Origin of the sequence: Pseudomonas sp. P108 (assembly GCF_032613195.1) — a bacterium.
Taxonomy (GTDB): domain Bacteria; phylum Pseudomonadota; class Gammaproteobacteria; order Pseudomonadales; family Pseudomonadaceae; genus Aquipseudomonas.
Window position 1 is genome coordinate 6429499 of record NZ_CP126691.1, and the last position, 57671, is coordinate 6487169.

At 58.1% G+C, this 57671-nt stretch carries 53 protein-coding genes and 1 pseudogene (1 of these 54 running past the window's edge); 20 read left to right on the forward strand and 34 right to left on the reverse strand.

Annotated features, from left to right (window positions below):
- Window positions 1-30: 30 nt before the first annotated feature.
- Complete coding sequence (locus tag QOM10_RS28595) at window positions 31-1524, reverse strand: aldehyde dehydrogenase (protein ID WP_127930228.1); 1494 nt, start codon at window positions 1522-1524, stop codon at window positions 31-33.
- A 240-nt stretch (window positions 1525-1764) separates the two neighbouring features.
- Here QOM10_RS28595 and QOM10_RS28600 point away from each other — a divergent pair, with 240 nt between their 5' ends.
- Window positions 1765-2127, forward strand: coding sequence for a cupin domain-containing protein (locus QOM10_RS28600; RefSeq protein ID WP_064589815.1), 363 nt, complete (start codon window positions 1765-1767; stop codon window positions 2125-2127).
- Between the two features lie 180 nt (window positions 2128-2307).
- On the opposite strand, the gene rpmG is transcribed toward QOM10_RS28600, so the two are convergent.
- Window positions 2308-2463 (reverse strand): 50S ribosomal protein L33, encoded by a 156-nt coding sequence (rpmG, locus tag QOM10_RS28605; RefSeq protein ID WP_003177274.1) that lies wholly within the window; start codon window positions 2461-2463, stop codon window positions 2308-2310.
- A gap of 11 nt (window positions 2464-2474) precedes the next feature.
- Entirely contained in the window at window positions 2475-2708 is a 234-nt protein-coding gene (gene rpmB, locus QOM10_RS28610; RefSeq protein ID WP_007920377.1) for a 50S ribosomal protein L28, read from the reverse strand.
- Window positions 2709-3156: 448 nt separating this feature from the next.
- Between rpmB and QOM10_RS28615 the strand changes: the two genes are divergently transcribed.
- Window positions 3157-4743, forward strand: a complete 1587-nt coding sequence (locus tag QOM10_RS28615; protein WP_316917313.1) for an ABC transporter substrate-binding protein — start codon at window positions 3157-3159, stop codon at window positions 4741-4743.
- 133 nt (window positions 4744-4876) lie between these two features.
- Here the strand turns inward: QOM10_RS28615 and radC are convergent, their stop codons facing one another.
- On the reverse strand, window positions 4877-5551 hold the full coding sequence (gene radC / locus QOM10_RS28620) for a RadC family protein (RefSeq protein WP_102901456.1): 675 nt from the start codon (window positions 5549-5551) through the stop codon (window positions 4877-4879).
- A 134-nt stretch (window positions 5552-5685) separates the two neighbouring features.
- Between radC and coaBC the strand changes: the two genes are divergently transcribed.
- From coaBC to argB, 4 genes and pseudogenes are all read left to right on the forward strand, one after another.
- A complete protein-coding gene (gene coaBC, locus QOM10_RS28625) occupies window positions 5686-6894 on the forward strand; it encodes a bifunctional phosphopantothenoylcysteine decarboxylase/phosphopantothenate--cysteine ligase CoaBC (RefSeq protein ID WP_316918404.1) in 1209 nt (402 codons plus the stop codon).
- Window positions 6895-6899: 5 nt separating this feature from the next.
- Window positions 6900-7355 carry a dUTP diphosphatase gene (dut, locus tag QOM10_RS28630; RefSeq protein ID WP_016985816.1) on the forward strand — a complete coding sequence of 152 codons (456 nt, stop codon included), beginning with the start codon at window positions 6900-6902 and terminating at the stop codon, window positions 7353-7355.
- Window positions 7356-7679: 324 nt separating this feature from the next.
- Window positions 7680-9056 (forward strand): annotated as a pseudogene (locus QOM10_RS28635) (phosphomannomutase/phosphoglucomutase); the annotation flags it as partial.
- A 17-nt stretch (window positions 9057-9073) separates the two neighbouring features.
- Complete coding sequence (gene argB / locus QOM10_RS28640) at window positions 9074-9979, forward strand: acetylglutamate kinase (RefSeq protein WP_007954443.1); 906 nt, start codon at window positions 9074-9076, stop codon at window positions 9977-9979.
- A 167-nt stretch (window positions 9980-10146) separates the two neighbouring features.
- On the opposite strand, the gene pyrE is transcribed toward argB, so the two are convergent.
- Window positions 10147-10791 (reverse strand): orotate phosphoribosyltransferase, encoded by a 645-nt coding sequence (pyrE, locus tag QOM10_RS28645; RefSeq protein ID WP_316917314.1) that lies wholly within the window; start codon window positions 10789-10791, stop codon window positions 10147-10149.
- 82 nt (window positions 10792-10873) lie between these two features.
- Between pyrE and QOM10_RS28650 the strand changes: the two genes are divergently transcribed.
- Complete coding sequence (locus QOM10_RS28650) at window positions 10874-11653, forward strand: exodeoxyribonuclease III (protein WP_007920349.1); 780 nt, start codon at window positions 10874-10876, stop codon at window positions 11651-11653.
- Between the two features lie 79 nt (window positions 11654-11732).
- Here the strand turns inward: QOM10_RS28650 and gltS are convergent, their stop codons facing one another.
- The 3 genes from gltS to rph form a co-directional block, all read right to left on the reverse strand.
- Entirely contained in the window at window positions 11733-12944 is a 1212-nt protein-coding gene (gltS, locus tag QOM10_RS28655; RefSeq protein WP_127930231.1) for a sodium/glutamate symporter, read from the reverse strand.
- A gap of 357 nt (window positions 12945-13301) precedes the next feature.
- Window positions 13302-13670 (reverse strand): DUF4870 domain-containing protein, encoded by a 369-nt coding sequence (locus QOM10_RS28660; RefSeq protein ID WP_007920344.1) that lies wholly within the window; start codon window positions 13668-13670, stop codon window positions 13302-13304.
- Between the two features lie 28 nt (window positions 13671-13698).
- Window positions 13699-14421, reverse strand: coding sequence for a ribonuclease PH (rph, locus tag QOM10_RS28665; protein WP_016985814.1), 723 nt, complete (start codon window positions 14419-14421; stop codon window positions 13699-13701).
- Between the two features lie 268 nt (window positions 14422-14689).
- On the opposite strand from rph, the gene QOM10_RS28670 reads away from it, so the two are divergent.
- The 6 genes from QOM10_RS28670 to QOM10_RS28695 all read left to right on the forward strand — a co-directional run bounded on the left by QOM10_RS28670 (window position 14690) and on the right by QOM10_RS28695 (window position 19993).
- Window positions 14690-15553: a YicC/YloC family endoribonuclease gene (locus QOM10_RS28670; RefSeq protein WP_150749845.1), complete on the forward strand. Its 864-nt coding sequence runs from the start codon at window positions 14690-14692 to the stop codon at window positions 15551-15553.
- Between the two features lie 12 nt (window positions 15554-15565).
- Window positions 15566-16186, forward strand: coding sequence for a guanylate kinase (gene gmk / locus QOM10_RS28675; RefSeq protein WP_007920339.1), 621 nt, complete (start codon window positions 15566-15568; stop codon window positions 16184-16186).
- A gap of 167 nt (window positions 16187-16353) precedes the next feature.
- Window positions 16354-16617 (forward strand): DNA-directed RNA polymerase subunit omega, encoded by a 264-nt coding sequence (rpoZ, locus tag QOM10_RS28680; RefSeq protein ID WP_127930233.1) that lies wholly within the window; start codon window positions 16354-16356, stop codon window positions 16615-16617.
- A 57-nt stretch (window positions 16618-16674) separates the two neighbouring features.
- Window positions 16675-18780, forward strand: coding sequence for a bifunctional GTP diphosphokinase/guanosine-3',5'-bis pyrophosphate 3'-pyrophosphohydrolase (spoT, locus tag QOM10_RS28685; protein WP_007920338.1), 2106 nt, complete (start codon window positions 16675-16677; stop codon window positions 18778-18780).
- 24 nt (window positions 18781-18804) lie between these two features.
- Window positions 18805-19185, forward strand: a complete 381-nt coding sequence (locus QOM10_RS28690) for a RidA family protein (protein ID WP_003229509.1) — start codon at window positions 18805-18807, stop codon at window positions 19183-19185.
- Between the two features lie 67 nt (window positions 19186-19252).
- Window positions 19253-19993, forward strand: coding sequence for a hypothetical protein (locus QOM10_RS28695; RefSeq protein ID WP_316917315.1), 741 nt, complete (start codon window positions 19253-19255; stop codon window positions 19991-19993).
- A 140-nt stretch (window positions 19994-20133) separates the two neighbouring features.
- Here QOM10_RS28695 and QOM10_RS28700 read toward each other — a convergent pair whose 3' ends face one another.
- Window positions 20134-20991 carry an SDR family oxidoreductase gene (locus tag QOM10_RS28700; protein ID WP_316917316.1) on the reverse strand — a complete coding sequence of 286 codons (858 nt, stop codon included), beginning with the start codon at window positions 20989-20991 and terminating at the stop codon, window positions 20134-20136.
- Window positions 20992-21179: 188 nt separating this feature from the next.
- On the opposite strand from QOM10_RS28700, the gene exbB reads away from it, so the two are divergent.
- The 6 genes from exbB (at window position 21180) to QOM10_RS28730 (ending at window position 28083) form a co-directional block, all read left to right on the forward strand.
- Window positions 21180-22133, forward strand: coding sequence for a tonB-system energizer ExbB (exbB, locus tag QOM10_RS28705; protein ID WP_077575049.1), 954 nt, complete (start codon window positions 21180-21182; stop codon window positions 22131-22133).
- A gap of 6 nt (window positions 22134-22139) precedes the next feature.
- Window positions 22140-22568 (forward strand): TonB system transport protein ExbD, encoded by a 429-nt coding sequence (gene exbD / locus QOM10_RS28710; RefSeq protein ID WP_053125060.1) that lies wholly within the window; start codon window positions 22140-22142, stop codon window positions 22566-22568.
- Window positions 22565-23311: a TonB family protein gene (locus QOM10_RS28715; protein WP_127930238.1), complete on the forward strand. Its 747-nt coding sequence runs from the start codon at window positions 22565-22567 to the stop codon at window positions 23309-23311. The genes exbD and QOM10_RS28715 overlap by 4 nt, the downstream gene beginning before the upstream one ends.
- 277 nt (window positions 23312-23588) lie before the next feature.
- Window positions 23589-24518 (forward strand): hydrogen peroxide-inducible genes activator, encoded by a 930-nt coding sequence (locus tag QOM10_RS28720; protein WP_007920331.1) that lies wholly within the window; start codon window positions 23589-23591, stop codon window positions 24516-24518.
- Between the two features lie 9 nt (window positions 24519-24527).
- Window positions 24528-26603: an ATP-dependent DNA helicase RecG gene (recG, locus tag QOM10_RS28725; RefSeq protein WP_316917317.1), complete on the forward strand. Its 2076-nt coding sequence runs from the start codon at window positions 24528-24530 to the stop codon at window positions 26601-26603.
- Window positions 26604-26682: 79 nt separating this feature from the next.
- A complete protein-coding gene (locus tag QOM10_RS28730; protein WP_016985804.1) occupies window positions 26683-28083 on the forward strand; it encodes an aminoacyl-tRNA deacylase and HDOD domain-containing protein in 1401 nt (466 codons plus the stop codon).
- Window positions 28084-28235: 152 nt separating this feature from the next.
- Here QOM10_RS28730 and QOM10_RS28735 read toward each other — a convergent pair whose 3' ends face one another.
- Complete coding sequence (locus QOM10_RS28735; protein WP_016985803.1) at window positions 28236-28619, reverse strand: helicase; 384 nt, start codon at window positions 28617-28619, stop codon at window positions 28236-28238.
- A gap of 518 nt (window positions 28620-29137) precedes the next feature.
- On the opposite strand from QOM10_RS28735, the gene QOM10_RS28740 reads away from it, so the two are divergent.
- Window positions 29138-29509: a DUF6124 family protein gene (locus QOM10_RS28740; protein WP_016985802.1), complete on the forward strand. Its 372-nt coding sequence runs from the start codon at window positions 29138-29140 to the stop codon at window positions 29507-29509.
- Between the two features lie 56 nt (window positions 29510-29565).
- Here QOM10_RS28740 and QOM10_RS28745 read toward each other — a convergent pair whose 3' ends face one another.
- The 24 genes from QOM10_RS28745 to QOM10_RS28860 form a co-directional block, all read right to left on the reverse strand.
- The gene (locus tag QOM10_RS28745; protein WP_316917318.1) at window positions 29566-30669 is read right to left on the reverse strand and encodes a hypothetical protein; all 1104 of its coding nucleotides are present in this window, start codon (window positions 30667-30669) and stop codon (window positions 29566-29568) included.
- Window positions 30670-30738: 69 nt separating this feature from the next.
- Window positions 30739-31746, reverse strand: coding sequence for a hypothetical protein (locus QOM10_RS28750; protein WP_316917319.1), 1008 nt, complete (start codon window positions 31744-31746; stop codon window positions 30739-30741).
- Between the two features lie 69 nt (window positions 31747-31815).
- The gene (locus QOM10_RS28755; RefSeq protein WP_316917320.1) at window positions 31816-32364 is read right to left on the reverse strand and encodes a hypothetical protein; all 549 of its coding nucleotides are present in this window, start codon (window positions 32362-32364) and stop codon (window positions 31816-31818) included.
- Between the two features lie 19 nt (window positions 32365-32383).
- Window positions 32384-32755 (reverse strand): hypothetical protein, encoded by a 372-nt coding sequence (locus QOM10_RS28760; RefSeq protein ID WP_316917321.1) that lies wholly within the window; start codon window positions 32753-32755, stop codon window positions 32384-32386.
- Between the two features lie 4 nt (window positions 32756-32759).
- A complete protein-coding gene (locus QOM10_RS28765; RefSeq protein WP_316918405.1) occupies window positions 32760-33215 on the reverse strand; it encodes a hypothetical protein in 456 nt (151 codons plus the stop codon).
- An 86-nt stretch (window positions 33216-33301) separates the two neighbouring features.
- Window positions 33302-33811 (reverse strand): hypothetical protein, encoded by a 510-nt coding sequence (locus QOM10_RS28770; protein ID WP_316917322.1) that lies wholly within the window; start codon window positions 33809-33811, stop codon window positions 33302-33304.
- Window positions 33808-36258 carry an alpha/beta fold hydrolase gene (locus tag QOM10_RS28775; RefSeq protein ID WP_316917323.1) on the reverse strand — a complete coding sequence of 817 codons (2451 nt, stop codon included), beginning with the start codon at window positions 36256-36258 and terminating at the stop codon, window positions 33808-33810. Before QOM10_RS28775 ends, QOM10_RS28770 begins: the two co-directional genes overlap by 4 nt.
- A gap of 9 nt (window positions 36259-36267) precedes the next feature.
- Window positions 36268-37662, reverse strand: a complete 1395-nt coding sequence (locus tag QOM10_RS28780; protein ID WP_316917324.1) for a TIGR01777 family oxidoreductase — start codon at window positions 37660-37662, stop codon at window positions 36268-36270.
- Between the two features lie 204 nt (window positions 37663-37866).
- The gene (locus QOM10_RS28785) at window positions 37867-39234 is read right to left on the reverse strand and encodes a lysozyme inhibitor LprI family protein (protein ID WP_316918406.1); all 1368 of its coding nucleotides are present in this window, start codon (window positions 39232-39234) and stop codon (window positions 37867-37869) included.
- Window positions 39235-39280: 46 nt separating this feature from the next.
- Window positions 39281-40420: a hypothetical protein gene (locus QOM10_RS28790; protein ID WP_316917325.1), complete on the reverse strand. Its 1140-nt coding sequence runs from the start codon at window positions 40418-40420 to the stop codon at window positions 39281-39283.
- A 186-nt stretch (window positions 40421-40606) separates the two neighbouring features.
- Window positions 40607-41356, reverse strand: coding sequence for a lysozyme inhibitor LprI family protein (locus tag QOM10_RS28795; protein ID WP_316917326.1), 750 nt, complete (start codon window positions 41354-41356; stop codon window positions 40607-40609).
- Between the two features lie 164 nt (window positions 41357-41520).
- Complete coding sequence (locus QOM10_RS28800; protein ID WP_316917327.1) at window positions 41521-42132, reverse strand: hypothetical protein; 612 nt, start codon at window positions 42130-42132, stop codon at window positions 41521-41523.
- Between the two features lie 345 nt (window positions 42133-42477).
- Window positions 42478-43224: a hypothetical protein gene (locus tag QOM10_RS28805; RefSeq protein ID WP_316917328.1), complete on the reverse strand. Its 747-nt coding sequence runs from the start codon at window positions 43222-43224 to the stop codon at window positions 42478-42480.
- Window positions 43224-45692 (reverse strand): M23 family metallopeptidase, encoded by a 2469-nt coding sequence (locus tag QOM10_RS28810; RefSeq protein WP_316917329.1) that lies wholly within the window; start codon window positions 45690-45692, stop codon window positions 43224-43226. Before QOM10_RS28810 ends, QOM10_RS28805 begins: the two co-directional genes overlap by 1 nt.
- 40 nt (window positions 45693-45732) lie before the next feature.
- Window positions 45733-47769, reverse strand: a complete 2037-nt coding sequence (locus QOM10_RS28815) for a type VI secretion system tip protein VgrG (RefSeq protein WP_316917330.1) — start codon at window positions 47767-47769, stop codon at window positions 45733-45735.
- A 28-nt stretch (window positions 47770-47797) separates the two neighbouring features.
- Window positions 47798-48799: a serine/threonine-protein kinase gene (locus QOM10_RS28820; RefSeq protein ID WP_316917331.1), complete on the reverse strand. Its 1002-nt coding sequence runs from the start codon at window positions 48797-48799 to the stop codon at window positions 47798-47800.
- A complete protein-coding gene (locus QOM10_RS28825) occupies window positions 48796-49524 on the reverse strand; it encodes a PP2C family serine/threonine-protein phosphatase (protein WP_316917332.1) in 729 nt (242 codons plus the stop codon). The genes QOM10_RS28820 and QOM10_RS28825 overlap by 4 nt, the downstream gene beginning before the upstream one ends.
- Window positions 49524-53063, reverse strand: a complete 3540-nt coding sequence (gene tssM, locus QOM10_RS28830) for a type VI secretion system membrane subunit TssM (RefSeq protein WP_316917333.1) — start codon at window positions 53061-53063, stop codon at window positions 49524-49526. The genes QOM10_RS28825 and tssM overlap by 1 nt, the downstream gene beginning before the upstream one ends.
- A gap of 13 nt (window positions 53064-53076) precedes the next feature.
- Window positions 53077-53952: a type IVB secretion system protein IcmH/DotU gene (icmH, locus tag QOM10_RS28835; RefSeq protein ID WP_016985783.1), complete on the reverse strand. Its 876-nt coding sequence runs from the start codon at window positions 53950-53952 to the stop codon at window positions 53077-53079.
- Between the two features lie 5 nt (window positions 53953-53957).
- Window positions 53958-55289, reverse strand: a complete 1332-nt coding sequence (tssK, locus tag QOM10_RS28840; RefSeq protein WP_007920300.1) for a type VI secretion system baseplate subunit TssK — start codon at window positions 55287-55289, stop codon at window positions 53958-53960.
- 2 nt (window positions 55290-55291) lie between these two features.
- A complete protein-coding gene (gene tssJ, locus QOM10_RS28845; RefSeq protein WP_095119786.1) occupies window positions 55292-55792 on the reverse strand; it encodes a type VI secretion system lipoprotein TssJ in 501 nt (166 codons plus the stop codon).
- 5 nt (window positions 55793-55797) lie between these two features.
- Window positions 55798-56994 carry a type VI secretion system-associated FHA domain protein TagH gene (gene tagH, locus QOM10_RS28850; protein ID WP_034152083.1) on the reverse strand — a complete coding sequence of 399 codons (1197 nt, stop codon included), beginning with the start codon at window positions 56992-56994 and terminating at the stop codon, window positions 55798-55800.
- Window positions 56995-57012: 18 nt separating this feature from the next.
- A complete protein-coding gene (locus QOM10_RS28855) occupies window positions 57013-57153 on the reverse strand; it encodes a hypothetical protein (protein WP_007920296.1) in 141 nt (46 codons plus the stop codon).
- A gap of 93 nt (window positions 57154-57246) precedes the next feature.
- Window positions 57247-57671, reverse strand: the final stretch of a protein-coding gene (locus QOM10_RS28860; RefSeq protein ID WP_127930259.1) for a sigma-54 interaction domain-containing protein. It continues 1096 nt past the right edge of the window; the window shows 425 of its 1521 coding nt (coding positions 1097-1521); its start codon lies beyond the right edge, outside the window — the gene reads right to left on this strand; it ends in the stop codon at window positions 57247-57249.

Sequence of the window (57671 nt, forward strand, 5' to 3'; positions counted from 1 at the left end):
CTGCTCTTGCGAACAGACCCTCCTAACGGCTTACAGCTTGATCCACGTCGCCTTCAGCTCGGTGTACTTGTCGAACGCGTGCAGCGACTTGTCGCGGCCGTTGCCCGACTGTTTGAAGCCGCCGAACGGCGCAGTCATGTCGCCGCCGTCGTACTGATTGACCCACACGCTGCCGGCACGCAGCGCCTTGGCGGTCAGATGAGCCTTGGAGATGTCCTGGGTCCAGACCGCGGCGGCCAGGCCGTACGGCGTGTCGTTGGCTATCTGGATCGCTTCTTCAGCGGTATCGAAAGCGATGACCGACAGCACTGGGCCGAAGATCTCTTCCTGAGCGATCTTCATCGCGTTGCTCACACCGTCGAAAATAGTCGGCTCAACGTAAGTGCCGCCGGTTTCCTGAAGAATGCGCTTACCGCCAGCCACCAGTTTGGCGCCATCGCTGTGGCCGGACTCGATGTACGACAGCACGGTGTTCATCTGTTGGGTGTCGACCAGCGCACCAACGTTGGTCGCCGGATCCAGCGGATTGCCCGGCTTCCAGGCTTTCAACGCCTCGATCACCATCGGCAAGAACTTGTCTTTGATGGAACGCTCGACCAGCAGACGCGAACCGGCGGTGCAGACTTCGCCCTGGTTGAAGGCGATTGCGCTGGCAGCGGATTCGGCAGCGGCTTGCAGATCCGGGGCATCGGCAAAGACGATGTTCGGACTCTTGCCGCCGGCTTCCAGCCAGACACGCTTCATGTTCGATTCGCCGGAGTAGATCATCAGTTGCTTGGCGATCTTGGTCGAACCGGTGAACACCAGTGTGTCGACGTCGTTGTGCAGGGCCAGCGCCTTGCCAACGGTATGACCATAACCCGGCAGTACGTTGAGCACGCCTTTCGGAATACCCGCTTCAACCGCCAGTGCGGCGATGCGGATGGCGGTCAGCGGGGATTTTTCCGACGGCTTGAGGATCACCGAGTTACCGGTCGACAGCGCCGGGCCGAGTTTCCAGCAGGCCATCATCAACGGGAAGTTCCACGGCACGATGGCACCGACAACGCCCACCGGCTCGCGGGTCACCAGACCCAGTTGATCGTGCGGCGTGGCCGCGACCTCGTCGTAAATCTTGTCGATCGCTTCACCGCTCCAGCTCAGCGCTTGCGCCGCGCCCGGAACGTCGATGTACAGCGAATCGCTGATCGGCTTGCCCATGTCGAGGGTTTCAAGCAGGGCCAGTTCTTCGGCGTGCTGCTTGAGCAGGCCGGCAAAACGGATCATGGTGGCTTTGCGTTTGGTCGGCGCCAGGCGCGACCAGACGCCGGAATTGAACGTGGCGCGGGCGTTCTCAACAGCGCGTTGGGCGTCGGCGGCGTCACAGCTGGCAATCTTGCCGAGCAGACGGCCATCGACCGGGCTGATGCACTCGAAGGTCTCGCCGGAGACGGCGTCGGTGTATTCGCCATTGAGGTAGGCGCGGCCTTCGATTTTCAGGTCGCGGGCGCGTTGTTCCCAGTCGGCACGAGTCAGGGTGGTCATTTCGAGTGTCCTCCGCTTGTTGAATACGAGCGCCGCGCGATCTTCGCCAGCGTCCTCAGGAATTCTGCCCGGCCAGCCGGTTTTTTCGGCCAGAGGCACCCGCCACCCTAAACCAGCGGCCGGGGTTGTTTCAATATATTTGACATAAGGTGGTCATACGGCCTTGCGGTGTTGATTTTAATCAACATAGACTTTGGGCCTTTCCAGCCAATCGCGCCGTATTCACGGGGGATAACAACAATGAACATCCAGAACGTCGTCGACATCAGCCTCACCAGCAGCGAAGCCGAACGCTATCGTCCGGACCCGGCGAAAGTGCTCAAGGGTGATCCTGAGCAAGCGGTGTTCCATCAGTACGAAAGCCCTTGCGGGCAGATGGGCGTCGGCGTGTGGGAAGGTGCGGTTGGGCAGTGGACGGTGAATTACACCGAGCATGAGTATTGCGAAATCCTGCAGGGGGTTTCGGTGCTGCGTGACAGCGATGGCAATGCCAAGACCTTGCGTGTGGGCGACCGGTTTGTGATTCCGGCGGGGTTTCGTGGCACTTGGGAAGTGCTGGAGGCTTGCCGCAAGATCTATGTGATCTTCGAACAGAAGGCTTGAGGATTTTCGCTGGCTGATCCGGCCCTATCGCGAGCAGGCTCACTCCTACAGGTGACCGCATTCAAATGTAGGAGTGAGCCTGCTCGCGAAGGGGCCAGAACAGGAAACACAAAATCCGAGGCAACAAAAAAGGCCCGTATCGTGAGATACGGGCCTTTTTCGTAAGTCGGGGAAAATCAATTACTTGATTTTGCCTTCCTTGTAGATCACGTGCTTGCGAACAACCGGATCATATTTCTTGATCTCGATTTTGTCCGGGGTAGTACGCTTGTTCTTGTCGGTAGTGTAGAAGTGACCAGTACCGGCGCTCGAGATCAAACGAATCAATTCACGCATGATTAGCTCCCTTAAATCTTGCCATCGCGGCGAAGTTCGGCGAGCACGACAGTGATGCCACGCTTGTCGATGATACGCATGCCTTTGGCAGATACGCGCAGACGCACAAAACGTTTCTCTTCTTCAACCCAGAAGCGGTGATGCTGCAGGTTCGGCAGGAAACGACGACGGGTTTTGTTGTTTGCGTGGGAAATGTTATTCCCAGTCACCGGACCCTTACCGGTAACTTGACATACTCTCGACATGCCTCAGCCCTCTAAAACCACATGCCCAACCCGGCATGGGTTGGCCGCTTAATCTCTCAGTCATTTGGCGCCAGGCGCCGCGTTTCTTTAGAGGTCTTACCGGCTACACCTACAGTGAAGGAACCGGGCCCCTAGAAAAGAGCGCTGCTTTATACCAGAAAGACTTCGGAGCAACAACATTCGGTGTGCAAACAATCCACAAAAAGGCGCTTTTTCAGCCTGCGAACGCCTTGGATAAAGGCTGGCATCGATTTTTACCACTCGTCGCAGAAAACCACCCTTGCGGGTGTTTCAGACTTTTGGCCGCCCCCCGCAGCCTGAAAAACGGCCATCACTGTGCCCCGAAAATGCAAAAAGGGGATAGTCATTTGTAATCCAGACCTCTAGGGTAGGCCTTTTCCAGACTGCACTTGCAGATGGGCCTTCGATCTGTAAAAGGAAACCGACCATGCGCCTCGCTGCCCTACCCCTGTTGCTTGCCCCGCTCCTGATGAGCCCCCTGGCCCAGGCCGCCGCGCTGAGCGTCTGCACCGAGGCCAGCCCGGAAGGGTTCGACGTGGTGCAATACAACTCGCTGACCACCACCAACGCCTCGGCGGACGTACTGATGAACCGTCTGGTGGACTTCGATACCGCCAGCGGCAAAGTCGTGCCGAGCCTGGCCGACAGCTGGGAAGTCAGCACCGATGGCCTGACTTACGTGTTCAAGCTGCACCCGCAGGTGAAGTTTCACACGACCGAATACTTCAAGCCGAGCCGCGAGCTGACCGCCGAAGACGTCAAATTCAGCTTCGACCGCATGCTCGACCCGGCCAACCCGTGGCACAAGGTCGCTCAAAGCGGCTTCCCGCACGCACAGTCGATGCAACTGCCTGCGCTGATCAAGAAAATCGACGCACTCGATCCGCTGACCGTACGCTTCACTCTTGATCATCCGGACTCGACATTCCTGGCGACCCTGAGCATGGGCTTCGCCTCGATCTACTCCGCCGAATACGCCGACAAACTGATGAAGGCCGGCGCCACGGACAAGCTCAACAGCCAGCCGATCGGCACTGGCCCGTTCGTGTTCAACCGCTTCCAGAAAGATGCGGCGATCCGCTACAAGGCCAACCCGGATTACTTCGGCGGCAAGCCTGCGGTTGACCCGTTGATCTTCGCCATCACCCCGGACGCCAACGTGCGCCTGCAAAAACTGCGGCGCAATGAATGCCAGATCGCCCTGTCACCGAAGCCACTCGACGTACAAGCCGCGCTGAAAGAACCGACGCTGAAAGTCGAAAAGACTGACGCGTTCATGACCGCTTTCGTCGGCATTAACAGCCAGCATCCGCCGCTGGACAAGCCGGAAGTGCGTCAGGCAATCAACCTCGCCTTCGACAAGGCCAACTACATCAAGGCTGTGTTTGAAGACACCGCCGAAGCCGCCAACGGCCCTTACCCGCCGAACACCTGGAGTTACGCGAAGAACCTGCCGGGTTACCCGCACGATGTCGCCAAAGCCAAGGCATTGCTGGCCAAGGCCGGGTTGAAGGACGGTTTCCAGACCACCATCTGGACGCGTCCTTCCGGCAGCCTGCTGAATCCGAACCCGAGCCTGGGCGCACAGATGTTGCAGTCAGATCTGGCGGAAATCGGCATTCAGGCGGAAATCCGCGTGATCGAGTGGGGAGAGTTGATTCGTCGCGCCAAGGCCGGCGAGCATGATCTGCTGTTCATGGGCTGGGCCGGCGATAACGGCGACCCGGACAACTTCCTCACGCCGCAGTTTTCCTGCGCGGCGGTCAAGTCGGGTACCAACTTCGCACGCTACTGCAATGCCGATCTGGACAAGCTGATCAGCGCCGGCAAGACCACCAGCGAGCAAGGCGTGCGCACCAAGCTGTATGAGCAGGCGCAGACGCAGATTCAGCAGCAGGCGCTGTGGTTGCCGCTGGCGCACCCGACAGCCTATGCGCTCACACGCAAAGACGTTCAGGGTTACTCCGTGAGCCCGTTTGGCCGTCAGGACTATTCCAAGGTCAACCTCAAATAACCTGCCCTGCACATAACCTGTAGGAGTGAGCCTGCTCGCGATGGCGTCATTTCAGTCAACCCATTCGGTGACTGGAAAATTGCTATCGCGAGCAGGCTCGCTCCTACAGGGGTATAGCGTTTGTCCCTGAGAACTACATCCAGCCACACTCCGCCATCGACAGCGGCTCACCATCGCCGACGATGAAGTGATCGAGCACCCGCACATCAATCAGCTCCAGCGCCTTTTGCAGGCGCTTGGTCAGCAGCCGATCGGCCTGACTGGGGTCCGTATTCCCCGATGGATGGTTGTGGCACAGGATCAACGCCGCCGCGTTATTGGCCAAACATCGCTTAACCACCTCGCGGGGATGCACACTGGTGTTGTCGATCGAACCGCGAAACAGGATCTCGAAATTCAGTACTTGATGTTTGGAGTCGAGAAACAGGCAACCAAACACCTCATGCGGTTCGTGACGCAGCATCGCTTTCAGATAATCGCGAACGACCTGAGGGTTTTCCAGGGCTGGTTTCTGCCGTGACTTCTCAGCCAGATGTCGCCTGTTCATTTCCTGAGCCGCCTGCAGTTGCGCAAACTTCGCCGGCCCGAGTCCCAATTGTTTGCTGAATGCGTGCTGATCGGCCTCAAGCAGCAAACGCAGGCTGCCGAATTGAGTCAACAGATTACGCGCCAGGTCTACAGCGCTTATCCCGGGCAATCCGGTGCGCAGAAAAATCGCCAACAACTCAGCGTCCGAGAGGCTCGCTGCCCCATGCTCCAATAACCTTTCCCGCGGCCGTTCCGCCGCAGGCCAATCGCGAATACTCATACACATTCCCTGTCTGTGGGCGCCGCTGTTCCGTAGCGGTCGCTGTGATATCGTAGCCCATCTTTTTTGTGGTCGATTCAACCCTGGGGAGGGGGCATCGCACCGCAGTCATCAACGAAATGAAAGGCAGACCTATGCAGCGGCTGTATCGGAAACGCATCGTTCTGGGCGTCGGCGGCGGCATCGCGGCCTACAAGAGCGCTGATCTGGTTCGTCGCCTGATCGACCAGGGCGCCGAAGTGCGTGTGGTCATGACCCACGGTGGCGCCGAGTTCATCACCCCGCTGACCATGCAGGCCTTGTCTGGCCACCCTGTGCACCTCGACTTGCTCGACCCGGCCGCAGAAGCTGCGATGGGCCACATCGAGCTGGCCAAGTGGGCCGATCTGGTGCTGATCGCCCCGGCTACCGCGGACCTGATCGCCCGTCTGGCCCAAGGCATCGCCAACGATTTGCTGACCACGCTGGTACTCGCCACCGACGCCGTCGTGGCCGTCGCCCCCGCGATGAATCAGGCGATGTGGCGCGATCCGGCGACCCAGGCCAACCTGCAACTCCTTGAAAGCCGTGGCCTGAAGACCTTCGGCCCGGCCTCGGGCAGCCAGGCCTGCGGCGACGTCGGCATGGGCCGGATGATGGAAGCCACCGATCTGGCGCAATGCGCAGCGGATTGCTTCCAGCGTCAGGCACTGACCGGCAAGCATGTGGTGATCACCGCCGGCCCGACCCAGGAAAACATCGACCCGGTGCGCTACATCACCAACCACAGCTCCGGGAAAATGGGCTTTGCCCTCGCCGAAGCGGCGGTTGAAGCCGGCGCTCGCGTCACCTTGATCAGCGGCCCGGTGCACCTGCCGACGCCGGATCGCGTCACCCGTATCGACGTGGTCAGTGCCCGCGACATGCTCGCGGCCTGCGAAGCCGCGATTCCTTGCGACGTGTTCATCGCCTCGGCAGCGGTGGCGGACTACCGTCCGGAAGTCGTTGCCCCGCAAAAACTCAAGAAAGATCCTACGAGCGGTGACGGCTTCGTCCTGCAAATGGTGCGTAACCCGGACATCCTGGCCACCATCGCGACCCGTCCCGACCGTCCGTTCAGTGTCGGCTTTGCCGCCGAGACCGAACACCTGCTCGACTACGCTGCACGCAAGTTGAAAGACAAGAATCTCGATTTGATCGTCGCCAATGACGTCGCCAACCCGAGCATCGGTTTCAACAGCGAAGAAAACGCCTGCAGCGTGATTGACCGTGCGCTGCACGCCACGGTTTTCGCCCAGACCAGCAAGAGCAAGATCGCTCGCCAACTGGTCACTTTTATCGCCGAACGTCTGAACCAGGTTTAATTTACATGCACGCTTTGCAAGCCAAGATCCTCGACCCACGCATCGGCACCGAATTCCCGCTGCCGCAATACGCCACCCCGGGTTCCGCCGGCCTCGACCTGCGCGCCATGCTGGAGCAGGACATTGTGATCAAACCGGGTGAAACCGTGCTGATCCCGACCGGTCTGTCGGTTTATATCGGCGACCCGAACCTCGCCGCGCTGATCCTGCCGCGCTCGGGCATGGGCCATAAGCACGGCATCGTGCTGGGCAACCTCGTGGGTTTGATCGACTCCGATTACCAAGGCCCGCTGATGGTGTCCTGCTGGAACCGTGGCCAGACCGATTTCACCATGACCGTCGGCGAACGTCTGGCGCAACTGGTGCTGGTACCGGTGGTACAGGCGCATTTCGAAATGGTTGAAGAGTTCGTTGAAACCGAACGCGGCACCGGCGGTTTCGGTCATACCGGCACCAAATAACCGGATGAATATCCTGTAGGAGCTGCCGCAGGCTGCGATCTTTTGATCTTGATCTTAAAAAACAAAGTCAAAGGATCGCAGCCTGCGGCAGCTCCTACGGGGGAAATTTGTGCATTTTCCGCGGCAGGTTTTAACACCGTAAATCAAGGTTTTGCCGGCCGAAAGCCACGCCAACCGAGGCGTCATGGCCCTTTCACAGCACGAACTCTCTGTGGAAAACGCCGTCATACCCTTCAGTTTGAGCCTGCCGTCGAACGATTCGTCGGTCTGTCCCGCCACTTTCGAGATGGAGCATTTCCGTAGATGAGCACCCCAGCCAAGATCGCCCCGAAGCTGCCTGACAGCATTTTCCGCGCCTATGATATTCGCGGCACCGTGCCGGAATTCCTTAATGCCGAGACCGCTTACTGGATCGGCCGCGCCATCGGTTCGCAGAGCCTGGCCCAAGGTGAGCCGAACGTATCCGTCGGCCGCGACGGCCGTTTGTCCGGTCCGGAGCTGGTTGCAGAACTGATTCGCGGTATCGCCGAAAGCGGCTGCCACGTCAGCGACGTTGGTCTGGTGCCGACCCCGGCGCTGTATTACGCCGCCAACGTCCTGGCCGGTAAGTCCGGGGTAATGCTCACCGGCAGCCACAACCCGTCGAACTACAACGGTTTCAAGATCGTCATCGCCGGCGACACCCTCGCCAACGAACAGATCCAGGCCCTGCACGAGCGCCTCAAGACCAACAACCTGAGCAGCGGCGCGGGCAGCGTCACCCAGGTCGAGATCCTCGACCGCTACAACACCGAAATCGTCCAGGACATCAAACTGGCGCGGCGCATGAAGGTCGTGGTCGACTGCGGCAACGGCGCGGCCGGTGTGATCGCCCCGCAATTGATCGAAGCGCTGAACTGCGAAGTCATCCCGCTGTTCTGCGATGTCGACGGCAACTTCCCGAATCATCACCCGGATCCGGGCAAGCCTGAGAACCTCGTCGACCTGATCGCCAAGGTCAAGGAAACCAACGCCGACATCGGCCTGGCCTTCGACGGCGACGGCGACCGTGTCGGCGTGGTGACCAACACCGGCAGCATCGTCTACCCGGATCGCCTGCTGATGCTGTTCGCTCGCGACGTCGTGGCGCGCAACCCGGACGCGGAAATCATCTTCGACGTCAAATGCACCCGTCGTCTGGTGCCGCTGATCAAGGAATACGGTGGTCGGCCGCTAATGTGGAAGACTGGTCATTCGTTGATCAAAAAGAAAATGAAACAATCCGGCGCGCTGTTGGCCGGTGAAATGAGCGGGCACATCTTCTTCAAGGAGCGCTGGTTCGGTTTCGACGACGGTATCTACAGCGCCGCACGGCTGCTGGAGATCCTCAGCAAGGAAAAATCCACCGCGGAAGAGCTGTTTGCGACCTTCCCGAATGATATTTCTACGCCGGAAATCAATATCCATGTGACCGAAGAGAGCAAATTCAGCATCATTGATGCACTGCACGACGCACAGTGGGGCGCAGGCGCTGACCTGACCACCATCGACGGCGTGCGAGTCGACTACGCCAAAGGCTGGGGCCTGGTGCGCGCATCCAACACCACACCGGTGCTGGTGCTGCGCTTCGAGGCCGATGACGAGGCTGAACTACAGCGCATCAAAGACGTGTTCCACGCCCAATTGAAACGTGTTGCACCTGATCTCCAACTACCGTTCTGATCCACCCGGAGCCCTGAATGACCCTCGAACGCGATGCCGCCGCCAACACTGCCAAGGTCCTGTCCGAAGCGCTGCCTTACATCCGACGCTATGTCGGCAAGACCCTGGTGATCAAATACGGCGGCAACGCGATGGAAAGCGAGGAGCTGAAAACCGGCTTCGCCCGCGACATCGTGCTGATGAAAGCTGTGGGCATCAACCCGGTGGTCGTGCACGGCGGCGGCCCGCAGATCGGTGATCTGCTCAAGCGCCTGTCGATCGAAAGCCACTTCGTCGATGGCATGCGCGTCACCGACGCGGCGACCATGGACGTCGTGGAAATGGTCTTGGGCGGCCAGGTCAACAAAAGCATCGTCAACCTGATCAACCGCCACGGCGGCAGCGCCATCGGCCTGACCGGTAAAGACGCCGGGCTGATTCGTGCGAAGAAGCTCACCGTGACCCGCCAGACCCCGGAGATGACCCAGCCGGAAATCATCGACATCGGTCACGTCGGCGAAGTCGTCGGGATCAACACCGAGCTGCTTAACCTGCTGGTCAAAGGCAACTTCATCCCGGTCATCGCGCCGATTGGTGTGGGTGAGAACGGCGAGTCGTACAACATCAACGCCGATCTGGTGGCCGGTAAAGTCGCCGAGGCGCTGAAAGCCGAGAAGCTGATGCTGCTGACCAACATCGCCGGCCTGATGGACAAGTCGGGCACGGTGTTGACCGGTCTCAGCACGCAGCAGGTCGATGATCTGATCGCCGACGGCACCATCTACGGCGGCATGCTGCCGAAGATCCGTTGCGCGCTGGAAGCGGTTCAGGGCGGCGTGGGCAGCTCGCTGATCATCGACGGTCGCGTGCCGAACGCGATCCTGCTGGAAATCTTCACCGACACCGGTGTGGGCACGCTGATCAGCAATCGCAAGCGTCCTTAAGCTTTAGCGCAAACAAAAAGACCCCGCTCAGCCTGGCTGAGCGGGGTCTTTTTTTGCCGGCAATCCCTGTGGGAGCGAGCCTGCTCGCGAAAGCGGTCTCTGCATCACATCAATGTTGAATGTGAAGGCCTCTTCGCGAGCAGGCTCGCTCCCACAGTGCTCTGCGGTTAAACGCCGAACTGCGCGCGATAAGCTTCTACGGCTGGCAGGTGTTGCTTGAGCTGCGGATCATCGGCAAGGAACTCCAGCACCTGATTCAACGAAACAATGCTGATCACCGGAATGCCGAAATCACGCTCGACTTCCTGGATCGCCGACAACTCACCGTTGCCACGCTCCTGACGGTTCAGCGCGATCAGCACGCCGGCAGCTTTGGCGCCGTCCTGGGAAGCGATGATCTGCATCACTTCGCGGATTGCCGTACCCGCAGTGATTACGTCATCAATGATCAGCACGTCCCCAGTCAGCGGGGCGCCAACGAGGCTGCCGCCTTCACCGTGGGCCTTGGCTTCCTTGCGGTTGAAGCACCATGGCAGGTCACGGTCGTGATGCTCGGCCAGCGCGACGGCAGTGGTTGCCGCCAGCGGAATGCCTTTGTAGGCCGGGCCAAACAGAACGTCGAAGGGAATACCGCTTTCAGCGATGGCTGCCGCGTAGAAACGCCCCAGCTGCGCCAGAGCCGAGCCCGAGTAGAACAGGCCGGCATTGAAGAAGTAAGGACTGGTGCGCCCGGACTTCAGGGTGAACTCACCGAAGCGCAAAACGCCGCGATCGATGGCAAAACGAATGAAATCGCGCTGATACGCTTGCATGAAAAAAACCCCAAATACCACGGATTTAGCTAATTAGCTTGACGCCGTGTATCATACACGCACGCGATTTTTGGGGCCATTTATGCGGATCATCAGTGTGAACGTCAATGGTATTCAGGCTGCAGTCGAGCGTGGTTTGCTCAGTTGGCTGCAAGCACAGAATGCCGACGTCATCTGCCTGCAGGACACCCGTGCCTCCGCCTTTGAACTGGATGACCCAGCCTTCCAACTGGATGGCTACTTCCTTTATGCCTGCGATGCTGAAGTCCCTGCCCAAGGCGGCGTGGCTTTGTATTCGCGGTTGCAACCGAAGGCTGTCATCAGCGGTCTCGGTTTCGAGACGGCCGACCGCTACGGGCGCTACCTGCAAGCAGATTTCGACAAAGTCAGTATTGCCACCTTGCTGCTTCCTTCGGGGATGAACGGCGATGAGGACTTGAACCAGAAGTTCAAGCTCATGGACGACTTCGGCAAGTACCTGGACAAACAGCGGCGTAAACGTCGCGAGTACATTTATTGTGGCTCGCTGTACGTGGCGCAGCAGAAGCTCGACATCAAGAACTGGCGCGACAGCCAGCAATCCCCGGGCTTCCTGGCGCCAGAACGCGCCTGGATGGACGAGATTGTCGGCAACATGGGTTATGTCGATGCCCTGCGCGAAGTCAGCCGTGAAGGCGACCAGTACAGCTGGTGGCCGGATAACGAACAGGCCGAGATGCTCAATCTGGGCTGGCGTTTCGATTACCAGATCCTGACCCCGGGCTTGCGACGCTTCGTGCGCAGTGCACGTCTGCCACGTCAGCCACGGTTCTCGCAGCACGCGCCACTGATCGTCGACTACGACTGGACGCTGACCATCTAAGCGTCGTTTCGCAGTTAAAAAATGCCCGTATCGCAAGATACGGGCATTTTTTATGCGTCACGTCCAGGCAGGCTCGAATTCAGACAGCTGCGAAGAACGGCAAAGCCAGATACAGCTTGATGACGATGACATTAATGATGTCGATGAAGAACGCCCCGACCATCGGCACCACCAGAAACGCGATCTGCGAGGGACCGTAGCGCTGTGTCACGGCCTGCATGTTGGCAATGGCAGTCGGCGTGGCGCCCAGGCCAAAACCGCAATGCCCCGCAGCCAGCACGGCCGCGTCGTAGTTGCGCCCCATCATCCGGAACGTCACGAAAATCGCGAACAACGCCATGACCAGCGCCTGTACAGCCAGAATGATGAAAATCGGCAACGCCAGTGCGGCCAGATCCCACAACTTGAGCGACATCAGGGCAATCGCCAGAAACAGCGACAAGCTGACATTACCCAGCACCGACACTTCACGCTCGAACACCTGATACAGGCCCAGCGCCGAGAGCCCGTTGCGCAACACCACGCCTACAAACAGGACACAAACAAACGTTGGCAACTCGAATGCGGTCCCCTGCAGCAGACCGTTCAACAGATTGCCCGCCAGCAAACTGACCGCGATCAGGGCGAGTGTTTCTATAAACGAAAACGGCGTAATCGAGCGTTCCTTGTTTGGTTGCTCGAAGCCTTTTGGCAACCGCGGCGGCGCATCCTGACTCTGACAACCGGGCAGTTGCACTCGCTTGATGAGCAAGCGCGCGACTGGTCCGCCGATCAGACCACCCAGCACCAGGCCAAACGTCGCGGATGCCATCGCCAGTTCCGACGCAGACGCCAGACCGTACTTCTCGCTGAATACCGTACCCCACGCAGCACCGGTGCCATGACCGCCCGCCAGAGTGATCGAACCGGTCAGCAGCCCCATCAATGGATCAAGCCCGAGCATTTTTGCCAAGCCGATACCCATGGCATTCTGCACCACCAACAGCCCGGTGACCGCCAGGAGAAATACCCCAACTATGCGGCCGCCTTTCTTCAGGCTGGCAAAGTCTGCGCTCAGACCAATGGTGGCAAAAAAGGCCAGCATCAAAGGTGTCTGCAGGGAAGTATCGAAACGAATTTCAATATCGAACATTCGCAGCAGCAATAAAAGCAAGGCAACTACCAAGCCACCCGCGACAGGCTCGGGGATATTGTAACTGCGCATGAAACCAACACGCATAACGAGCCCGCGCCCTAGCAGAAGCACTAACGAGGCGGCCACAAGTGTTCCGTAAAAATCGAGCTGAATCATTGGGATTATTCTTGGCTATATATTCAGAGGCGAGCTGTTTACCTGCACGCGCCTCATGAACCGGCTGATTGTCTCAACACTGATTACTCGGAAATTCAAAAGCCTTCGATGGCTTGAATATATCTTAATATTTCAGGAGAAATATTATTCGGCCAACTTTAACAATCGTCGCCTTTGATTCCAAGGCCATGAATCCAAACTAAGCCAATACAGTTGTGACCAAAAGTGTATATACGGAAAGAGTATCGACCAGTCATCGCAGTCAGATTATTCCTACATATAGTAGAGACTAATTTAGTTGCATAAATAAAAATGCCCTGACAGGTCAGGGCATTGATTTTAAACTTTTCGAGCTTGTTATTTGATCAGTCGCCAGGTAAACGGATATCGGTAAGGAAAACCTTCATTGGCTTTCACACCGGCGATGATCGTCAAAACCAGCGCGCCGATCGCCAGTATCCCCAGCAGGAAGAACCCGATGATCAGAACCATCAGCAGGAAGCAAATCAACGAGGCGATGGCGACGGTGATCTGAAAATTCAACGCCTCCTTGCCCTGCGCATCGATGAACGGATCTGTCTCGCGCTTCATCTGCCAAAGGATCAATGGTCCGATCAGATTGCCGAACGGAATCCAGATCCCCAGCAAGGCGGACAAGTGACAAAACATCGCCCACTGGCGAACCTCCTGGCTCGGTTTGGGCAGCAACTCTTGCTCGTCACTCATCGTGTCCTCCTTGCGGTTATGCACCTGCTCAGTCGGCCAGTGCAGCCTTTTGCAGTTCGAAGATTTCGTTCATGCCCTGCTTGGCCAGCTCCAGCATGGCGTTCAAGTCTTCCGGCTGGAACGGCGCGCCTTCGGCAGTGCCCTGTACTTCGATGAAACCACCGGTGCTGGTCATCACCACGTTGAGGTCAGTCTCGGCGGCGGAATCTTCAAGATAGTCCAGATCCAGCACGGCTTCGCCCTGATACATGCCAACCGACACGGCACCGATCATTTGCTTGAGCGGATCGCCGCCTTTGAGGCCGCCGCGCTTCTTGATCACTTTCAACGCGTCAACCAGTGCAACCATGGCACCGGTAATGGAAGCGGTACGAGTACCGCCGTCAGCCTGGATCACATCGCAGTCGACATACAGGGTGACATCACCCAGCTTGGACATGTCCAGCGCAGCGCGCAGGGAACGGCCGATCAGGCGCTGGATTTCCAGAGTGCGACCGCCCTGCTTGCCACGGCTCGCTTCACGCTGGTTACGCTCGCCAGTGGCGCGCGGCAGCATGCCGTACTCGGCGGTCAGCCAACCCTGGCCCTGGCCTTTGAGGAAGCGCGGCACGCCGTTTTCGACGCTGACGGTGCAGATGACTTTGGTATCACCGAATTCGACCAGCACCGAACCTTCGGCGTGCTTGGTGTAGTTGCGGGTAATGCGGATCGAGCGGAGCTGATCGGCAGCGCGACCACTTGGACGTTTCATAGGAGATACCTGTACTGAGGACGGAAAACTGCCGAGCATTATAGAGTGCTGCACCGCCCCTGGGCACTCGCTAAAAAATCGGGACGACGACTGAAGCCCTTGAAACACCCATTACCGACGGGCTGCAGCCCTTTGTCACACCGTGTGTTTGGGCGCATTCGCCGCACTGCGCTACAATCCTGCGCCTTTGCTGCCAGTCGGCTTAAATTCATTGATATCGAGCCTGCGGAACATCTGCTGCGCCGATCTGCATTGCGAGGTCACCGCCATGGTGCACAGCATGACCGCCTTCGCCCGCGTCGAAAAAGCCGGCGCCCAGGGCACCCTGAGCTGGGAACTGCGCTCGGTCAACAGCCGCTACCTTGAACCGCACCTGCGTTTGCCGGAGTCGTTTCGCGACCTCGAAGGCGCGGTGCGTGAAGCGCTGCGTCAAGGTCTGTCGCGAGGCAAACTGGAATGCACCCTGCGTTTCACCGAAGAAAGCACCGGCAAAGCGCTGCAAGTCGATCGCGAGCGCGCCGCGCAGTTGGTCGCTGCGGCCGAGACCGTTGCCGGCCTGATCAAGAATCCTGCCGCACTGAATCCGCTTGAGGTGCTGGCCTGGCCCGGCGTACTGGTCGGCGATGCGAGCGACCCGCAGACACTGAACGCCGACGCACTCGCCCTGTTCAATCAAGGCTTGAAAGAGTTGAAGGCCGGCCGCGAGCGCGAAGGCGCGGAGCTGGCACGCTTGATCAACGAGCGCCTGACCTCTATCGAAGAAGACGTCGTGACCCTGCGTGAACTGGTGCCGCAAATGCTCGCCACTCAGCGCCAGAAGGTCCTCGATCGCTTCACCGACATGAAGGCCGAACTGGATCCACAGCGCCTCGAACAGGAAATGGTCATGCTCGCGCAAAAGAGCGACGTGGCCGAAGAACTGGATCGCCTGAGCACCCACATCATCGAAGTGCGCCGGGTACTGAAGTCCGGTGGTGCGGCCGGACGCCGCCTCGACTTCCTGATGCAGGAACTCAACCGCGAAGCCAACACACTGGGCTCCAAGGCCTTCGATCCGCGCAGCACCCAGGCGGCCGTCAACCTCAAAGTGTTGATCGAGCAGATGCGCGAACAAGTGCAGAATATTGAGTAAGGCAACCCCGACATGACCCACAGCACCGGCACCCTGTACATCATTTCCGCGCCATCGGGCGCGGGCAAGAGCAGTCTGGTCAAGGCTTTGACCGATGCCATACCGGAAATTCGCGTTTCGGTTTCCCACACCACCCGCGCCATGCGCCCAGGTGAAGTGGACGGCGTGAACTATCACTTCGTGACCCGCGAAGAGTTCGTGAAAATGGGCGAGCACGGCGACTTCCTCGAACGCGCCGAAGTCTTTGGCAACTTCTACGGCACCTCGCAAAGCCGCCTGCAGCAGACGCTGGACGAAGGTCACGACCTGATTCTTGAAATCGACTGGCAAGGCGCCGAGCAAGTGCGCAAGCTGATGCCGCAGGCACGCTCGATCTTTATCCTGCCGCCGTCGCTTCAGGCCCTGCACCAACGCCTGACCAACCGCGGTCAGGACAGCGACGAGATCATCGACGGCCGGATGCGCGAAGCGGTCAACGAGATGAGTCACTATGTCGAGTACGACTACCTGATCATCAACGACGATTTTGCTCACGCACTGGACGATCTGAAGGCGATTTTCCGCGCCAATCAGCTGCAACAGAAACGCCAGCAAGTACGTTTCGGCAAATTGCTGGCCGAATTGCTCGGATAATCAGCACTTCCCAAAACCGCTGCAAGCGCTTTACATTGGTGCTTGCAGCGCGTTGAAGGGCTTGGTCAAAAAATCAGCGCTTCCCTAATCGCTGGTGATTTTTTAAACTGTTGAGTCCGCTCGCCCAACCGGGCAGCGCGCATATTGCATTCGCTCCGAGGAATACCATGGCCCGCGTAACCGTTGAAGACTGCCTAGAACACGTGGAAAACCGCTTTGAGCTGGTCATGCTCTCTACCAAGCGTGCCCGTCAACTGGCCACCGGCGGCAAAGAGCCACTGGTCCAGTGGGAAAACGACAAGCCGACTGTTGTCGCCCTGCGTGAAATCGCTGAAGGCCTGATGAGCTACGAGTTCATCGCCGAGCAGGAAATCGTCCAGGAAGAGCCGCTGTTCGCAGCGTTCGAGGACGAGTCCAACGAGGCCGTCTAAGCCTATGCTTGGTCGACGTAGCACGGCGCGGGATCACAGCTTACGGCAGGAATCATCATGCCGAGCATAGACGCCCTCGCCGATCGCTTATCGACCTACCTCGGCAACGACCAGGTCAACCTGGTCCGCCGAGCGTATTTCTACGCCGAACAAGCCCATGACGGTCAACGCCGTCGCAGTGGCGAGGCGTATGTCACGCATCCTCTTGCCGTGGCCAATATTCTTGCCGACATGCACATGGACCATCAGAGCCTGATGGCTGCGATGCTGCATGACGTGATCGAAGACACCGGTATCGCCAAGGAAGCGCTGCAAGCGCAGTTCGGTGAAACCGTGGCCGAACTGGTCGACGGGGTCAGCAAACTGACCCAGATGAATTTCGAGACCAAGGCCGAAGCCCAGGCCGAAAACTTCCAGAAAATGGCCATGGCCATGGCGCGCGACATTCGCGTGATCCTGGTCAAACTCGCAGACCGCCTGCACAACATGCGCACACTGGAAGTGCTGTCCGGCGAAAAACGCCGCCGGATCGCCAAGGAAACCCTCGAAATCTACGCGCCCATCGCCAACCGGCTGGGAATGCATGCGATCCGCATCGAATTCGAAGACCTCGGCTTCAAGGCGATGCACCCGATGCGCTCCGCGCGGATCTACCAGGCGGTCAAACGCGCCCGGGGCAACCGCAAGGAAATCGTCAACAAGATCGAAGAATCCCTCGGCCATTGCCTCGCTATCGACGGCATCCAGGGCGAAGTCAGCGGTCGCCAGAAACACCTCTACGGCATCTACAAGAAAATGCGCGGCAAACGTCGGGCCTTCAACGAGATCATGGACGTCTACGCGTTCCGGATCATCGTCGACAAGGTCGATACCTGCTACCGCGTGCTAGGTGCTGTACATAATTTGTACAAACCGCTGCCAGGACGCTTCAAGGATTACATCGCGATCCCCAAGGCCAACGGCTATCAGTCGCTGCACACCACGCTATTCGGCATGCACGGCGTACCGATCGAGATCCAGATCCGTACCCGCGAAATGGAAGAGATGGCCAACAACGGCATCGCTGCCCATTGGCTGTACAAGTCCAGTGGTGACGAGCAGCCGAAAGGCACTCACGCCCGCGCCCGTCAGTGGGTCAAAGGCGTGCTGGAAATGCAGCAACGCGCCGGCAACTCGCTGGAATTCATCGAGAGCGTGAAGATCGACCTGTTCCCGGACGAAGTCTACGTGTTCACGCCGAAAGGCCGGATCATGGAGCTGCCGAAAGGCTCCACGGCGGTCGACTTTGCCTACGCGGTCCACACCGATGTCGGCAACAGCTGCATTGCCTGCCGGATCAACCGTCGACTCGCACCGCTGTCCGAGCCGCTGCAAAGCGGTTCCACGGTCGAGATCGTCAGTGCTCCCGGCGCACGGCCAAACCCGGCGTGGCTCAATTTCGTGGTCACCGGCAAGGCGCGCACGCACATCCGTCATGCGCTGAAACTGCAACGCCGTTCTGAATCCATCAGCCTCGGCGAACGCCTGCTGAACAAGGTTCTCAATGGTTTCGACAGTTCGCTGGAGAAGATCCCGGCCGAACGCGTCAAAGCCATGCTCACCGAGTACCGCCTCGAACTGATCGAAGACTTGCTCGAAGACATTGGCCTGGGTAATCGCATGGCCTATGTGGTCGCCCGCCGCCTGCTTGGCGAAGGCGAACAACTGCCAAGCCCTGAAGGTCCGCTGGCGATTCGCGGCACCGAAGGTCTGGTGCTCAGCTACGCCAAGTGCTGCACGCCGATCCCGGGCGACCCGATCGTCGGGCACCTGTCGGCGGGCAAAGGCATGGTCGTGCACCTGGACAACTGCCGCAACATCAGCGAAATCAGGCACAACCCGGAAAAATGCATCCAGCTCTCGTGGGCCAAGGATGTCACCGGCGAATTCAACGTCGAACTGCGCGTCGAGCTGGAACACCAGCGCGGCCTGATCGCCCTGCTGGCCAGCAGCGTTAACGCAGCCGACGGCAATATCGAGAAAATCAGCATGGACGAACGCGATGGTCGCATCAGCGTTGTCCAGTTGGTGGTCAGCGTCCACGACCGTGTGCACCTGGCCCGCGTGATCAAGAAGCTGCGCGCTTTGACCGGGGTGATCCGCATCACCCGCATGCGTGCATAACTCAACCATTACAAGGAGTCATACATGACCAAGACCGTTATCACCAGCGACAAGGCCCCGGCCGCCATCGGCACTTACTCCCAGGCGATCAAGGCAGGCAACACTGTTTACATGTCGGGTCAGATTCCTCTGGACCCAAAAACCATGGAACTGGTTGAAGGCTTCGAAGCCCAGACCGTCCAGGTGTTCGAGAACCTCAAAGCCGTGGCCGAAGCCGCTGGCGGTTCGTTCAAGGACATCGTCAAGCTGAACATCTTCCTCACCGACCTGAGCCACTTCGCCAAGGTCAACGAGATCATGGGCAAGTACTTCGACCAGCCATACCCGGCCCGCGCCGCCATCGGCGTGGCTGCCCTGCCAAAGGGTTCGCAGGTTGAAATGGATGCCATTCTGGTCATCGAGTGATGCGCACGGCGCGGCCTTCAACCGCCGCGCCGGTTGCTGCAAGAAAAGGTTTTGAAAGGATTCCACCATGCGCAAAGCGCTAGCTCTCCCGCTGTTCGCCATTTTCCTCGGCGGCTGCGCCAGCAACCCTGCCGACCGTGACATCAGCGGCACCTGGATCAACCAGGTGGCGATCGATGCCGCAGCCAAGGGCGGCCCCCTGCGCGAAGCGCTTCAGGCCTATGGCCCGAACCTTGAGTGGGACGTCAACACCAAGGCCGGTCAGGCCCGCTACACCAACGGTTTTGAGAACGTCGAAGGACGGCTGCTGGGTGAAAAATCCGGCGCCTGGAAAGTCGACTTCTATGGCAGTTCTGCTAGCGAGCTGAAACGCGACGGCGGACAACTGCAGCAAGCCGCCAGCGAGAACGAACCCGAGCAGGTGTTCGACCGTGCACAGATTCCGGTGCCGGAAGGTGCGCCGATCGGCGCCAGTTTCGAACGTGCACTGTATTCGGCCTACATGGGCGGCAGCTGGAAAATCGCCAGTGGTCAGGGCGAAGGCGAAACGGTGCAGTTCCAGGCCGATGGCCAGGTATCTGGTTTACCCGGTGCCGACCGTTACGCCTTGTGCCTGGCAGGCGACTGCGCGTCGATGAGCAGCACCAACGACAACATGTGGCTGCAGCTCAACGGTCAGGGCAATGCCTACATCTTTGCGCGCAAGGGCAAGGAACTGGAGATTTTCCAGGCCGTGAACACGGCGCTGGCGGATGAAATGCCGCAGTACACGCCGGGCGAGCGCAAGTGGTTGCTGGAGAAGCAGTAACCCGCTGCTGAATTCGCAGATATCCCCTGTAGGAGTGAGCCTGCTCGCGATAGCGGTGTAACAGTCAGCATAAGTGTTGAATGTTAGACCGCTATCGCGAGCAGGCTCACTCCTACATTTGTTTTTGGGGTGTCAGGAAGTCAGCATTTACCTTCGAGGATCGCAGCGTAACCTTCGCGATAGCTTGGGTACTCAGGCGTCCAGCCCAGCGCCTTCACCCGCGCATTGCTGCAGCGTTTGCTGCCGGTACGGCGAACGCTGGCGTCGTCGGCCCATTCGGTAACGCCCAGATACTCGCGCAACCAGCCCACGACCTCAGCTAAAGGTGCCGGTGCATCGTCGACACCGATGTAGATCTTCTCCAATTGCACGCCCTGCCGTGACTTTTCCAGCAGAAACGCCAACAGTCCCGCCGCGTCATCGGCGTGAATGCGATTGCCATACAGCGGCGGCTCGACGGCTACGCGATAACCGCGACGCACCTGAGTCAGCAGCCATTCCCGACCCGGGCCATAGATCCCGGTCAGGCGCAGGATGCTCGCAGGAATGTCACTGTTCAGCGCAACCTGCTCCGCTTCGAGCATCAGCCGCCCGGAATAACCGGCAGCGATCGTCTCGGATGCTTCGTCAACCCACTCACCCTCCTGCTGGCCATAAACACTGCTACTGGACACGAAGATCAGTTGCTCAGGCACCTGACCATAGTCATCCAGCCAGCTCAGCACATTCTGCAAACCCTGCACATAAGCCGCACGATAACCGGCCTCATCGTGATCAGTAGCCGCGGCGCAATACACCAGATAGTCCACCGCCCCCACCGGCCAGGTCGCCGGGCAGTCTTCGTTGAACAGGTCGCCGGCAACGCCAATCACTCCAGCAGGCAGCTTCGAAACGTCACGGCGCAGGCCATGAACTTCCCAGCCAGCCGCCAGCAATTGTTTGGCCAGACGACTGCCGACATCACCACAACCGGCAATCAAAACAGAAGGCGCGGACATCAAAAAACTCCTATCGGAAAGGCACAGACTAGCTCTGGCACAGGACGAACGGCTAGCAATGCAGGAAAAAAAGATACTCTATTACTTTTGTTAACAAGAATTACTTGCAATAATGCACGCCACTTTTGTTCTCGGCCTCACGAGGCCTGGTAGAGCATCACCGTTTTTCTATCTCAGGTCCGGCCAGCATGACACGTAATCAAATCCCCGCTTCGCCAACCAATCGACCTCGCGCCTGGAGCGCAGTGGCGGCTCTGCTGCTCAGCCTGATGCTGGCACCGACTGCCGCTTTCGCCGACGCCCAGGCACCTGCAACGCCAGCCGCCACCGAGCAAAGCGCACCAGCCGCCGCTCCGGCTGCCCCGGCCGCTACCGATCCGGTGCAAGCGGTTGACGCTGCCGACGTTCCTGAAGTTCTCGAAGCCGACAACAGCCTGGGCATGGCCCACGACCTGTCGCCGTGGGGCATGTACCAGAACGCCGACATCATCGTGAAAATCGTGATGATCGGTCTGGCCATCGCTTCCATCATTACCTGGACCATCTGGATCGCCAAAGGCTTCGAGCTGATGGGCGCCAAGCGTCGTCTGCGTGGCGAAATCGCCGCCCTGAAGAAAGCCACCACCCTTAAAGAAGCCAGTACCACTGCCGGCAAGGAAGGCACCCTCGCCAACCTGCTGGTGCACGACGCCCTCGAAGAGATGCGCCTGTCGGTCAACAGCCGCGAGAAAGAAGGCATCAAGGAACGCGTCAGCTTCCGTCTTGAGCGTCTGGTTGCAGCCTGCGGTCGCAACATGAGCAGCGGCACTGGCGTCCTCGCCACCATCGGTTCCACCGCGCCGTTCGTCGGCCTGTTCGGTACCGTGTGGGGCATCATGAACTCCTTTATCGGCATCGCCAAAACCCAGACCACCAACCTTGCTGTCGTAGCGCCCGGTATTGCTGAAGCCCTGCTGGCCACCGCACTGGGTCTGGTTGCCGCGATCCCAGCCGTGGTGATCTACAACGTCTTCGCCCGCTCCATCGCCGGTTACAAGGCGCAGGTTTCCGACGCCTCGGCAGAAGTGCTGCTGCTGGTCAGCCGCGACCTCGATCACCAGCCTGAGCGCAGCTCGCAGCCGCACATGGTCAAAGTGGGGTAATCGGCCATGGGCCTGCATTTGAAAGAAGGCGCAGACGACGATCTGGCCGAGAACCACGAAATCAACGTCACGCCGTTCATCGACGTGATGCTGGTGCTGTTGATCATCTTCATGGTGGCCGCGCCATTGGCCACCGTGGACATCAAAGTCGACCTGCCTGCCTCGACCGCCAAACCGGCGCCGCGGCCAGAGAAACCGGTGTTCCTCAGCGTCAAGGCTGACCAGCGCCTGTTCCTCGGCGAAGACGAAGTGAAGCCCGAAGCACTGGGCGCCACCCTCGACGCCAGAACCAAGGGCAAGAAAGACACCACCATCTTCTTCCAGGCCGATAAAGGCGTGGATTACGGCGACCTGATGAGCGTGATGGATAACCTACGCTCTGCCGGTTACCTGAAGGTCGGCCTGGTCGGACTTGAGACGGCAGCCAAAAAATGATCACGACGCGCCATAAGCTGACGCGTTACAGCGGTAGCCTGGCCGTGGTGCTGGGCGTTCACGCGCTGGCCATCGCGCTGGCGCTGAACTGGACCGCCCGCCCGCCCATCGAATTGCCCCCACAGGCAATGATGGTCGAGCTGGCCCCGGTTCCGGCCCCGCCACCGCCTGCTCCGCCGAAAGTCGTCACACCGCCGCAGCCACCGGCTCCGGTTGAAGAGTTGCCGATTCCGAAGCTGGCCGAAGCACCGAAAGCTGAAATCGCGGTGCAGAAACCCAAGCCGAAGCCAAAGCCGAAACCGCCGAAGCCGGTCGAGAAGAAGCTGCCTGATCCACCGAAGGAAAAACCTTCCGAGGAGAAACCGGCCGACACGCAACCGACCCAGGCACCGACGGAGAAATCCGCCCAGCCTGCGCCGGGTCCGTCGCCGGCACAGTTGGCCGCCAAGGCCAGTTGGCAGGGCACCCTGCTCGCGCATTTGGCCAAGTACAAGAAGTACCCGCAAAGTGCTCAGGCGCGGGGTAAGGAAGGCTTGAACCGTCTGCGTTTCGTGGTGGATGCCGAAGGTAATGTGTTGTCGTTTGAACTGGTGGGCCGCTCGGGCAACGCTGATCTGGACCGGGCAACCCTGGAAATGATCCGCCGCGCACAACCGCTGCCCAAGCCACCGGCCGACATGCTGAACAATGGCTCGATTGAAATTGTTGCGCCGTTTGTTTACTCCCTCGAACGCCGCCGCTAAGCAAAACCGCAATACCCTGTGGGAGCGAGCCTGCTCGCGAAGAGGTCGTGTCAGTCAGCACATGCTTGTCTGACCCACCGCTTTCGCGAGCAGGCTCGCTCCCACAGTGGTTACGCGTTGAACGTTAGATCGAAATAAAGGCACCGAAAGGTGCCTTTTGCGTATCTGCCCGCGGCAAACTGACATTGCCCGGTGTCGCATTCCACACTCAGTCTGATAACGTGCGTCTATCGATTGCAGTCGGTATGCTTGGCCCGCATCTTCATGGACGCTTGCTATGACCCTCACAGAATTACGCTACATCGTTACCCTCGCCCAAGAGCAGCATTTCGGCCACGCCGCCGAACGTTGCCACGTCAGCCAGCCGACCCTGTCGGTGGGCGTGAAAAAGCTTGAAGACGAACTCGGTGTGCTGATTTTCGAGCGCAGCAAAAGTGCCGTGCGCCTGACCCCGGTCGGCGAAGGCATCGTCGCCCAGGCGCAGAAAGTCCTCGAACAAGCGCAAGGCATTCGCGAACTGGCCCAGGCCGGCAAGAACCAGCTGACTGCGCCGCTGAAAGTCGGCGCGATCTACACCGTCGGCCCGTACCTGTTCCCGCACCTGATTCCGCAACTGCACCGGGTCGCCCCGCAGATGCCGTTGTACATCGAAGAAAACTTCACCCACGTGCTGCGCGACAAACTGCGCAACGGCGAGCTCGACGCGATCATCATCGCCCTGCCGTTCAACGAAGCCGACGTGCTGACCCTGCCGCTCTACGACGAGCCGTTCTACGTCCTGATGCCGGCCCAGCACCCGTGGACACAGAAAGAAACCATCGACGCCGGCCTGCTCAACGACAAGAGCCTGCTGCTGCTCGGCGAAGGCCACTGCTTCCGCGATCAAGTGCTGGAAGCCTGCCCGACCCTGACCAAGGGCAACGACGGTGCCAAGCACACCACGGTTGAATCCAGCTCGCTGGAAACCATCCGCCATATGGTCGCGTCCGGTCTGGGCATCTCGATCCTGCCGTTGTCGGCCGTCGACAGCCATCACTACGCCCCCGGCGTGATCGAAGTGCGCCCACTGTCGCCACCGGTGCCGTTCCGCACCGTGGCCATTGCCTGGCGCGCCAGCTTCCCACGGCCGAAAGCCATCGAGATTCTCGCCGACTCCATTCGCCTGTGCTCGGTGGCCAAGCCAGCGGCACCGGTTACGGCCGGTTAAGCGAGCGTCATGACTGAGCTGTCGCAAGTGTCGGTGACGGCACTCAAGGGTGTCGGCGAAGCCATGGCCGAGAAATTGGCCAAGGTCGGTCTTGAGAACCTGCAGGACGTGCTGTTTCACCTGCCGCTGCGTTATCAGGATCGCACCCGTGTGGTGCCGATCGGCGCGCTGCGACCGGGACAGGATGCCGTGGTCGAAGGCACCGTCAGCGGCGCCGACGTGGTCATGGGCCGCCGTCGCAGCCTCGTTGTGCGCTTGCAGGATGGCACCGGCGGTCTCAGCCTGCGCTTCTACCATTTCAGCAACGCGCAGAAAGAAGGCCTCAAGCGCGGCACGCGGGTTCGCTGTTACGGCGAGGCCCGGCCCGGCGCCTCAGGCCTGGAAATCTACCACCCGGAATACCGCGCCATTACTGGTGACGAACCGCCGCCAGTCGATGAAACCCTGACCCCGGTCTATCCGCTCACCGAAGGTCTGACCCAAGCGCGCCTTCGTCAGTTGTGCATGCAGACGTTGACCCTGCTCAAGCCCGACACCCTGCCCGACTGGCTGCCGACCGAACTGGCGCGCGACTATCAATTGGCGCCGCTGGCCGACGCGATCCGCTACCTGCACAACCCGCCTGCCGATGCCGATGTCGACGAACTCGCCCTCGGTCATCACTGGGCGCAGCATCGTCTGGCTTTCGAAGAACTGCTGACCCATCAACTGTCGCAGCAACGTCTGCGCGAAAGCATGCGTTCGCTGCGCGCGCCAGCCATGCCGAAAGCGAAAAAGCTGCCGCCGAAATACCTGGCCAACCTCGGCTTCAACCCGACCGGCGCGCAACAGCGTGTCGGCAACGAAATCGCCTACGACCTCAGCCAGCACGAACCGATGCTGCGGTTGATTCAGGGCGACGTCGGCGCGGGCAAAACCGTGGTCGCGGCCCTTGCGGCACTGCAAGCACTGGAGGCCGGTTATCAGGTCGCGCTGATGGCGCCGACCGAGATCCTCGCCGAACAACACTTCATCACTTTCAAGCGATGGCTCGAACCGCTGGGCATTGAAGTCGCGTGGCTGGCCGGCAAGCTCAAGGGCAAGAACCGCGTCGCCGCGCTGGAGCAGATCGCCAGCGGCACGCCAATGGTGGTCGGCACCCACGCGCTATTCCAGGACGAAGTGCAGTTCAAGAACCTCGCACTGGTGATCATCGACGAACAGCACCGCTTCGGCGTACAGCAGCGTCTGGCGTTGCGACAGAAAGGCGTCGGCGGGCGCATGTGTCCGCATCAATTGATCATGACCGCCACGCCGATTCCGCGCACCTTGGCGATGAGTGCCTACGCCGACCTCGACACTTCGATCCTCGACGAACTGCCACCCGGACGAACGCCGGTTAACACCGTTCTGGTCACCGACACCCGCCGCGTCGAAGTCATCGAACGCGTGCGTGGTGCCTGCGCCGAGGGCCGTCAGGCCTATTGGGTGTGCACGCTGATTGAAGAATCCGAAGAGCTGACCTGTCAGGCCGCCGAAACCACGTTCGAAGATCTCACCCTCGCCCTCGGCGAGCTGAAAGTCGGGCTGATTCACGGGCGCATGAAACCCGTCGAGAAGGCCGCCGTCATGGCCGAATTCAAGGCCGGCAACCTGCAACTGCTGGTCGCCACCACGGTGATCGAAGTCGGCGTCGACGTGCCCAACGCCAGCCTGATGATCATCGAAAACCCCGAGCGCCTCGGTCTCGCGCAACTGCACCAACTGCGCGGCCGCGTTGGCCGGGGCAGCGCCGCCAGCCATTGCGTGCTGCTCTACCATCCGCCGCTGTCGCAGATCGGTCGTCAGCGCCTGGGCATCATGCGCGAGACCAACGACGGTTTCGTCATCGCCGAAAAAGACCTCGAACTGCGCGGCCCCGGGGAAATGCTCGGCACCCGCCAGACCGGTCTGCTGCAATTCAAAGTCGCCGACCTGATGCGCGACGCCGACCTGCTGCCCGCCGTCCGCGACGCCGCGCAAGCCCTGCTGGAGCGCTGGCCAACCCACGTCAGCCCATTACTCGATCGCTGGTTGCGCCACGGGCAGCAATACGGCCAAGTGTGAGCACCGTCGCAGTTTCTGACAGATCGTTCCGACCAAGCTGGTTATACTCCTGCCATTGTTTCAAAAACGGATACAGATCATGACCGAAGCCGCTCTCGCCCCCGAATCCCCGCACGCGCCGTCTGTCATTCGGCTGCTGCTAGGCAAGCTGGGCATCGCCTACGAAGAAGTGCTCGACCACCACGGCCTCAATGCATCGCGCAAGGTACAAGCCGTGTTGCTGGACGACGCCGTCGGCGCGCTGATGGTGCTGTTTCCGCAGAGCCAATTGCTCGACCTCAACCGCCTCGCCGAACTGACGGGCCGGCGCCTCACCGCCGTCTCGACCGAGCGCTTGGAAAAGATGCTCGGCAAACACAGCCTGAGCTTGCTGCCGGGCCTGCCGGCGCTGACCAGCTCGCCGTGCCTCTACGAAGAAAGCCTGCTGCGTGAGCCGAAGTTGCTGATCAACTCCGGCGAGCCGGGCCTGCTGCTGGAAATCGCCAGCGAAGATTTCAAGACCATGCTGACCAAGGCCAGCGCCGCCAACTTCGGCGAAGCCCTGAGCAGCATCCGCCCGAATCTCGACCGCCCGGACGATGACCGCGAGGAAATCACCCAGGCCGTGCAAGCGTTCACCGCGCGGCGCATTCAGCAGCGTCTGGAAGCGACCATCGAGATTCCGCCGCTGGCCGAAACCGCGCAAAAAATCATCAAGCTGCGCGTTGATCCCAACGCCACCATCGACGACATCACCGGCGTCGTCGAAACCGACCCGGCACTGGCCGCACAAGTGGTGAGCTGGGCGGCGTCGCCGTACTACGCCTCGCCGGGCAAGATTCGTTCGGTGGAAGACGCAATCGTCCGCGTGCTGGGTTTCGATCTGGTGATCAACCTCGCGCTGGGCCTGGCCCTCGGCAAGACCCTGAGCCTGCCGAAAGACCACCCGCAACACACCACGCCGTACTGGCAGCAATCGATCTACACCGCCGCCGTCATCGAAGGCCTGACCCGCGCCATGCCGCGCGCCCAGCGTCCGGAAGCCGGCCTGACCTACCTCGCCGGTCTGCTGCACAACTTCGGTTACCTGCTGCTGGCCCACGTGTTTCCGCCGCACTTCTCACTGATCTGCCGCCACTTGGAGGTCAACCCGCACCTGTGCCACAGCTACATCGAGCAACACCTGCTCGGTATCAGCCGCGAACAGATCGGCTCGTGGCTGATGCGCTACTGGGACATGCCCGACGAACTGGCCACCGCCCTGCGCTTCCAGCACGACCCAAGCTACGACGGCGCCTACGCCGAATACCCGAACCTCGTCTGCCTGGCCGTGCGCCTGCTGCGTAGTCGGGGCATCGGCTCCGGGCCGGATGAAGACATCCCCGACGCGCTGCTGGAGCGTGTGGGTTTGACTCGCGACAAAGCCAACGACGTTGTCAGCAAAGTGCTTGAGGCTGAAGTGTTGTTGCGCGAACTGGCTTCGCAGTTCAGCCAGGCCTAAAACGAAACAGGCCCGCTCCCCCAAGGATCACCAAAATCCCTGTGGGAGCGAGCCTGCTCGCGAAGAATCCAACTCGGTCTACCAGACCGCCCCTGATCGCTCCCACGCTCCGCGTGGGAATGCATCCCGCGACGCTCCGCGTCACCAAAGGCTCAAGCCTTAGGCTTAGCCTTCCTCGGCACCAAATACTTCATCAACCCCTGAAACCACATCACCAGCGCCGGATTACCCTTGAGCTGGATCGACTTGTCCTGAATCCCCTGCATAAACGCCAACTGCTTGTTCTTCGCCTGCATCGTCGCAAAGCCATAACCCGCATCTTTAAACGCAATCGCAAACGCCGGCTCCGCCACCACCCCAGACTTGCTGGTGATGCGCTGATCCTTGACCACGAAATGCCGCGCCACTTTCCCATCCAGCGTCTGCAGCTGAAACACCAGATCCTTGTCACCCAACTGCTGCTGGAACGCAGGATTTGTCCGGCTGGCCTTACCCATCAACAAACCCATCATCCACAGAAGAAAACGAAATTTCATGCGCACAGCCTCAAAAGGAAAATGAACGGCCGAGGCAGTGTAAGGGATTCGAACGATAACGCCAGTATCTGACGCTGTTGGAAGAGGATGCAGACCAATTCCCGCACGATGACTGCCAAGTCACGATTCCGCAAGCAACGTCCTACACCTGTTGAAACACATCCCTGTAGGAGCTGGCGAAGCCTGCGATCTTTTGATCTTCCGGCCCGCGAATCTATGGGAAATTTCCTGCAAAGTGCGGTGCTGTCCATGAACTAGGCGAGTTGGCTGGCTATCGATAGGCTCTGTGTGTCGCCGCAGATTGGCGATACGGACGTGCAAGTCCGGTTGGAGTACACATTGGTTATGGCAATTCGCCGAGCGTTTTCCTATGCTCGCGGATCGTTATGGCGGCTGTGTATGGGAGGCCTTCGGGTCTGCCGGGTTACTCCACCGGTCTTGCACACCTATGCACAGCTGCCACCACTTTCGAAGTGCGAGCGAAACGGTGTCGGCTCCTTAAACTGGAGTAAGACCGAATGATCAAACCAACACCCAATCCCCCAGAAAACCCGGATATTTCGCCCTACGAATCTCTGGAATCAAAGAAATTCCACGAAGCCGCCGAGCGCGCCCTCGACCACCATTTCAAACCAGCCGTCGAACCACATCCCAAACGTGAGAACGGCCTCTTCAAACTCTCCCCCGGCACCGACGCTGAAGCCCTCATGGCCAACGCCTCCGAAGACCTCCTGTCCATCAGCGTCATCGCCTGCGACCTCGCCGACGACCTCCACGGCTCCCGCCGCTCGGTGGCACTGGCCCTGAGCAGAATGGCGGACGGGGTGAGATTGATGGTGGAAGGGACGCTCGACCAGATCGAAGTGCGAAGCGTGGCGGCCAAGCCGTAGCGAGGTTTGTGGATGAAAAAAGGGGACGTTAAGTCCCCTTTCTGCAGTCGTCTTCGCTATCTAAAGTCTTCAGCGCTTTTAGGCAGTGCCTCTATACCCTGACGGGCAACCCGACTAACAAATGAATAACCACCCGCGCTGCAAGACTGCCGGAACACTACGTTGTCATCCTTGAGCACAGTCAGAAAACTCACAAACGCCTGATTAACGAGGTAGGTATACGGGCCCTTTTTGAATTTGATGTTGTTCAGGTTAACGCTGCCTTCCGACGCATCCACTACGAAGAACTTGCCCTTGGGAGGCACGTTTTTCTGCGGATAGAGCATTTCTATCTTTCCCGGAACACCGTAACGGTATTGAACATATCCCGCAGTGGGCTTGTTGTTCCCTTGCGCGCAAACAGAAACCGTTTTACCCCCCGTCAAAGGACAGCTGAAGTAGATGTCTTCTTCGGCGGAGCACAACGTTCCATCCTGCCCGCCCTGCAATGGCGCTGTTTCTTGCGAAACGCGTTCTGGTACTTGATTGGCGTCGGCGCAATTGGACAAACAAACCAGCTTTGAAAGATCCGGAACATCGCTTTCAGTAAACAGGTACGTCGCTGAACCGTCACGGTTGCGGGCGTGATAAACGGGAACACTAACGGCCAGCCCCTTGGCTGATACGGGCACTGCCTTGTCTTTTCCTGAGACCACCCAGCCCTCAGCACCACCGCACAGCGCCTCCAAGGCAACGTCGCTGAAGGGTTCTTTCGTTGGCACTGCGAACGGCTTGGCATCACCTCGGCAGTCGTAGCCGTGCCAGTAGGGCCCGGTGTTCGGGTCAATGTCTATCGAGAAAATATAGGCGCCGTCGAGTACTACTTTTCCACTGTCATAGGTAAAAACCAGCCAACGACGCGACTTCGCCTGGGAGTAGTTTTCATTCTTAAGGATGTACCGGTCTCCATCTCGATACAGCCAGAAACCACTCATCATCCCTGCCGGCTCCGCCTCCTCAGAGATACGCTGCCCGGATTTTGCGTCCACCAGAAAATTGTCTTTCAGCGCCAATGCGCAATCGCCGTCGGCATCCCTACAAGACTTGAGGGAGGGGAACATCGGCTCTGCAGCCACAGAGAAAGAACACAGCAATAACGCGATCAAGCCTAATTTTTTCAACTTGCTTCCCTGCTCATGATTTACAGATCTGATTGAACAGACTTCTTTCCTCAGCCCAGTTCTCTGCGTTTAAAGCGAGTAATCCATCACTTCTTCCAACTGCCAGCATTGCCCACGGACAAACCGATACTCGAAGATGTAGTCGGTATCTGGCTTCTGCAGGATCGCAATTGCCTTGTCGCCCCGCTCTTCCTTGACGGTCAACGTCAGGCCCTGGGCCTCTCGCTTTGCTTGATCCGGAATGACAGGAAACTTAAGTTGATCGCCGCTGAGACTGCGCTTTTCCATCTCGGGCTCGGGATCGCCGGCCACAGTCGTGACCATCTTCAGCGGCTGCTGGACGAAAGATTTCTGCACGTCGGCGCGCTCGGAGAAAGCGGTGAGAAACGCGGAAAATTCGGTCGAAGGGCAAGTGGCATTGGCCGCGTCTCCATCGGCTTTGATTGGCTGCTGGCGATTTTCCTGATCCCGTTTTGAATGCGCAATCATCTTCGCATCCAGTTCCGCCAAGCGTTTCTTAATGCTCGCCGCATCCTTGTAAGCACACTCAACTTCCACATCGTCTTCCAGATTTAGACCGTCGCGGCAGTTCTGAAACTCGGGCTCTGGCGGGTCGCCGCGGAAGAACTGCAAAGCCAAGTGATCGCCGTCCATGAAGAGCGGTAGTTCCAGCAATGAATAGGAGTCACCTTCGAAATGACTGTATTGACGGTCCAGTACTTTATTTTTTGTCAGAACGAACATGGACTTCCCGGCGCGCTCGGGAAATTTTCGCTCAAAGAAAAACACCGAGGCGATCTGCTCACCTTCGACTTTCCACACATAATTCAGCGAAGGCTTCACCGCACTCATGGTGGTGTAGAAGATCTCGGCATAAGGAACATGTCCTTCCTTTACCTGACCTTTGAGGTTGTTCTTCAAAAAGAACACTGTGATCTTTTGATCACCGAGCGATGCAACCACAGGCGGATGCAGCTCACCGATGGTTTGTGGGTCACTCGCTAATGCCTGCTGAGCCAACAAGGCAACCATGAATCCGAGCGCACTCATACAACTTAAGAGCCAGGCCAATTCCACTCACTTCCCTGTTGATCAATCTTCGAATGTTAATGCTGATGGTTTCACGATGACTCAGGTGCGTCACATTTAAGGCTGGCCATAGACGATCCTCTTCACCGCCGGGCTTTCTGACATTAACTGTCTCTTCGTAACGCCATAGGCCTTGATCAGCTCGTCCCGAGATCCCTTCGAGCCAAACGAGCGCTGGTTATTATCGAAGCTGTATTGCTCCAATCGCCCTGTTGTCGAGTAATAGCCGTGCCACTCCCCGCAAGCACCACAACCGCCATAGCCGCCTATCGAAACAAGACTGCCCTGGGGGCCTTCCACGCAATCCATCGCCACAACAACATTGCTCAACATCTTCGTCTTCGCACCGTCGGAAGTGAGTTGTGAAACTTTGCTGATATCGCGTCGAAGCACCTTGCTACCGATGTTGATGGTCTGGTCGGAGCAGACCGGGATGACGTGGGTTTGCGCACCATCCACCGTCACCGATCGGCAGGACGACACCAACACCACTTCAACACCGCCGCACTGCATGACATCGCGCTGGATGTAAGCATCCGTCGGTGCGGCGAAGGCTGGGGAAGAGAACAACCATGCCAGCCCCCCGGAAAACAAAAGCTGATTCATTGAGAAATCCTTTTCACCGTTAACCAGCCTGTTGTTCCGCCAAGCACTTCGCATAGCCGTCCGCAAACTTGGCATCGAAAGACAATGCCACTGGCTCCTCCAACTCCGCCGAGCTATTGAGCAATACACGGGTAGCCGGGGTGTATTTGATCCAGCCAATCGTGCCGGTGCCGTCGGTATCGAAAAACAGCTGAGCGCGCACTACTTCACCGTCGTCCTCATCGATCAGCAAATTGACCTTGTCTTTGCCGACATAACGAAACGGAAAATCGCTACTCCTGACAAGCTCAGTAAGGTAGCCGTAGCAACTCCCTTCGCTGGCAGTCGCGGCCAGTGAATGAGGTAATAGCGAAAACGCAATCAGCACAGACCGAATGAAAAACCGGTTCATCCACTCACTCCTCATCCATCGGCGACGATTCCACATCGGTCATGCTCAGCAGTCGAAATTCATTGTTCACAAACTCGTAGTAACGATCCCGGTTGCCGCTCTCCAAAGCATTCCCCTGCGCATCTTCTTCGCCGTCGAGCGTGATGCCGGACACGATAATCAAGCTGCTGTCGGGCTGGAAAACCATGCCGAACGAGCTGCCGTCGTAAGCATTCGGTAGACCACCAACGACTTCCCCAGTCTGAGCGTCCAGCACTTCGCCGCAAATGGCGCTGCCGCCACAGCCGAGCCTGTGCAGGATGTAATGGCCGGCGAAGTTGACCTTGCCTTTCAGGGCTTGCACCCGTGCCTGATCCATCATTGGGCTGCTGTTTTCTTGCGGCACCAGTTTATGGTTGGGGCCGTTGAAAACTGGCGTGACGGTGTAATCCTTGAAGGTTGGATCGGCAGCGAATGCCATAGACGCGGCAGCCAATATCAAGCTGCCGAGAACAATCGAAAATCCTTTCACGTAGTAACTCCGTAAATGCCGTGGGGACCGTCGGCTTACTCAGCCTGCCCTTCGTAACGCTGTGTCTGCGGGTCGAATTGCCACAGATGTGGCCGGGTCATGGCCTTTTCACCCTTGTAGCGAATCCGCCCGCGCTTGTCCCTGATGTAGGAGTAGATCTCGATGTCCTTGAACTCACCTCCCCCCTTGGCTGGGCCGTCCAGAACTTTGACCCCGGCGAAGTAACCGCCGCCCGAATACCTCAAATAACCACGGCACTGGATCAGGAAGGCGAATGTGCTATCCATTGATGAGCCAATGCCGACGCGGGAATTGAAGATGAAGTCTTCGATGCCATCGCCATTTAGATCGCCGCGAAAAACCACGTGGCCCGGATCGATAGAAAACTCTTTTCCATCGAGACTGGAAAGTATGTCTTCCGGATGTTCACTGCTCTGCGACCATTGCGATAAGAAATATTTTGAGTCAGCTTCCTGATTGCAAACACTTGCCGCCATAACCGCTATCGGCAACCAGCTCACACATAACACCAGCAATCGTTTCACTTCGTATCCTTCGAATTAATCAATTCCAACTCACCATCCCGATACAACACCTCACACCCCACCCACGCCGGATCCACCTGCGGTATCACTGCCGACGGCTTTCGCAACTCACGCAGCAACGTCGAGCCATGCGACAAGCGCCCACCCATCCGCGCAATCACCGCCCGCGCTGTTTGATAGTGCGCATGTCGCCCCGGATCGAGGGTGTCTTCGAGCAAAATATCCTCGCCCAGAATGCCCTGCACCTGCCCCGGATAAATCATGAACCCGGTGGCCTGCTCCGTACCTTCGCGACCGTCCTGCCAGAAGCTGCCGTCGCGGGTGCGCACGTCCGGATGCGGCGCAAACCAGTGTTCGCGATCCGCCAGCGGCATGGCGTGGTGCAGGCGGAAGAAGATTCGCATGAGGTTGTCGCGATACCACTCGCGTACTTGCAGGTAGTAGCCGCGCAAGCCCGGCAGGCCGCTCGAATGGGCGAGGCGGATCAGACCTGGCCATTGCGGGAATGGCTGTAGCGGCAGATCGCCCGACGCGGGACGAGGGGTGGCCGGATCTGTTTCCCACGGCAATCGATGCGGACTGTTTTCAAGGTTGTCGTAAGCGGTCGGCGGGCGGCCCAGCCAATCACCGCCGCTGCTGGCCAGCGCCGTGGCGATGCACAGATTGCCTTGCACCACGAACACGTAAAACCGGGTGAACCAGTCCGCGAGTTGTTGGCCATCGGCACCTTGGGCGACGAGTTCGGCGAGTTCCTGATCGAAGCGCTGCAAGCCATTTTCAAGGCTCAGCAAATGGCTGCGAGCCTTGCGTTGCATGCGCAAAAACAGCGGCAACGAACGCAACATTTTCAGTGGCTGCCACGGCAAATGCGGCGTCGCACCACCGACTTCACCAGCGTAGTTATCGGCGCTGATGCCCCAGTCGGCCAGCCGGGCGAGAAACAGATCATTGTTGATATAGGACGCGCCGCCGAACACGGCGGTGAACGGCTCGTTGTCCTGCAGCACCCGCGCATCCCACCGCGCCATGATCGCCGGGATACTCGCAGCAGCGCGGCGCTGGGCGTATTCCACCAACACGCTCGGTTGCGGCGGCAGGATCTCGGCGATATTGGCGGCGGTCAGGTGGCGGCGCCAGCCGTAGTCGCTGATCGGCCGGTATTGCAGCAGCCACAATTGCGCGCCGTCCCAGGACCATTCGACGTCGCCGGGCACGTAGTGGAACACGCGCAGTACGTCTTGCAGAAAGCGCCAGAGCAAGTCTTCGGTCAAGCCGTGGGATGGCGTGAACGTGCCGCTGCGCCAGGCATCGCCAACCCGCGAAAGCGTTGCTCGCGAGGGGCTGACGTGACCGTCGGCCAGCGATTCGAGATGGCCTTCAACCCACTCCAGTTCTACCGAGAGATGGCGCACAAAAGCGATCCCGGACACTACCGGCGCGATGAAGCGTTGCACCACCACTTCCTCGACGCCTTCGGCCGTCAGTTCGGCGATGCGTTTCGGCACATTGGCGGACGGCTCGCGCAGATAGGTCGTGCTCAAACCAGCATTCGCCGAATCGGCCTGATCTTCGCCATAACTGGAGGAGCGCACCGCCCAGGTCACATCAGGTTGGGCAGCGAGAAATGCGGGCAGACGCAGATCAGTGCAATCGTTGAGAGTCAGCGCCGTCGGCACCGCTTGCCGCGCCAGTTCAGCCAGGCGCAAACGCCCGCCCTTGGTGTGCGCGACAAACCCGCGCTCGCCCGACTCCAGCCACTGCGCGAACTGCGCGGGCGCGTCGATCCACGGGTAATGACCCCAACCGGGTTTGAGGCTGATGGTCAGATCGGCGCGGGCGAGAATCGCCGACCACGCCGCCGCTTGCTCGATGCCGAGCACCGCGTCCTGATCGCCCCAGACCAGCTCGACCGGATCGGTGATCCACTCCAGCAGTGGCAACGCGGTATCGGCCCGCACCAGATCCCAATGCGGCACGAATGCCCGGCAGCGCGCATAGCCGGCGCCCATGCGCTGGCACTGCGCGGACGTCCAGGTCTGGTTGGAGAACTTGCGCGCGAACAGCGTGGGCTTGTTCGACAGCAGCCAGTGGATGGTCTTGCGGATCGGCAGCGGCGACATCAACGCCGGCAAGCGACGCTGCCACAAAAATGCCCCAACCGGCGCCAACAGAACACTGCGCGAAAAGTGCCCGGGCCGACGTTGCAACGCGTGCAGCACCAACAACGCATTGACCCCGACCGCCATGATCGCGCTGCCCTGCTCCGTCATCGCCAGCAACGTCTGCGCGTAGTCCGCCAGATCCTCGCAGGGTGGCTGCGGATTGGCGCCGAAGCCCGGCAACTCCAGCGGCACCACGTCGTAGCGCTGAAAGTGCGGCAGCGCGTCATCCCACCAATCAGCAGCGCTGCCGTTGCCGGCCAGCAGGTACATCAACGGCTTGCTCATGAGCGATCCTCAGGTCAGATCGCGCAGAGCGGCGTCGAGGGTTGGATAACGGAATGTGTAGCCGGCCTCGGTCAAACGCTGCGGCACCACGCGCTGACCGTCGAAGAACAACTGCGCCATCTCGCCTGCCAATGCGCGCACTGGCGCGGCGGGAATGTGCAACCACACCGGACGCTTGAGGACCTTGCCGGCCTGCTCGGCGAACGCTGACTGACTGACCGTTTCGGGCGCGACCATGTTGTAGATGCCACGCAGAGTGTCGTCGTTGAAAGCCCGCGCGATCACCTGAAGCACATCGTCGCGATGCACCCAGCTCATGATCTGCCGACCATCGCCCATGCGCCCGCCTAACCCCATGCGGAACGGCAGCAGTAACGGCGTCAGCGCGCCGCCCGGTCCGAACACCACGCCAAGACGCAGCACCACCTGACGCACGCCAAACTCAGTGGCCGGTTGCGCGGCGGCTTCCCAACGCGCACAGAGTTCGGCCATGAAACCGTCACCCTTGCTAGCCTGTTCGTCGAGGCTTTCGCTGGCATCGCGCACGCCGTAGAAGCCGATGGCCGAGGCTTGAATCCACAGCGTTGGTTTTTGCTTGGCGTTCTTCAACCAGGTCATCAACGCTTCGGTGGTGCCGACTCGGCTGGCGAGCAATTGCGCCTGACGCTTGGGAGTCCAGCGTGGGCCGGCGACAGGGGCGCCGGCGAAATTGATCACTACGTCGAAGGCTTCGTCGTGGCTAAGTTCGCTGAGCGAATGCACACAGCGGATGCGACCGTTGAATAGATTGGCCGCGGTCAACGGATCGCGCGTCAGTACGCTGAGCGAATGGCCCGCGTCGAGTAATTGATTGACCAAGGCTTCACCGATGAACCCGGTACCGCCAGTGATCAGCACGCGTTTGAAAGCGCTGCCGGCAAACGGGTTGGATTGGCTCGGTGCCTTTACTGAAGAAGCCTTTCGGCGGTCATGCCGATACAGCCAGAACAGTGGCGGCAACAACACCAGCAATGCAAAACCATCTAGCCATAGATGCGACCAAACCTGTTGTTGCGCTGAGAGCCACATATCCTGCGGCGCCCATACCAGGATGCCGGCGCTCAACCAGCCCCAGACTGCCGGGGCTTTCAAGCGATTGCCCAAGTGCACCAGCGCAAGCATGTACAGCGAATAACTTTGCAGCGTCGCGCCGAACAGCGCGAGCCACCAGACCTGTTGTTCGTGGCCGACGACGGGCACCGGGTCGGCGCCCCAGAATGCGAGTTCGAGGGTGTGCAGATAGCCGTCGAGTAATCCGGAATGCCCGGCCCAGGTCAGGGTGAGACCGGCGAGTATGTGCACGATCGCAGCGGCGTATAACCAGAGCACTAACGCGGGGCGAAGGGAGATCGAGGGGGCTGGCATTCCGTGTCCTGAGCGCATTCCTTGGGGGTGGGGAGTTTAAAGGAAAATCGCGGTCGTCAGATGCTCAAGAATTAAACCTTTAAGCGCTGCGGATTCTGGCTCAGCGCATATGAAAACGCGTTAGCCATGATGGCGGAACGCGTTTGATCACATCGAGGTGAAAAGGCGTCGGGCGCTGTAAACGCCCTTTTTCACTTAACCGCGCTAAAAGCAGCTGCTGGCCACTATCGGTTCGGCCACTTCGGACTGAAGTCGCTTAATCGCATTGATGCCCGAGTCGTTACCTTTGTCGGCAGCAAGCTGATAACAGGCCAAGGCGCGAGGAGTATCTTTCTTTCCTAGATCGCCGCTTTTCCAATAATCGCCTAACGAAACGAATGCATGCGTTGATCCCATGGTGGTAGCACGAATCAACTCTTTTTCAACGTCCAGCGGGCGCTGGCAGGGTCCTGAACCGGCCAATTCATTGCCAAAACAATAGAAGCCAGCCAACGACTCAGCACCGCTCGGTGAATCAACGGCTGCTGCTTTGAAAAGAGCCTCAACTTTGCCGTATTCCAATTGCGGGGCCATACCCGACAGACTTAGCCCGGCCGCAGCCGAACTAGATATAGGATCGCCTGAAGCGGCCGCGCACAGGTAATTTTCCAAAGTCGCCTCAAAAAGTTCTCCTGTCAGCCGGTATTGCTCAAGGCCGCCCAAGCCAGCAAATCCTTGTCCGCGCTGCCAACAGAAATTCTCCGCACGACTCATTTTCCGCGTACTGGCTACAGAAAGCTCTTTATCAGGAATCGACCAGTCCTCAACCCCATCAAGCGTCCAGCAGGACTTCCGCGAAAAGTTGAAAATCTTGATATTGCTGTTTCCGGCACGTTTATCCACAACGTCAACGTGACGATCATCCACCTTCTCGACTTCTATTCCTTCGACTTTCCCATCTGGCACCGCAGCCATTAAGGGAAACGCCATCTCGCGCCCCACCACTGCAGTGACGTGAGTCACTATCCGTCCTATATCCGACGTCCCCTTCAACACCAATAGCTTCACGGCCTGCGCAGTTAGTCGCTTCTGCGATTCGGCATTAGCGGAGAATGCTGGAAGAAACTGTGCAAAGTCTTGCGTAGGGCACGAGCCACGTCCAATTGTCGGGCCACTCCCGGTATCGGACGCGATATTGTCCAAAAACACTGAACGGTCGCGACTCATACTGGCGATGCAATTGTTCACCGCTGACACATGCGCCGAAGAGCCCGGTTCCGTCTCCAACGCATCGACCTGGCAATCGGTATCGCGCAATTTGATCCAGGCGCGCTGAGCCTCCTGAACCGTTGCCTTTTGGCTCGCCGCAAGAACTGGATCGGTTTGATACCCACCCTCGAGCCGAACCATCAGTTCTTGATAACTGGTATTCAACTGCTTATCTGCAGCAACCTTGGCACTCACAGAACATCTTTCCCTCTGAGAGCTCGTAGTGATATCGGCACATGCATCGTCAGCAAATGCATGTCCCCCCAACAGAGATAAACCACCAATCAGCACGGCGGGCAGCACCGGAATAAGATATTTACTCAAGGCAAATTCCAACAATATTTTGCGAAAGTGTATTTTTAAGTCGTGCTTATTCTTCAAGGGAGATAGCCATTTTCAGAGTAGATCCATTCAGATAAACGACTGCTTCGCGCCCATTAATATCGACAGGGGTAGGATTTTGGATCATTCCTTCATAACTAGCCTTCGCAATTTTTGTTAACGTCTTATCCGCAACATTGGCACGCCAAATAGCTTCATCACCATTCTTGAAATAGAACGTCGGCCGTGACTTGCTCCAAATCGGAGCATATATATTCCAACCGGCCTCGGGCCGACCAGCCTGCGCTATCGTTTCATACCCTGAGGTGTGCGAGTAGTACGCTTGCAATTTTCCATACTCACCACCCCAACCGAATGTCAAACCACTAACAGCATTTTCATCAGTATTTGGCCACTGCTGGAACAGCAAACTGCTTTCCAATGGCGGAGATTTTGAACCGAGCTTATAAACCATCCCCCGCAGCTGATTCTTAGAGAGCTGCTGTCGATAGTAAAACGCCCCATCCAAGATTCCCGCGAATCTTTTCCCTTCGTCGTTTGAACCCAAACTCAAAGCACCATCAAAACCGATATCTTTCGCAATCGTGTGCAATACCGGCCTGTCGTTGCGATCAACGTACTCATATAGATTACCCCGATACGCAATCACCGCCGCATCAAAATGCCCTTCGAACACGATGACATGCAACATGCCTGAAATTGTTTCAGCGGAGATCACAAATCGTTCAACAGCCCCTTTTTCATTGGGAAGCCATGCTAAATCAATGACCTTCCATGAGCGTTCAAACTGTGTGTAGGGTTTATCACCCAACATTAACTTAATATCTTTCTGAGTCGGCCTAGGCGCAATAGAAACCGGTGTGAGAAAGCTTATCTGCTGAACATAAACTTCCTCTAAACACTCGACTGACTCACAAGAATTACGCTCTGACTCAAGCCAATCACTTTCAATTAATTGAAAAACCCGCCGACTTTTTATCGACTTGAAGACTTCACTTAGCTTTTCATCCATTGCGGACAAAGAAGGAGAACGACAAATTTTCCTTTCTACGTCCGTTGAAGCTTTGCCACAGTCGAAACTCGCAGAAAATGCCACCGAACTGAAAAGCAAAAAGGCTAACGGTAAAAAGCCAGGGAGCGAATATATATTTTTCATTGAATCAGCCATCGAAGAAATTTTCCTACCATCGAAACGGATACGTTTACGCTCCGCCTCAAAATCAAAGAATTTTGGCGCAACAAATAAATCTGTCCCCTTTCACACGTAAAGGAAATAACGCAAAAAAGAAAAAGAAAAGTTTGTTCATGCTCATCCAAGTTGACGCTTTCGCGCGAATGCACTGGCTTGTCCGTTTCAACGTCTGTTCTTGTCCGGAGCCAAAGCCAATTGGCGAGCACGCTCTATCGTCGCGCGAATTAGGCAGGCATCGGACCACTCACCGAAAACTGATTTATGCAATTTCGGGTCGGCCTGGCACTCCGCATCTCGAAATTTCATCCAGGCTCTTTGAGTTTCCCTCAGTGCTTTCTGACCGCTTTCGTCCAGCCGACTCATACGATCCCGATATACAGAATTCAGCAATGCATCCGCGTCAGGAACCATCAGATCAAGAACACCATTTCCCGAGGGAAACCACTCAACGTCCGCCAATGCCTGTTCGCTCTCATTGTTCCAATTGTAGAGGCCGTTTTCTTCGATCTTCAGTGTGGCGGATCGCTGATGGTGATTCGTCGGATCGCTCTCGCTGACCTCCGAGCGATAAACAATTTCCAAATAGATAGGGTCGGTTGTGCGCTGAGGATCATTCAATAGCGTTTGCCGAACAATGGCCCGTTGCTTTTTGCTCTCCGTGATCTCTATCGAAAAGCACGGATCCGGCCCAAGACGCTCTGCGGACGCCTTCCTCTCCAGGCATTGATTACGAACCGCCATTGAAGGGGTATCCGAACCTCCACCCACATCAACGACTCTGACAAGCAACCGGACTTCCGGGTCCTTGGAAAAGTCGGCCTGAAGGATGGTGGCAATCATCGTGCCCTCAGCCATGACCACAGGCGACAGTATTGAAAGTAAAAAAATGAGGCTGAATCTGAAAATCTGCATTCCTTGGCGTCCGTAAAAAAAATCAGTGATCCGTTCAATTCTGAACGGGCCTGCGACAGAAGATAGAGGCAGAACCGACAAACGGGCCAGATCTATTTAAGTTTTGAACCAAACTCAAAGCGGTCGAGCGCAATAAATAAATCCGTCCCCTTTGATTCTTTTCCTCAAAGATGTTCTCTCATGTCCATGCACTCCTTCGCATCCGCGAGGACCTTGCGCTCACCATTATTGAGGACGCACACAGGTTTTTTGAAGGTGCCCTTCATCTTTTGACAGACAGTGCTACCCGCTTCCTTATAAACACATTGCTCGCCAGAAATGACCAACTCTTTACCTGGTGTCAAAGTCACAACTTTTGTGCTTTCAATACGGTAAACGTTCTCGTAAATTGAATCACCGGACTGTTGAATATCTTTATAGGTACCATCTTCCAACTCCGAAGCACTAGCAGGGATGTCTCCGATATATGTGGCCTTTCCACCTTTAGCTACAGCAGAAAAAATCATAACCTGAGCGTTTAGACCCATATCATCACTGGTTGGATAAGAAAATATAATTGCTATGTTTTCGGCCCCTGCCACTTCTCTAGCAACATAATTTGAGCGACATCCGCGATCAGCATCATCAAGAGAGAAGACTCCCCCTTCAAAAGAAAGAGTCAAGCTAGCTGGATCGGCATTCTGATCAGCTTCTTTACATATCAGGCTATGCTCAGTTGAAGCCGAATAAGCAGCGCCACTATAAATGGATAACAAAAACACCATTAGGCGAATCATTCAAACGACCTCAGTAAAATCTTTGAAGCTTATTTATCATTATTTCACGAGCCGAGAAGTTCGCGGCAGCCGGCCAAGGGTGAGCAGCATCGGTCCCGACTAAAGAACCGTCATCCCTAATACGTCGAGTCATTTTGGGTATGTCATTAGAGTCGGCAATTCCCAGCAGTTTGTTTTTCGTCCAAAACCAGCCCGCCGCTTCAAGACAACGAAGGGAACAGATTTATTTGAGTTCAACGATAAAATCAGTTGGATAAATAAATCCGTTCCCCTTACCCGCACCCTTTACCCAACGGGAGGACGAAAAAAGTCCGCTCCTTTGGTTCACTCTGAATCCACTGGAAACTATTTAGAAAATCGCAAAGAAGATAAAACGTCTCTTATCCCTTGAAAAGTCTCTGCATCCAGAGTCAAAGTATCAGGATAATTTTCCGCTGCACCTACCAGCATGTTTTCTCCCTCTAGGATACAAAAACTAACACGCGCAATTTTTTTGCCCGTTTTATCCTTAAACCCGAAGATGAATCCCGACCAACCAGAACCTCTCAACTCTTGAAAAATGTAGTCTTCGGAGTTGCCAGCGCTTTTATTTGGCAGCCATCTCTCATCACTTAACGTTGCAGGACACTTAAGAGCATTTGCTTGCCTAACATCCTGAAGCTCTGGACTAACATCCTCGCTCCCAGAGTCTTCCCCAGTTTGTTTTAGGTCAAAATTGTCCACACCATCGCACATCATGCCAAACCACTTGGCTCCTAAATTGGAGTCTTTTTTAAAGCTCCAATCATAACCGACAGCCATTTCAGCCTGTTCAAGATGCGGCCAGTCCTGATCCTTAGGAGGAGATTTTGACTCTAGAAATACAACATCAGGTGTATTGAACTTAATATATTGATCTTTACTAATATCAAGTGAGTATTTACAACTACCTTGGCGCACATTAACGACTGCTATTCCAGACGCAGATATAGAGTCGTTAGGCTCGTTCCCAACATTTACAACTCCGTCAGCCTGTTCCTTGTCAGCAGACACCGCCGTGCTTGAAGCCGAACACACCACCAATGCAAGGTAAAAACCAAATGTTTTTTTCATTAATCGACTCTCCGATAAACAAAGTCCTGCGGCGTCCCTGACGAAGATCCAGATGGCGTTGGAAAGCTCAAGGTATCCATTAAAACCATTTGTGCGTTTGCAAAAGCGAGAAATCTTGCTTGCACTCCCCAAATAGAGCTGAAGCTAGATGAAGGGGAGCCTAGATTTACAGTAGCGGCAACATTTCCGAAAGCAGAATTCTCATAATAATGTTTTGTTTGAGCATTAGTTGTTAGAGTCTTTAACGTACTGCTTGAACTGGTGTAGTAGCCATCAGCTTGTTTGGAGGCCCCAGACCAAGCCCAGTAGGCGCCAGCACTATTGGCTGCATCATACGAACCTTTTACCGCGTCACGCTTTGTGATGATCGCTTGTGGAATGCCAGTAGACGCATCGCTCAATGAGTTTGTTGGATCGTACATAGTTTTGTGACCATTAACTACAGGTCTGTTATTGTTCGCCATCGTTGTATGACTAGCTAAAACCTGTTTAACTTGCGAGCTTATTACTTCACCCTTAAATTCCCAGTACTTTATATAGTTACTGGCATGTGTTAACTGAAGAAAGCCTCTGCCATCCCACGGCTTATACCAATATGGGCTACCCTCATGAAACTTTTGGTACCACTGAGTTTCTTGTGTAGCATTACCAAAGAAACATGCCAATCGCACCGGGGTAACTACCAGAAATTTACGCAAAGCCTTATTAAGATCATTCCGACGAGTTAAAGCATCTGGACTTGAACTAGAAAGCAGGGTGCCCGCATTTGGTAAGCTGATTGACTCCCACTGCCAAGTAGATGCCTTCCTCAACGAGTTCGTTGGAAGCAACTGGACAAGCTCATTTCTGCTTAACCAACTACATTTCCTAAATGTCGCAATAAATTCTTTTGGTGGAAAATGCCAGTGCCTACTTTCAATGCCTTCGATAGCGGCATCTTCCCAAAAGCCTAATGCAACCTGATGCCTCTTCAACTTATCATAAGCCTCTTGCGGCATCGGTCCATTTTCAGCCACTTTTAATAGCCAGTCGTAGCGAGCATCAAAATCGTTTTTACACCACTCGCTGGGAAACATGCATACCAAGCGCTTAATCCGATTTTGAGCATCTGTACTTTCAAGCTTTTGCTTACTTAAATCTCTCTCCTTCACATAGCGTTCAGAAAGCTGCTGCTTTGCCTCTTCCGATAGAGAGGAGTAAGCAGGAGAAGTAGCTATCCCTATGGCATCGGTGTTATCGGAAACTACTTTTCCAACATCCAAAGCTAGTAGTTCTCGAATAAAAGGTGACTGGCAGTGGCTATCTTTATCCTTATCGTCATCAACCAACTGCCAACCCTGCCAATGAGGAAAATCTGCATCGCTGAACTTCCCAACCGTAGGAGAGTTTAAGTTAACCCAACCTACTTTACTTTCCTCGCCAACTTTTGCGGGGAATTTTATTTTACGCCAATGGGCAGCATCAGTCGGCTGCAATCGCTCCTCACCAATAACTCTTCCAAAGCGTAGCAGTTCAAATCCCGCACTGGGAGATTGGGGATATAGCTCGCTGGAAGTTTTAAATAGCGAGTACTCAAACTCACTTTTCTCGTCTACCCCACCCAAGTCAAATCCAGACCGGGTATATGTAGTTAGCGTACATGAGCCTTTAACGAAACTCATTCTTACAAAAAGCCCATCTTGTAACTCTGTCGCCAGCGCCCACTCATAACCATCAACTGTATTTGACACATTAGTTGCAGGAGTGCCCCCCGCTTCCTCAATCGGCGCGGGTCCTGCGGGCATAGCAGGGCAACGATAAATAATCTGCGAGTTATTTAGAGCGGATAAGTGGCTGGATGGCTGACTCTCGTAACCAAAAACTTCTGGAGGAATAAAGAAAAAAATATCCCCCCAACAGCAGTCCTTTCGACCATCGCTAGTTTTGAATGCCAGGTCTTTTTCTTTTCGTCCAACGATATTCTCGATTTTGCTATCGTCAGCAACAATTTCAAAATGAATCCTATTTTCCTCACCGTAAATTTTGCCAGCCTCACCTATGATATCTTTTCGATATATCTTTTTTCCTTTAGCTGGCGCGCTCAAACTAATTTTTGTGAGATGCATATAGATTGAATAGAAGACGATCTTTCCTTTTTCGCCTTCGCCTATCTCCGTTTCGTGCTTGATTACAATACAACCATCATCTGTCCACTTTTCGCGATACCTAAGGCCATGATCAGGCGCCGCCTCACTTTCCTGGGTCGGCTGTCGAAAATAAACCAGTATTCCATCTGAGATTGCACATACCGGCAAAGCTTTTCCGCTTTCTTGAGGTGCAGTCAAATGGATGCCGCCATGCCAGTTGAGGTCAAAGCTTAGCGGATAGCCACCATCGCCAGGGATACCTCCGACCATAGCGCGTGAGAGGAAAACATCGTCAGTTTCTCCCGCATTCGGTTTCGGCAGAAAAGGAGGGCTAATGATCATTCAAAAAATTCCTTGTTCATATTGACGCTTGTCCGTCCGCTCAAAGCGAGAAAGGGTAATCAACTGTCGGCTTAACCTTCTCAGGCACCGCATTCCCCAACGCCTGATCCATCAAACTCCCCGCCTTATCCTTATCCGCCGCCCCCGGCAGCACCGGCGGCTTAATCCCAATGCCCGTGCCCGACCCAGCCGACCCACCGGCATTGATTTTGATCACCGGCCCAACCACCGTCACCCCACCGCCATCAAGCTTGATAAAGCTCCCACCCCCAAGAATGGTCAGCTCTGTCCCCGCCTCAATAACGATCTTGTCCCCAGCCTTAAGGTGAATCTCTTTCCCCACACTGGTCAGTTGCGCAGTCCCCAGCTTCACATGCTGGTTCTGCCCAATCGTCAGGTGATCATCCAGCTTCGCTTCAATCTTGCGGTCAGAGATCGTGGTGCGGTGCTCTTCAGCCTTCAGCTCGGTGTAGGTGTTCTTCACCACCGTGTCGTGACGTTCATTCCCGACCCGAATCTTCTGATCATGCTCAACGTTTTCATCCCAATCCCGCTGCGCATGAATGTAGATCTGCTCCGCACCTTTCTTATCTTCAATGCGCAGTTCGTTGTACCCGCCACCACCCGGTGAGCTAAGCGTTTTGAACACGCTGCGAGTCTTGTTCGCCGGCAAGGCATACGGCACCGGGTTTTCCTTGTGGTACAGGCAGCCGGTGACGAGGGGCTGGTCGGGGTCGCCTTCGAGGAAGGTGACGAGGACTTCCATGCCGATGCGCGGGATGCTGATGGCGCCGTAGCGGTCGCCGGCCCAGGAGCTGGATACACGCAGCCAGCAGCTGGTTTTGTCGTCGGCGAGGCCTTCGCGGTCCCAGTGGAATTGCACTTTGATGCGGCCGTACTGGTCGCAGTGGATTTCTTCGCCTTTGGGGCCGGTGACCATGGCGGTCTGGCTGCCGAGGACGCGTGGTTTCGGGTGTTCGAGGGCCGGGCGGTAGAACACGTCCCACGGGGTGGCGAGGAAGGTGTTGCGGTAGCCCTGGTGGAAGTCGTCCTTGTTGTCGGTGGTATCGCTGGTCACGCCTTCTTCGAGGACTTGCGGCTGCTTGCCTTCGTGGACGATTTCGGTGAGCAGCCACAGGTCGTTCCACTCGCTGCGCGGGTGGTCGGACATGGCCATGAAGTGGCCGCTGACCAGTTTGGTCTGGTCGCCGCGACCTTCGGCCTGGCGGTAGTCGGCGCGATGGCGTTCGAGGGCGCGCTGGCTGAGGAACTTGCCACGGGCGCGGTCGATGAAACGGCCCGGGTAGTCGTAGTCTTCGAGGTCCGGTTCGGTGCTCTCGCCATCGGGCTTGTAAGCCGCTTCCATTTGCAGGCGCGGTTTTTCGAAGTCGTAGTCGCGGCGTGTGATGCGGCTGGTGCGGGTTTCCAGGCGTAGCTTGAAGCCTTTGATCACCGGTTCTTCGGCGACCATGCCGCTGCCCTGCAAGTACGCAGTCGGCTGGCCGAGGTCGGGGAACACGGTCTGGTCGTCGCCGAACACCAGCAGGTGGCCTTTGTCGCTGTGCTGGAAGTGGTAGTGAATGCCTTCCTCTTCGCACAGGCGCTGGACGAAGTGCAGGTCGGTTTCGTCGTACTGCACGCAGTAGTCGCGATCCGGGCACGGCTGGCTGAGCTGGAAGCTGTAGGCGTTGCCCTTGATGCCGTGCTCTTCGAGGATCAGCGCGATGATTTTCGGCGCCGACATCTGCTGGTAGATGCGCTGGTTGGTGCGGTGATGCAGGTATTGCAGTTGCGGCACCATCGACACTTTGTAGCGGGTCAGGCGCTTGCCGGCATCGCCTTGGGCGACGCGGTAGATCTGGCCGTGGATGCCCGAGCCCTGTGGATCGAATGCGAGAAACGCTTGCTTGTGCAGCAGTTGTTCGAGGTCCAGATCCGGGTTTTCGCTGACCAGTTCGAGGTCGAAACGATACGGCTGGCTGATGCCTTCGGTGCCGGTGAACGACAGCACTTGCAGGTCGCCGACGTAGTCTTCGACCTTGAGGCTGAAGTGGGTTTCGTTAGCTGGGTTGAACATAAAGTGCTCCCTGTTCGAATGTCATCCGTTAGGCCCGAAGTCGCAGACGTTGCAGCCAGGACGAAGTGGCGCCCAAGGCGTCACGCAATTGTTGGGCAGTGATGGTGCGCTCTGCCGGGTTGAAGCTCAGCGCGGTTCGCAGCGCTGGCCAGCCGTGCTTCGGTAAATTCGCCGGTGCTTGCAGTTCGCGCTCCAGGTGCTCGTCGCGGGCCTGGGTCGAGGGCAAGCGGCGGAACGGGTGTTTGCCGCCCGCCAGTTCGTAGATCACACAGGCCACGCCGTACACGTCCGCGCTGGCCGACAACGGTTGGCCCTCAAGCAGTTCGGGGGCGGCGTAGCCCGGGGTCCAGGCGTTGAAGCGTTCGCGGCTCAGATGCGGCAGGCCGGGCATCACGCCCTCCTCTGCCTGGCCGAGACCGAAGTCAAAGAGGCGCAAGCCGTCTTCGCTGAGCATGACGTTGCTCGGTTTCATGTCACCGTGCAGCACGCCGCGACCGTGGGCGTAGGCCAGCGTGTCGAGCAGCGGCAGGACGATGTCGCGCAGTTCTTGCCACGGCAGGCCGAGGGGCCGCTCGCAGAGTAATTTGTCCAGGGTCAGGCCACGCATGTATTCCATGGTGATGAAGGCCCGCTGGCAGTCGGTGTCGACTTCAAAGGTGTGCGCACGCACGACGTTGTCGTGGCGCAGGCGTCGGGTCAGGGCGAACTCGCTGTAGAGCAAGGCACTGGCGTCCGGCGATTCGGCAAATTCTTCGCTGAGGATTTTCAGCGCAATGTAAGGGTCGGGATCACCGAACTGTTCGTGCAGCAGATCCCGCGCCCGGTAAACGGCGCCCATGCCACCGGCCCCGAGCAGACGCTCGAGGTGGTAGCGACCGGCGAGTACATCCGGCAGTGCACCGATGCTGGCCTTGGTCGGCGCCAGCAAAGGCTCTGCCTTGTTTTCCTTGGCGAAGGCGAAGTAGGTCAGGTTGTTGGCCTGCTCTTCGCTCATCAGCAAGTCATCGATTGGCGATTCGATTTTGGTCATTGGCGGATCACCACGGCTGTCAGGTTGTCACGCGCGGCGCCACGCAGGGCGCCGTCGAACAAACGTTCCAGCGCCACGTGCGGCGCGCTGAGGCTGAGGGCGTTGCCGAGGGCATCGCTGCTCAGGCCCTGATACAAACCATCGCTGCAGAGCAAAAACGCATCGCCCGGATAGACCTCGAGTTCGAGGACATCCAGGGTCAGTTGTTCGGCGGCGCCGACGGCTCGGGTCAAGGCCTGAGCCGCCGGGTGCGCCGCCGCTTGTTCGACGCTCATTTGTTGCTCGTCCATCAATTGCTGTTGCAGCGAATGGTCCTTGGACAGCTGATACAGCCGCTGCCCACGCCACATATAGCAACGGCTATCACCGGCCCAGATGCAGGCTGCGCGATTGCCTTCCACCAGCAGCGCCACGACGGTGCTGCCCATGATGCTGTCGTGGCGTCCGGCGGTGACCGTCAACTCCTGCCCCAAGCGCCGGTTCAGCCAGTGCAGGCACTGGCGGATGGCTTTGAGGCGTTCGTCGAAGTCCTCGTGTTGCGGCAGTTCAGCCAGGCTGGCGACGATCAACTGGCTGGCGATGTCGCCACCCTGATGACCGCCCATGCCGTCCGCGACCACCCACAGCCCCTGCTGTGGCGAGTCGAGGAAGGCATCTTCGTTGCGCGCCCGCACCTTGCCCGGGTCGGTCCGCGCCGCGCTGCGCCAGGCACTGGCCACCAGCATCAGAGCTGCACCGGCATACGGAAGGTGCGCAGTACGCCCATGTCGAACGGGTTCGGCGTGCGCTGGCTGGTCAGCAGGTAGTTGGCGCGCAGACCACCTACATCGGCTTTCAGCACCAGCACGTCGCGACCGGTCAGGTACTCGGTCTGCATCAGGTCGAACAGACGGAACAGCGACCATGGGCCGGAGTTCTTCTCGATGCCGATCGGGCGCCCGGCCATTTTGTCCATGACCAGACTGGTGCGACCGTCTTCAGCATCGGTCGGCCATTTGAACGACATTGGCAGGATCGGACCGTGGCGGTATTCCATGGTCTTGTCGCCGAACTTGAACTCGGAACGGCTGACCGCCGGGTCGAGGGTGTACGGCTCCAGTTTGAACTGCACGGTCGGCTCGGCCGGGTTGATCGAGAAGAAGCTCTGACGAATCGTCAGCGCCGCCGCCATCTGGTCCAGATACATTTTTGACACCGGCAGGCTGTGGCCGTCGACGCTGCGCATGCGGTAGTTGCCCGGATCGCCGCTGACGAATGGACGCAGGTAGCTGTCGAAGAAGCGGTCGACGGTGCCTTGAGCGCGGAAGAACTCGCGGAAATCGCTGATCGCTACGTCGCTGGTGCTGCTGGCGCTGAACGGATAACGCTTGCTGATGGTTTTGCCATACACGCTGTACAACTCGTTCTGATAACGGCCGTTCAGGTATTGGTAAGCATCGTTGAGCACCAGACGCCACGAGTCTTCGGCCAGCACGTTGAACCACACGCTGAGCGGGCGCGGCAGACGGCCAGACGCATTGCGCAGGTTGGTCAGCGCATCACGCTGGCCGCTCATGCGGGTTTTCGCCATTTCGAACGCGGCTTGTTCCGGCGTGCTGGAACGGGCCAGACCGGCCAGTTGCAGTTGCAGGTCGTTGAGCGCGCTCAGTGCCGGGGTCAGGTCCGCAGCCGGGCCGTTGTTGTCATCGAGCAAACGATGCAGCGGTTCGAAGCGGCGTTGCAGCGACTTCTTCGCGGTGTCCGGCAGGGTCTTCGCCACGTTCAGGGCCGAAGCCTTGTCCGCTGCGGCGGCGGCAAGTTTGCCGACTTTACCCAGTTTGCCTTTCTGCCCGGCCAGCGCATCAGCAGCGTCGCCAGCTTCTTCGACAGGATCTGCAGCGGCCTGGAAGCGGGTGTTCTCACGCACTTCGGTGAGCAACGCCAGTACCGGCGAGTTGGCCGAGGTCAGGCCCGCCAGTTGTTCGGCGCCTTCACCGGCGTCGCTGATTGGCGGCAGGGCAACCTGGCCGACGGCTTCGCTCCAGTAGTTGGCGTAGTCGCGGAAGTACAACTGCTCCAGCTCGACCATCAGACGACGCAAGTCCATGTCGCTGATGCCTGCGCCTTCGCCGAGCACCCAGTTGTCACGCAGGATGTCGGTAACCAGCGCCGAACCCTGTACCGAGAAATACTGCTGATAACCGGTTTGCGTGTAGAAACCCGGGATCACGTATTCGGTGCCGATAAACAGCGAGCCTTGTGGACCAAGGTGTTGGCTGAAACGGTAGTCCGGCAGGTTGCGCGCCTGCTCACGGAGCATGCGGTAAACCACCGTGGCCAGCGATTCGCTGCGCAAGACCTGACGCGCCTGGGTCACCAACTGATCGTTCAGCGGGTAGATAAACGGCTGCTTCAGCAGACGCTCAAGATGCGCACTCAGACCGTTCTGCACAGCGGTGTTGCCGGTGTAGCGCGTCGACCAGTCAGTGGCGACCCAGTCCTTGAGCCACGCGGCGTCGCGACGGTCTTTCATGTTCAGCATCAGGTACGCGCGCAGGCTGTTGAGCAGGCGGTCGCGGTCCTTCATGTTGGCGCGAATCTGCCCTTCGAGCATGGTCGCAACCCGTGGCAGCAGTTGCTTTTCAAGCTCGCGCTCGTAAGCCACTTTGACCACTGGATTGACGTCTTCACCCTGATACAGACCGCCACGCTCGTGGTACGAAACGTCGCCCTTCTTCGGGAACACCTGCGTTGCGGCGTAGCTGGTGTCGAGGGTTTTCAGTACGCCCATGGCGTCATCACGCGGCGACAATGCCGTGCGTTGCTGCGTCCAGTTCTGCGCCAGATTGCGCAGGTTTTCCAGGCGCTCGTAGTTGGCCGAGAAACCGCCCGCCCAAAGCATACCGAACAGTGCCAGTGCCGCCAGTGCGCCAACATACAGGGCACGTTGGCCCCAGTGAATGCGGCTGCGTTCGCGCTTGTCCAGACCGGCCAGATCGGACTCAGGGAAAATCACCTGGCTGAACAAGTGGTGGATAAACCGCGAACGACCGCTGCGCAGGGTCGGCAGCACGCCGGCGCTCATGCCGAGGCTGGCGCCGATGCCGGCGGTGGTCGCATCCATCTCTTGGGTCAGGTGCGGCGCGCTGGTCAGGTAGAAACCGCGCAGTTGCGTGGCACGCTGATAACGGTTGCCAGTGAACGCCATGTCGACGAACAGGCACAGGCGCTCGCCGATCTGCCCGAGTTGATGCGGGAAGTCGAGGATGCGGCCACGGCGCTGGGTATCGCGCTCGGAGTGCATGCGCATGATCACTTGGCTGTTGAGGCGACGCAGCAGTTCTTCGAACTCGTTGCGCAGCACAGCGACGTCGGTGCCGACCTGATCCTTGCGGAAACTGGTGCCGAGCACTTGATCGCTTTCTTCGCGGGTCAGTTGATCGAAGAACTCGTCGAAGCCGAGCAGCTTGTCAGCCTTGCTCAGGACCAGATACACCGGGACGTCGACGTGCAGTTTCTGATGCACGTCTTGCAGACGGCCGCGAACCTGGCGCGCCAAAGTATCGATGTCCTGTTCACTGCCGCCGAGCAGGGTTTCCACCGGAATGGTCACCAGCACGCCGTTCAACGGACGCCCGCGACGGCGCTTGCGCAACAGCTCAAGCAACGTCGTCCAGGCACCGCCGTCGACTTCCACATCCGGTTGCGTGGTGTAACGCCCGGCGGTGTCGATCAACACACCGTGGTCGGCGAAGTACCAGTCGCAATGACGGGTGCCGAGGGTGTCGCGGGTCAGCTTGCGGTCGATCTTGTTGATCGGGAATTCCAGACCGGAAAAGTCCAGCAGACTGGTCTTGCCCGAGGCCTGTGGGCCGATCAACAGGTACCACGGCAAGTCACTGCGCCAGCGCTCGCTGCGGCCGCGATACAGGCTCGACGTCTTCAGGGTTTTCAGCGCGTCTTTGAAGCGCGCCTTCAACTCCTTCTGTTCTTCGTCGATCAGCTCTTCGCGGCGAATGCGATCCTGGCCGTCCTCGCTTTCTTCCTCGGCTTTCTTGCGGATACCGCTGCGCCAGCTGACGAAGACCATGGTCAGGCCCCAGATCAGGAACAGCACGGCGATGGTCAGCAAGCGCGAGGTCGAGCTCTCCCAGAACTTGTAGTCATCAACCGCCAACAACGGACCGACGAACCACACCAGCAGCGCCACGAACAGCACCAGCAGCAAGGTCCAGACCCAGGTCTGGCGCAGGAAGGCGCCGACTTTCTTGAAAAACTTTTTCATCACACGTCCCTGTTTACGGCTGCGACTGCGGTTGCACCGCGGCCGGATCAAGCGGCTGATAAGGTTGCAGAACGGTGTCGCGCTGCTCGCCCAAGACCCAGGCGAAGCCCGAATACATCACCACCAGACAGACGAAAGTGAACAACACCACCATCCACGCCGGCACGATGCGCACCAGGTTACGACGCTGATCGTTCAAGCCTTCCCAGTGCGGCGACAACTCGCGCGGCACGTCGCCACGCAACTGACGGATCTGCCGATACAGAGCATCGCGGATGCCTTCAAGTTCGAGCATGCCGCGTGCCTGTACGCGGTACTTGCCCTCGAAACCGAGGGACAGGCACAGGTACATCAGCTCGAGCATCGGCAAGTGCTTGACCGGGTTCTTCGACAGTCGGTCGAGCAACTGGAAGAACTTCTCGCCACCGAAGGTTTCGTTGTGGAAGCTGCTCAGCAGGCTCATCTGCGACCATTCGCTTTCGTTGCCCCACGGCGTGGTCACGACAGCTTCGTCGACCACGGTGCAGAGCACGTAACGCGCGGCCATAACTTGGCTGCTTTCGGCGCCGTTGTGCAGGGCGCGTACTTCAAACAATTTCAGCCCGGCAGTCAGACGCTCGTTGAGTGCGTACAAGTCTTCGCGGGTTTCGCTGTGCTTGAGGCGCACCACTTCCGAAAGCAGCTCGGACGAGGCAGCGACCAGCGAATTGAGGCTGATGTTGAACGCTTCGGCCGGGCGCAGGCGCGCGGCGTAGATCATGCGTTCTTCCAGTTGCTCGAAACGCGGCGGCGCGGCGAAGTCGGTCAGCGGACTCGATGCCGGTCCGTGGCCTTGACGATCGAGCAGGACGGTTTTGTCGTCCTGGTTGTAATCCGTTTCCTTGATCATGTCGGTCAGTTCCTGATGGCCCAGAATTTCAGTTCAAGCTCGGCGAATTCGCCGGACACGTGGAACGCGAAACCGCCGGAGCGCTCGAGTTGTGCCAGGTCTTCGGAACTGAGTTCGAGGATGAAATAGGTTTTGTTCGAGTGGAACGCGATCTGCCGCGGGGCCACCGGCAACGGTTTGACCTTGATCCCCGGCAAGTGCAGGTTGACCAGTTGGCGGATACGCTCCACCGGGCCGACCTTGAGGTGCGCCGGCAAGCGGTGGCGCAGTTCTTCGGAGTCGCAGTTGGCACTGGCCGCCAGCACGAACGACGCCGAGCCAAGCAGTTTGTGGTCGTGCAACGGCGAGACGATGATGCCGTACTGACGCGCTTGCAGGATCAGTTCGATGGCGTGCTGTTCGAGCACCATCGACAGCACCTGACGAATCGCTTCCATCAGTTTGCGGAAGCTCCCACCCTGGTCAGCGTGGGAATAGCGGCTGTCCAGACGCGGGCGTTTGCTCTCGCCGGAGAAGGTCGCCAGATCGCCGAGCATGGTCAGCAGCGTGCGGTACAACTCTTCCGGGTGCACTTGCTCCAGGCCGAGGTAGTGGCGCAGCAACAGTTCGGTGCGGTTGATCAGTTGCAGCATCATGAAGTCACCGACCTCAGCACCGCCGACCTTGCCGTTGGAGCGAATCCGCTCGGCAATCGTGTCGCCACGGTGGTTGAGCATGCTGATGACTTCTTTCAGGCACGACAGCAGATAACTGGAGGCGTGGGCCTGAATGTAGGTCGGCACGAAATCCGGGTCGAGGCTGATCACGCCGTCCGGCGTGGTGTCGAGCACGTCGCAGATCTTCAGCTTCACGTAAGCCTGATCGCTCTGCTGCTCGCCGAGCAACAGTTTGAAGTCCGGGCGACCGCAGCTGACCTGGCTGGCGGAATCGTCGCCGGCGTTGGAGTCGGCCACTTCGGCGTCATACGCGGTGTAACGCGCGAGCACGTCGGATTGTTCTGGACGGCGCGACTCGATGTGGTTACCGGTGACCAGCGGCAGCGCCAGATAGATCGGCGTGTTACCAGTGTTCGGCGGCACGTCCAGCGCCAGCGGCTCGGTGTTGCCACCGAGTTCGAACAGGCTGCCGTCCGGCAGAATCCCCGAGGCTTCACTGATCACCAGTTTGCCCATGTTGAGGAACTGCAAGTCGATCTCCAGATTGAGGAAACCCCAGGTGTAGCCACCGAGCAATTGGGTGCGGGTTTTCATCTGGTGATCGTAATAACGATCGTTGTGCTGGAAGTGCTGCGGACGCAGCAGCATGCCTTCCTGCCAAATGACTTTATGGGTATTCATGATCAGTCATCCGCCTTGGCGAGCACTTGATTGGTGTTGCGGATGCCGGTCTGGTCCAGAGTCAGATCGACTTCGGTGACTTCCAGCGGAGTGATCTGAATGGTGTGGCGCCATTGGGTGTCCGGCAAGTCGCGGTAAGCGGCGAGAACGCCCACATAAAGGCTGCCCTCTTCCACCTTGAGCTTCATTTCCACGGTTTCACCCGGGCGCAGTTCGAGTTCTTCGCTGGCCACCAGATCCGGGTTGAGGGATTCCTTGGCGCGTTCGTACAGGCTGAAGAAGTCAGCGTTCTCGAAGGTCACCGGGTGCTTGAGTTCGAACAGGCGCACGACGATCGGCGACGGCCGACCATTGAGGTCCGGATTGAGCTGATCGCTGCCGGTCAGCTTCAGGTTGATCTTGGTCACTTTCGAGTACGGCGACAGCGACGAGCAACCGGCGAGCAGCACCAGCACGGTGAGCGCAGTCAGCGTCTTGAAAAAAGCGGTCGAGCGGCGAGACATGCGCATCATCCTTGGTGGTCGGTGTGGAGGGTGGAGATCAGGCGGATCTGTTCTTCGTAAGCCTGGGCAAAGTCGCGGGCCAGCAGACGCTCGCTCCAGTCATCGTCCTGACGCAGCGCCTGGTGATAACGGCCGAACGCTCTCCAGCGCCCGCCCGAAGTGGCGATCAACGGCTTGTTGTCGCGCTCGAAACGCAGGGTCAGTTGCTCCGGCGAGAAGTGCTCCAGGGTGCCGCGTACGGCGGCGCGGCTGGCGGTCAGCAGGGCAACTTGATGCGCCTGCAGGTCGCGGAACGCGCGGGAAATGGCTTGCTCGGCCGGCAGATGGCCGGGCTTGCTTGGCTGCAACAGAATCTGCAGGGCTTCGCTCGGATCGACAGCGAATTTCAGCGGGTTCTTGTTGGTGCCTTGCACGGTGGTCTGGGCGAGACGCAGCTCGTTTTTCAACTCGGAACGAGTGCGCAGGCTCTGCTGCAAACCGCCGATGCTTTGGCGCAGCAAGCGCGCAGCGTTCAGCGCCAGGGCTTCGCGTTCGTCGTGGCTGAGGCCTTTGACATCGACGCCCAGCGCCGCACCGAAATGATCCCAGAAACCTTCGCTTTGACGCTCAACGGCTTTCGGCGCCGGAGCGGGCTCAGGTTCGACGGGGGCTGCAATCAGCTCCGGCACCATCAGGCTTTCCATGTCGATGCGCGCGTAGTCGGCGCGTTGACGGGAGTCCTCAGGCTTGGTGTTCGGCGCCAGCAGTTCGTCGATTTCCGAGTACACACGCTCTTGCTGCTCGAGAGCATTGAGCGGGTCGAGATCGAGGAACGCGTCGTCGGGGATGATGCTGCCAGCGGCGCGTGGACGGCCAACTTCACCGTCGAAGGTCGCCGGGTCGCGTACCAGCCGCGCGCGAATTTCGAAGTCACCCAGCACGTAGGTGCTGCCGTGTTCGATGCGCACCGGTTCGCCTTTGTGCAGGCGTGCGCCGCTCTCGCCGTCCTGGACACCGTTGCTGCTGGTGTCGGTGAGGAAGAACGTACCCTCGCGGTAGCTGACAATCGCGTGGTGATTGGACAGGTGACGCTTGCGGTCAGGGATGATCCAGTCGCAGTCCTCGCCCCGCCCGATCACGCCGCCGGCCTGTTTAAAGGTCTTCTGGCACAACTCGGTGGGCACGAACTGCTTGGTGTTCAGCATTTCGAAAACCAATTCCATGTTTGATGCTCCTTGCGGTCACTTGCCGCGATTGACCGCTTGCGGATCACCCAACGGGCGATAGTCGTTGTCGTTGAATTTGTAATTACCGCTACAGCCGCCAAGGCCGCATAGAACGACGAGGGTCAGCAGGACAGCTTGCCAGTGACGAACAGACATCAGAGGGTCTCCAGGTGTAGACAAAGCACAAAGCGCCGACCCTTGCGGGCGGCGCTGAAATTGGTTTTTGCGAGGATTTCGATGACGTTTTGCCTACCCATCGAAATCTCCCAGATTGATGTTCAGCCGGCCGAGCCGATATAGCAGCGTGCGTCGCGGCAGGCCCAGTTCACGGGCGGCGAGGGTCTGGTTGCCGTCGTTCTTGCGCAGGCAATCGAGCAATAAAGTGCGTTCGACCTGCTCCAGACGTTCGCGCAAATTCAGGTGGCTGTTGTCTTCCGGCATCGGCTCCATGCGCAGGGAAAAATGCTCGGCGAGCAACTCGCCGCCTTCGCACAACAGCACCGCGCGCTCGACCAAGGCCTTGAGCTCACGCACGTTGCCGGGAAAGTTGTAGCCAGACAGATGTTCCAACGCCGCACTCGACCAGCGCACCGGATCGCGTTGCAAATACGTGCAGGTCTTCTCGGCGAAGTGCTGGGCCAATTCGAGGATGTCGCCTTCACGCTGACGCAGCG

Excerpts from the sequence above, each read along its gene's own strand:
- rpmG (WP_003177274.1), bottom strand. The coding sequence starts at position 2,463 with ATGCGTGAATTGATTCGTTTGATCTCGAGCGCCGGTACTGGTCACTTC.
- rpoZ (WP_127930233.1), top strand. The coding sequence starts at position 16,354 with ATGGCCCGCGTAACCGTTGAAGACTGCCTAGAACACGTGGAAAACCGC.
- tssJ (WP_095119786.1), bottom strand. The coding sequence starts at position 55,792 with ATGTCTCGCCGCTCGACCGCTTTTTTCAAGACGCTGACTGCGCTCACC.
- exbB (WP_077575049.1), top strand. The coding sequence starts at position 21,180 with ATGACACGTAATCAAATCCCCGCTTCGCCAACCAATCGACCTCGCGCC.
- pyrE (WP_316917314.1), bottom strand. The coding sequence starts at position 10,791 with ATGCAAGCGTATCAGCGCGATTTCATTCGTTTTGCCATCGATCGCGGC.
- QOM10_RS28595 (WP_127930228.1), bottom strand. The coding sequence starts at position 1,524 with ATGACCACCCTGACTCGTGCCGACTGGGAACAACGCGCCCGCGACCTG.
- coaBC (WP_316918404.1), top strand. The coding sequence starts at position 5,686 with ATGCAGCGGCTGTATCGGAAACGCATCGTTCTGGGCGTCGGCGGCGGC.
- QOM10_RS28825 (WP_316917332.1), bottom strand. The coding sequence starts at position 49,524 with ATGCTGGTGGCCAGTGCCTGGCGCAGCGCGGCGCGGACCGACCCGGGC.
- QOM10_RS28760 (WP_316917321.1), bottom strand. The coding sequence starts at position 32,755 with ATGAACCGGTTTTTCATTCGGTCTGTGCTGATTGCGTTTTCGCTATTA.
- QOM10_RS28615 (WP_316917313.1), top strand. The coding sequence starts at position 3,157 with ATGCGCCTCGCTGCCCTACCCCTGTTGCTTGCCCCGCTCCTGATGAGC.
- recG (WP_316917317.1), top strand. The coding sequence starts at position 24,528 with ATGACTGAGCTGTCGCAAGTGTCGGTGACGGCACTCAAGGGTGTCGGC.
- QOM10_RS28690 (WP_003229509.1), top strand. The coding sequence starts at position 18,805 with ATGACCAAGACCGTTATCACCAGCGACAAGGCCCCGGCCGCCATCGGC.
- QOM10_RS28660 (WP_007920344.1), bottom strand. The coding sequence starts at position 13,670 with ATGAGTGACGAGCAAGAGTTGCTGCCCAAACCGAGCCAGGAGGTTCGC.
- QOM10_RS28700 (WP_316917316.1), bottom strand. The coding sequence starts at position 20,991 with ATGTCCGCGCCTTCTGTTTTGATTGCCGGTTGTGGTGATGTCGGCAGT.
- QOM10_RS28780 (WP_316917324.1), bottom strand. The coding sequence starts at position 37,662 with ATGCCAGCCCCCTCGATCTCCCTTCGCCCCGCGTTAGTGCTCTGGTTA.
- rpmB (WP_007920377.1), bottom strand. The coding sequence starts at position 2,708 with ATGTCGAGAGTATGTCAAGTTACCGGTAAGGGTCCGGTGACTGGGAAT.
- QOM10_RS28855 (WP_007920296.1), bottom strand. The coding sequence starts at position 57,153 with ATGTCTGTTCGTCACTGGCAAGCTGTCCTGCTGACCCTCGTCGTTCTA.
- QOM10_RS28730 (WP_016985804.1), top strand. The coding sequence starts at position 26,683 with ATGACCGAAGCCGCTCTCGCCCCCGAATCCCCGCACGCGCCGTCTGTC.
- gltS (WP_127930231.1), bottom strand. The coding sequence starts at position 12,944 with ATGATTCAGCTCGATTTTTACGGAACACTTGTGGCCGCCTCGTTAGTG.
- QOM10_RS28735 (WP_016985803.1), bottom strand. The coding sequence starts at position 28,619 with ATGAAATTTCGTTTTCTTCTGTGGATGATGGGTTTGTTGATGGGTAAG.
- QOM10_RS28790 (WP_316917325.1), bottom strand. The coding sequence starts at position 40,420 with ATGGCTGATTCAATGAAAAATATATATTCGCTCCCTGGCTTTTTACCG.
- radC (WP_102901456.1), bottom strand. The coding sequence starts at position 5,551 with ATGAGTATTCGCGATTGGCCTGCGGCGGAACGGCCGCGGGAAAGGTTA.
- tssM (WP_316917333.1), bottom strand. The coding sequence starts at position 53,063 with ATGAAAAAGTTTTTCAAGAAAGTCGGCGCCTTCCTGCGCCAGACCTGG.
- rph (WP_016985814.1), bottom strand. The coding sequence starts at position 14,421 with ATGAAACGTCCAAGTGGTCGCGCTGCCGATCAGCTCCGCTCGATCCGC.
- tssK (WP_007920300.1), bottom strand. The coding sequence starts at position 55,289 with ATGAATACCCATAAAGTCATTTGGCAGGAAGGCATGCTGCTGCGTCCG.
- QOM10_RS28795 (WP_316917326.1), bottom strand. The coding sequence starts at position 41,356 with ATGCAGATTTTCAGATTCAGCCTCATTTTTTTACTTTCAATACTGTCG.
- QOM10_RS28695 (WP_316917315.1), top strand. The coding sequence starts at position 19,253 with ATGCGCAAAGCGCTAGCTCTCCCGCTGTTCGCCATTTTCCTCGGCGGC.
- QOM10_RS28765 (WP_316918405.1), bottom strand. The coding sequence starts at position 33,215 with ATGGCATTCGCTGCCGATCCAACCTTCAAGGATTACACCGTCACGCCA.
- QOM10_RS28775 (WP_316917323.1), bottom strand. The coding sequence starts at position 36,258 with ATGAGCAAGCCGTTGATGTACCTGCTGGCCGGCAACGGCAGCGCTGCT.
- exbD (WP_053125060.1), top strand. The coding sequence starts at position 22,140 with ATGGGCCTGCATTTGAAAGAAGGCGCAGACGACGATCTGGCCGAGAAC.
- QOM10_RS28740 (WP_016985802.1), top strand. The coding sequence starts at position 29,138 with ATGATCAAACCAACACCCAATCCCCCAGAAAACCCGGATATTTCGCCC.
- QOM10_RS28755 (WP_316917320.1), bottom strand. The coding sequence starts at position 32,364 with ATGAATCAGCTTTTGTTTTCCGGGGGGCTGGCATGGTTGTTCTCTTCC.
- spoT (WP_007920338.1), top strand. The coding sequence starts at position 16,675 with ATGCCGAGCATAGACGCCCTCGCCGATCGCTTATCGACCTACCTCGGC.
- icmH (WP_016985783.1), bottom strand. The coding sequence starts at position 53,952 with ATGATCAAGGAAACGGATTACAACCAGGACGACAAAACCGTCCTGCTC.
- QOM10_RS28720 (WP_007920331.1), top strand. The coding sequence starts at position 23,589 with ATGACCCTCACAGAATTACGCTACATCGTTACCCTCGCCCAAGAGCAG.
- QOM10_RS28815 (WP_316917330.1), bottom strand. The coding sequence starts at position 47,769 with ATGTTCAACCCAGCTAACGAAACCCACTTCAGCCTCAAGGTCGAAGAC.
- QOM10_RS28810 (WP_316917329.1), bottom strand. The coding sequence starts at position 45,692 with ATGATCATTAGCCCTCCTTTTCTGCCGAAACCGAATGCGGGAGAAACT.
- dut (WP_016985816.1), top strand. The coding sequence starts at position 6,900 with ATGCACGCTTTGCAAGCCAAGATCCTCGACCCACGCATCGGCACCGAA.
- QOM10_RS28650 (WP_007920349.1), top strand. The coding sequence starts at position 10,874 with ATGCGGATCATCAGTGTGAACGTCAATGGTATTCAGGCTGCAGTCGAG.
- QOM10_RS28820 (WP_316917331.1), bottom strand. The coding sequence starts at position 48,799 with ATGACCAAAATCGAATCGCCAATCGATGACTTGCTGATGAGCGAAGAG.
- QOM10_RS28670 (WP_150749845.1), top strand. The coding sequence starts at position 14,690 with ATGGTGCACAGCATGACCGCCTTCGCCCGCGTCGAAAAAGCCGGCGCC.
- tagH (WP_034152083.1), bottom strand. The coding sequence starts at position 56,994 with ATGGAATTGGTTTTCGAAATGCTGAACACCAAGCAGTTCGTGCCCACC.
- QOM10_RS28800 (WP_316917327.1), bottom strand. The coding sequence starts at position 42,132 with ATGATTCGCCTAATGGTGTTTTTGTTATCCATTTATAGTGGCGCTGCT.
- QOM10_RS28715 (WP_127930238.1), top strand. The coding sequence starts at position 22,565 with ATGATCACGACGCGCCATAAGCTGACGCGTTACAGCGGTAGCCTGGCC.
- QOM10_RS28805 (WP_316917328.1), bottom strand. The coding sequence starts at position 43,224 with ATGAAAAAAACATTTGGTTTTTACCTTGCATTGGTGGTGTGTTCGGCT.
- QOM10_RS28600 (WP_064589815.1), top strand. The coding sequence starts at position 1,765 with ATGAACATCCAGAACGTCGTCGACATCAGCCTCACCAGCAGCGAAGCC.
- gmk (WP_007920339.1), top strand. The coding sequence starts at position 15,566 with ATGACCCACAGCACCGGCACCCTGTACATCATTTCCGCGCCATCGGGC.
- argB (WP_007954443.1), top strand. The coding sequence starts at position 9,074 with ATGACCCTCGAACGCGATGCCGCCGCCAACACTGCCAAGGTCCTGTCC.